This is a genomic window from Trichococcus flocculiformis (assembly GCF_963662535.1).
Lineage (GTDB): Bacteria > Bacillota > Bacilli > Lactobacillales > Aerococcaceae > Trichococcus > Trichococcus flocculiformis.
Genome location: NZ_OY759718.1, coordinates 3,018,403 through 3,076,073 on the forward strand (window position 1 = coordinate 3,018,403; position 57,671 = coordinate 3,076,073).

A 57,671-nucleotide genomic window follows, 5' to 3' on the forward strand; every position below is an offset into this window, starting at 1 on the left:
TAAATCTGATTTTTGATAAAATCCTCTCCGGTCGAATTACCTGGAAAATTAATTTCACCAGGTATATACGATACATAGCGCTTTACCTCTGCACTACTTTTGTTCGCATCAAGCCCATTAATGGTGACCGTTCCTTCATCCGGTGTTAAAAAGCCCATCATGTGTCGGATCGTCGTGGTCTTGCCTGCACCGTTTACACCAACAAAGCCATATATCTCACCTTTTTCAACTTCTAATGACATATCGAAAATACCGCGTTTCTTTCCATAGTTCTTTGTCAGATGCTTAATTTCAATGTACGCCATGTTCTAGGTTCTCCTCTCCGGCTGCTATAGATTTCTTACGATCATAGAAGTCCATAAAGTAATCTTCCAGTGTAAATTTAATTTCTGAGATAAAACGAATACTTACTTCACTTAGTTCGGTAAACAACCGTTGCATCGTCTCATCTGTCAGATTTAACTTAACTTGATTCTGATCGGGCCGTTCGACCGGAATTTTAAATTTCGTTCGGGCCAGGAACTGTTGGTAATCTTTTTTTGTCGCAAACTCTATTTTAAAAGTTTTGTTTGTATTATGTTTAAGTTTGGCTGCTTCAATAGTTGAGACAACCACTCCATCCTTGATGATGGCAATCCGGTCACACGTTGCATCCACTTCACTGAAGATGTGGCTAGAGAGCAGAATGGTCTTTCCTTCTTTTTTTTCTTCCAAAATAAATTGGATGAAACGTTCTTGCATGACCGGGTCCAATCCTGAGGTTGGCTCATCCAGAATTAATACCTTGGGATTATGCATGAAGGCTGTCACCAATGCCAGCTTTCGTTTAGAGCCAAGACTCATTGCTTCAATTTCCATTGCTGAATCCAATTCAAACATTTCCTTCAGATAATCTGTTCGGGACATATCGCTGATTTGTCTTTCTTCAGCCATGAATTGGATAAAGCCCTCTCCGGTCATCCCCTTCGGAAAGGCCAACTCTCCAGGTAAGTACCCAACATCATGTTTAATGATAGCTGCTGATTTCCAACAGTCTTTACCATTGATATATAGTTCCCCTTCTTGAGGCTTGGAAAATCCCATCAAGTGGCGGATAGTAGTGGTCTTCCCGGCACCGTTAGGCCCAAGAAAGCCAAAGACTTCTCCTTCTGCTATCTCAAAGGAAACATCGAATATTCCCCGTCCATGCCCATAATCTTTGGTTACGTGTCTTACTTCGATAACTGACATAGTGTCACTGCCTTTCTTTTAATTTGCTTATGTAAGATAAATTACATTCGTTTCTTTATTTACATTTGTTACAATTTCTATTATACTAATATCGAAAAGCAGAACAAGATACATATAATTGGTATTTGATACTTAACTTACATTCTTTTGATAATTGATAGTTTTCCTTAAGGAGGAAACCCAGGATGGAGCAATTAGATTTAAGGGTTCAAAAGACGTATAAAGCCCTAGTTGAAGCATTTGAACGCTTACTACTAGAAAAAGAATTTGAGAGTATATCCGTAACCGAAATATGTGATGCTGCCATGATTCGTCGCCCCACTTTCTACAAGCATTTCTTGGATAAATATGACTTCATAACTTTTTTCATTAAACACAAGATGAATAAAATATTTGATTTTGCCATTCAAAAGTCAAACGATGAAGGTGTTGATTTTTTCATTGTTGTTTTCGAGCAGCTTTTGGATCAATTCGACAACCTCTTACACCTCATTTTCAGTATTCAAACGAATGGGAACAGCATCTTTGAACTTGAAAGTGTACGGGAATACGGAAAGAGTATGTTAAACAATTACGTAAAAAAAGAGGACACTGACAAGGAACTGCCTCTGCAACTAAGTTATAAAGGACAGATTATTATGGGCATCACGATTCAATCTGTTTTTTGGTACAAAGATAAGAAAAGTCAAATTAGTCGTAAAGAGGTTATTGAACTCTATACGCAAACACTGGATAGACTTCGTTGACAGCATTAACAATTTTGCGTAAATGGCTTGTTCCCACTGCAGATTATTCCTCATTTTGTAACTATTCTAAAAGACTATGACAGACCCGTAAGGAATAGCAAATTTCTTAAGTTACGAACGCGATAAGCTTAAAAAACTAAGATGCTAACCCTTTCTTACAGGATTAGCGTCTTAGTTCCGTAGGTTAATTGGAAGGTAAAAAAAAGCGGAAAGCCCGTCATCATAGGCTTTCCGCTTTATCGATTCTATTCTCTTTTTCAAACCTTTTCTGTCACTAACTCAGGAATACCGTCACACCGCCATTCTCCCAAAAAAAATGACCTCATTTATGATAAGCATGTGCGTATCATATTCAACTGCGGTCTTTTTATCGCACCATTCATGTTATGTAACTCGTATCTCAACTGTATATTTTCTTATTGGCTATTTGATCCGTTAATAAATAATACATTTACTTTAAATGGATCAATTAGTTCTTAACATATCTGGCTTTTTGTGCGGTTAACATCACACTTGGGTGGCTGTGAACCCAATGTTTATCAACACCTGTTATTCTTTGAAATCCAGTTCGGATACTTAGATTCATTTCTTGAGAATAGGCATTTCCTATTAAATCTTTATACTTAATTTCCATTTTTATATTACCGCCACGGTGATTGTATTTTTCTGGAACTGCATACTCTAAAAGACGCCCCTCCGGTTGCTTCTCTAAATGATCGTCTATATCTTCAGGCATTTCAAGCAAATATATACTCAAATCAACTAACACCCTCATAGAAGTATCTTTTTTGAAATAGTTAGATACTAGGGACTGCCGCATATCTTCCTCGTTATAAGAAATGAAGCTTAGTTCAAAGTCAACTGCATCCCCTATTCCTACATTGGTGATTACTATCAAAACATTGAATGGTGTATTTGATTTTTCTCCATCCAGACTAAATATAAAACTGCTATCGAACTTATGTATATTATTATCTGTTTGGCATATTAACAATGGAGATATAGATAGTCGTCTCTCTTCTCTGTTCATTTCTATCATAAACTCTCTGTCATTTTTAGACTGTTTCTCTGAAAATTTAATAGTCATAAATATACCAACTACTGAAACACCAGCTCCGATTAAGGACCCAATATAACTTCCCAAAAAAGAAACCCAGTCGCTGTTAGAAATGTTGCTATATATGCCATTCCCTATAATAAGATGATCTATTCCAATTGGAATAAGAATTATTAGGACAATAACTAAACAAATTAGTAAAACAGGATATTTCCTCAAAATCGTTGTTCCCCCTAATATTTGTACTGAAATTTAGGACTATTCTATGTTCCTCCTAGGAGCTGTTGGCAAAGGCGTTGTTCCCAATTTCAGAATAATCATAGACTGGTCTGCAATTTTTTCTTGTGGATAGTATGTGGATTATATAATATTATACCCTGAAAAATAGTTGAGTGTCCGGATGTTGTTTAATTTTTAAGGCAAATATATATTCACGGGTGTATAATTGAATAAAATAATTCTTTTGGAGGAAGATATGGAAAATACTGAAGATTCTAATCAGCTCTCTGAAACAACCGAAAAAGAAATTGTTCAAACGACTACTAACTTGGACCCTAATCCCGCTATTCGTAAACAACCGCTCGAAAGCTATAAAGAAAAAAGGCAATCCAAATTAGTCTCAATGATTGCCTCTCAATTACCTAATATTCCTACTTTTGTTGAAGAGTTAAAGCGACATGGCGAGATTGCTTTAGATATATCACAAGAAATGGCAGGGAAATTAGCTAATGGAGATATTACTTTTGGTACTTATACTGAATCCGGCGTGAAGTATGCTCAATTTGTTAATTCTGAAACAGGGCGAATTTTCAAAAATATACCCATTAAAGAATTACCGTCTAATCTTGGACCAGCACTTGCTACAGCAGGATTATCTATAAAGTTGCAAGAGATAACCTATGAATTAGGTATACTTGGAGAAAAAGTAGACCGCGTAAATAGGAATTTTGATTTGAACCGATACGCTGAAGTTCAATCTGCAAAAGAAAAGTATGAAATGGCTATGTTAACGAAAGATCCTGACACAAAAAAGGCTTTGTTGCTTGATTCATTAACGCAAGCGACTAATGCGAAAAATTTATTTCTGAATCAATTACTTGAAACCAAAGTTCAATTGGCAAATCCAAAATCAACTGGAATGATTCCCATATTTAGTAATAATATAAGTGCTGCCGATGGGGACAGGCTTGCTATGGCTGCTTTGGAAAACCTCACTTATATGAAAGATGCGTTTAGCTATCAAATTGCAGCTTTGTTTGAATTAAGTGAATTTGATACGCTTAATCACACCATATACAAGTTTAAGGAAATGATTCTTCAAGATTTCTCTGGTGAAGACGCTCTATTCCTCGATGAGCACTTATCCGTCCCAACTAACCCTTTTAAATTTTTATCAAACAATATTGTTGCGGCATCAAATTCAATGATTGACTTTCTTAATGAAAACGAAGAATTACTTGATGTTCGCTTTATACCGGATTTATTGGAGATAGCTGATAAAAGGGAGATGTCACAGGATGGAAACTAATCGTTGCGAAAAATGTGGTAGGGAAACACGGAAAAATAGGAAAATATGCGAAAACTGCAAAAAAAGCAGAAATGAAAATTGGATGAAGGTTGGTAAGGGCACATTAAGTATTGCTGCAACAGCATTTCTCGCAGTAGTCACAAAAAACAAAATGAAATAAAGCCACTATTATTATTCACAAAAAGCTGCCCATTTCCTTTATCTAAAGGATGAGGGCAGCTTCTTTGAGATTTTATTCTGAGTATTGCGAACAGATTGAGCCACCTGTGCGGATGATAGAGCCAGCAATTGCGATAAATAGAGCCGCCCAATGCGAAAGAGAAATCCACTGATCACCTTTAGTGTGCTGTTTTTTTATATTTCGGGCTTACTCTCTAAATAAGATTTTCTTAACATCATCTAAATAATCATCTGAAATTTCGGGTAAAAGAAATTGTCCATCAATTGCATTTAGCATTACTTCTTCTTTTTCCTTTAATCTGTCATATACTTGTTTATCTATAAAGCTTTTATGGGCAGAAGTCCCTTCGGACATAAGATAATAGTACCTTGTATACTGGTCGGCAGATAATCCTAAACGATGGATACGATCTCGAGACTGTAGCATAAAGGTTAAATTAAAATTGTATTCAAAATATACTGCATCATGTACCGATTGATGTAACGAAATCGATTCACCTAAAGTTGCTGGATTTGAAATTAATACTTGAACATCTCCATCCCGAAACTCATTAATCAAATCTACTCTGTCATCTTTAGGTGTCGCTCCATAAATAAGATGAGAAAAGATACCAGCATTGTTAAGTTCCTGATGTATCTTTCGCATCGTCCCAACAAACATTCCCCAGACAAGTACTTTCTTTCCTTCAGAAACCAATTGGCGAATTAATTGCATACCTTTTTCAAATTTAGGCGTTTTAATCGAGTCAACATTCAAGTCAAAATACGTTTTCTGTTTAGCTTCTGCTATTTCTTTAGAATCTAATGCCCCTTCCACACTAAAGTCAATTTCATCAAATAAAAAGCCTAAGTTATTTAAGTCAATCTTTTCAGTTAAAAGAGCTGGATTCGTCGAAGCTTGAAGTAGACGAATATACCTTGCTAAGACATTAGTCTCTATTTCATGAATAATAGTAGCTAGCTGTTCTTGTTCTTTACTAGGGGTTATCTCAAAAATATTATCATCTTCTGCAGGAGGAACATTCAAATCCTTCTTATTGGTTCTCCAATAAAATGGCCTTATTTTTTCATTGATTTCAGTTGGATTTGGGTTATCTAAATCAACTATACTCCAACCAAAAAATGTTTCGTATTCGTTATCGTAAAGTAAATGTAGGAAGTTATAAATATCTTTATAAGAATTAGGAATAGGCGTACCAGTCAGGACATAATGGTAACCTGATTGCTTCCCTAAATTCAAAGCTTTGTTTGCTCTCTTTCCCAGTGGATTTTTTATCCTATGAACCTCATCAAATACTATCATTGTTTTTTCGTCTATTAACTCGTTTAATACTGTGAGCTTCCATCCAGCTAGAGATTCATAATTTAAAACAATTACGTTAGCAATACCCCAACTCGTCCGAACGTCACCAGGGTCATTGAATTCTTTTAAGTTCATAAACTTTAATTCGCGTTTACTACCAAAAACTTCTTTAAACTCTGTCTTCCAAGCTTCAAAGGCATTCAACGGACAAATAACTAAAATTTTATCAACTTCATGGATACTATGGGAACTCAAATATGCAAAAGCTCCATACATCATTGCTGTTTTCCCTGCTCCAGGAACACTGAAATTAGCAGCTCGTTTCATCATAGCTAGAAAAAAACTGGCTTGATCTTGTTGTTTTTTCAAGGGACGTGTAATTTCTGAGTCGATTATATTTTGGAACTCCTTTAATTCTTCATTCCACCGATCGTCATAATTCTTTATTGTCAGACCTGCAATACGCTGTTCCTCAATTGCATAATAATTCTGGGAAATAAACGCTTGAATTTCACTATCTACTTCGAGTTCAACACCAATCCTAGAAGTAATTTTATTTATTAATTCTGTCAATTCAATATAATTTAATTCTCTTGATAACTCCAAGCCCTCAAAGTCAGAAAAATAAGTACGATAGCGTTCAAAAAGACGTGCAATCTTCCGAGATTTCAAGACCTCATCAGTATTATCGATGAACTTAAAAACTCCATTATCACTGATTAACTGCGGGTTACAGTTCATCTTCATACACCTCAATTAAGTCTCCACTTATGATATTTACTTTAACCATCATATCTCGAATTTCTTCGACTTGGTCTCTACTGAAGTTATTAAAATGAAGATTACCTGTCAAGCCACTACCACGTTTGATATCTCTTAACATATTCAAAGTCTCTCGAATGCTGGAAACAAAATTATCAACATTCTTTCCCCGAGCTTGACGATTAACAGTTGAATTATAAACCTCAGTTACCTCTCGTAATTCTGGTGTGGCTTCTTCCAATCGTTTACGATACTCAGCTGCGGAAGTGATAGGTTCAGACTCTAATTTGTCGCGTAAATCTTCAATTGTATCTTCTACAGTATCGTTATATGTATCATTGACTGGTGAAGTTACTATGTTCTTGACATATTCACGAACTTCTCTTACCGTATCCCCACCGGTTAAAACCATTTTACTAAGCAAAGCAAATGCGGTTACTTTTGTTTGTTCGTACTTAGGACCTTTATCGGGAAAGTTGATTGCGAATCTTTTTGCCAATTCATACAATGGATTATATAGTTTGACGTCTTTGACAATATAGTATGCATCTACTGGTGCATTTATAAATTCAAGAAAATCATGCATTAATTCAACTGTAGCGATCCTATCCTTAACATCTTTATCACTCATATTAGCCTCGCGTGAGTAATCCTTTGCTGTCATCAATTCATCTTCAATAATTGTCTGATAAATGTCTACGGCTAAATCAACTGGATCATATTGCAGTTTCTCTTCCACGCCCATTTGAATAGCAAGCTCCAACCGCTTGATTTGGGCACGATCTGCCTTGGCGTCATATGTAAATGGCAAGATAACTGCTTCAAAATAGTGAGATGCACCTGTTTCGGATTGAAGTTGACGAAGGGCTGTATAGCGTCTGTTCCCATCAATTATACGACCATCCAATAATACGTATCCGTAGACTTGTTGACCTTTTTCTTTTATTGATTTTTTTGTTTTCTTTAAACTCGCTAAGTTGTCTTCTTCAATAAAACGAGCAATTTTGTCGTTGTATTCTGTCCCTACTTCATCACTATGGGGCTTTAATCTCCCAAAATCACGCTTGATCTGAGTTGATATACGACCATTCTCATCATTAAAATATAAGTATTTAAGCGGGATACGATACACATCCAGCATCGTATCCGTTAAATTCGGAATAGTCGTAGGAAGCTTTGGTTTAGCGCCGGTAATTGCAATTTCTCCGGATCTGGCTAATTCCATTAAATTATTTACCATTCCCTTTCGCCACCTCTCGCAATTTCGTGTAAATGTCCTCTACAGTAGTCGCTTCTTTATATTCAATCCCATGTTTTTGAAGCTTTCCGAAGAACTTTTCTTGGATAGCAACAATCTGGTCATCACTTAAGCGTTTTCCTGTGCCTTCCGCTTTCGTTTCAACAAGTAAATAGACATGCGTTTCATCTTCTCGTTCTACCATGTAGACAAAGTCAGGTGTAGTGGTCCCGCCCATATACTTTGGTACTTGGATTGCCTTCTTGGGAAGTTTGCCAAATAAGGTTACACTAGAATCATACCCACGCTTCAGTAAATCCTTTTCAGGATGGACAGAATCATAGCGAAGTGGTGGAGTCTCATATAGTTGGCGTCCATCATCAACTACATCACTGTCCTCGTTCACACCTATCACAGTCGCCAAAACATCATCCTTAAAATCATTAAGTTGGGCGTCAAAAACTGAGGTGCTCGCTTGAAAATCTAATGCGTGATAGCGATAACTTTGCGCATATCGTTCTTCGAACCTTTGTCTAAAATCGCGTAGCAAACGATTTAAAGTAATTTCATTTAAATACTTTGTGTCACCGTGGTAGCTATTTTCTAAGATTGTGGCTAATCCTCGGTGAAGTTGGGCTGGCTTAAGTTTTGTAGCTTTTACTAATTTTTGTAAAAACTCCCCATATACCATACCTTCTATTGGTTTACGGTTCTCATAGTTTGTAACTTGCTCACGAACACGCATTTCACCTTGCTCTTTACTGTAATACACTTCCCCATGCGAAAACTCCGGATACTGCAGGACAAAATTCTCCTCGTTGTTCATCATCTCATCTATTAATAGCTGCATAGCATCTTCATTAATACGATCGAATTCCAACATGTAACGATTCGAGAAAGTCTGCCACAACTCCCGCATCTTATTCCAATTATCTTTATTAAGTTTAATGCGTTGCTTTGTTGCCGGACCACCGGTTGTAATTTTATCTTTCTTGACACGATTCATATCTAAAAGAACTGGATAAAGTTCAACTAATTTTTCGAAACCATTTCCCTTGAAGTCATTGTTTCGTTTGATTACGCCGGCTGTATCAAGTTGTTCAAGTAGCGTTTCTTCATCCATATTTTCGGTTTTTTCAATGATCAATCGAATCATTTCATTTGTTAGTTTGGTTTCATCCAACTTAATCGTCGCATCATCATTTACTTCCGTGACTAGTTTCTGAGCAAAATCTTTTTCGTCATAACCGATTAAAAAGCGCAAACGACTCGGGAATTCATCCTGCATCAAGCGATGACCGTTTTCATCAACCGGCAACCGCAACCCACGTCCAACTTCTTGAATTTTTGAATTTTCACTACCGGATGTACGCAGTTTGGCAATGACAAAAACATTCGGATTATCCCAGCCTTCACGCAATGTCCATTTAGAGAACAAGAACCGACGTGTCTCCCAGTCACCTTTTTCATCTTTAAATGACAGAAGCTTCTCTTTATTTCGTAAAATATCATCCACTTCTGCTTGAATGGCTTCATCCCCAGTGCCACGGTCTTCGCCGAAATAGCCTGCATGAACATTTTCCGTTAATTTCGCTAACGTTGCCTGTAAAAATGACAAGTATTCTTTTTCTCGTGGTAGTTTCTTTAAGCGATATTCACGTATCAAAGACTCAACTTTTCGTCGAAGGAGCTTTTCAAAAACCAACTTTAACCATCCTTGTTCATCACGATAAGATTTAATAGAATCTATGAAAAATAGCGATAGTGTTTTTACTTTTGCTTGCTGGTCACTTTCCCTCATGAAATTGGCGATTTCAGCCTCAAAATGCTTATCAAGCGCATCTCGAATTATTAACTCTTGGTATGAATTAGTCATTGTTGCTGGTAAAAATACCATACCTTTTTCAAGTTCTAAACCATTGGACAGCATTTTAGCACCTTCATAAGTAATATCACCATCAAAGCCGATGCTATCTCCAATCAAATACTTATAACTTGTTCCCCCATTTTTCAATACCAATTCTTTATTAGTAACCGAATCAATAACAAATCTATTCTGAGCTTCAGATTCCGTTACATTTGGAAAATAGATATCAATTCCTTTAACAAGACCTTCGTTAAAGGAAGTTACAGCATTTAAATTAAACTGGGGTTGTTTTCGATAAAAATCTCTCATTTCCTTAGCATTCTGGCCCGTTCCGACTTTCAAAATAGGGAAGGTTGCTCCAAGGCGAATAATCATTTGAGGATTTACACTTTGAATTGCCTTATAAAATTCGCCTTCACGTGGAAAACGGTGTGGTTCATCGACTAGTACAATTGGACGAGTTGCCTGGATCGCTTCTAATGGTTTTGTAAAACCGGAAAGCATGGTTTGATTAAAACGTTCCTGACCTTTATTTTTTCCACGGGAGATGATGCCTTTCATGTTATCTGAATTCAACATCGAAGCGTTTATCAGCAAAACTTGGATTGTAGTTGAATTCAAACGGTCGCCTTCTATAAATTCCACCAGATGGGCTGGCAGTAATCCTTTTTTACTATTAAAATCTCCGGCATTAATCACATTAAGGTTGATATTTGTAGTTTCATAGTACTGAGAAAAGTGTTGTCTAGCGTAGTCAGCCTCAATGAAATTTTTCCAACCTTCTTTTATGGCAGGCGTTGGAACAACAACAATAAACTTGAACAGACCATATTTCTGATGCAAATCGTACATGGTACGAACACCGACGTAAGTTTTTCCTGTCCCTGTCTCCATTTTTATATCAATATTGGCGTTATCATGTCCCCGGCCATTTATAACCGGATTGGCATAGACATAATCCTTGTCAAGATCCGCGGTTGTTTCATCTATTCCATGAAAGGCATCGTTAATTGCCTGAAGTGCTTCTAATTGATGAGGTAGTTCCTCTAATAAAATTTTCATCTCTAGATTCACTCCTCCTAGTATCTAACCAAAAGATGGACTTTATTCTCTAATTGATTCAAAGCAATCTCAAGTTCTCGTAGACTCTCCATATCAATGGTATAACCATACACAACAATCGTTTGAACGGAGATTTCATTCTTACCAATTGCATTTACTAGTGCTTTGGTATTTTGGGCTGTCCAATCATTTGTAATCAAGTAAATTCGTTGATTATTTACATATGGGAGCTTCACACCCGCAAAATCTAGCATTTCCACTGAAACATCAAACTTGTATCCGTCACTAACTAAATATGTTTGTAAAATTGTGTCAAATCCCTCTGCATTGCCCTTCACATCAAGATTTACACTTGAGAATGCGGAAATCATGTCATCAAAAATATCGAGCTGCATTTCATTATCAAAATCAAGTTTGTCCAAAGTTTGTTGGTTGGCAGATACTACATTAAAATGTTTGAACCCTCCATCGAAACTATCTGATAGGTTTTCACTCTGCGATTTTATTTTAGCACTCGCGCGAATAATTCGTTCTCTAGAAATCTCATCAATAGATCTAAATCCAGCTTTATAAGCTATTTCTCCACCTTTTGTCGGAACTTCCTTTCCATCAGAATTTATCGAAAAAGTAGGTTCCGGCAAGGTACACATAATAAATTGTCGATTACCACCGTCTTTGTCATTTAATTGCAAAACTGCGTCGGCTGTTGTTGAAGAGCCAGCAAAAAAATCGAGTATCAAAGCGTTCTTATTAAAATGTGTCGTTGCCTTAATAAACTCGAGAATATAGTTGACCGGCTTAGAGTAACTAAAAATATTTTTTTGATTAAACAGCTTTTCTAAATCTTCATATGCATCTTCATTAGTTCCAGAAATTTTTACACCATCAATATAACTTGAGAATCCTTTAAAATTTGAATCATCAAATATTCTAAATGCTCTAGGCTGAAAATTTAATGTGTTAATAACTATCTGTGTACCTTTTGAAAGTTCTGAATTTAAGAAATCTTGATTCCAGATGAAGTTCGATCCTAAAACGAAATCTGTAATAATTTTACCGTCTTTTATTTCAATATCATTTTCCAAGGAAACAGGATTAATATCTTTTCCATAGATTCCTTTTTTATAAACTCCATCTTTTAACTTGCTATTAACGATGCCACTTTCAAATGTTAATTTTCCATAGCTATTTGTTCTTTTTATAATTGGCTGAGATTCTGATGAATCTGCTTTCCCACCAAACAAACTAATAGTATCTTTATTATTTTTGACATAGACTAAGCAGTATTCTGTCATACTGATAATTTTTTTTGACAAAAAACTACCTTTCCTTTTTTTTAACCAAGTAATATTGCCTATACAACTATTCTCCCCAAAGATATCATCCATAAGTAATTTCAAATTAGCTTGTTCATTGTCATCAATTGAAATAAAAATAAAGCCCGTGTCTTTTAGTACTTTTTTTGCCAAATACAAACGAGGATACATAAAAGTTAGCCATGCGCTATGTGTTGATTTCCCTTGAATAGATTTCATACGTCTGACTTCATCATCATTAAGATTGAACATATCTTTAAGTTGGTCATCAGAATATTCAAATTTATCTGGATAAACAAATCCATCTGATCCAGTGTTGTATGGCGGATCAATATAAATAACATCAACACTATTTGTATAGTTTTGTTGCAGATGCCTTAAAACTTCTAAATTATCACCAGTAAAGAACAAATTCTTGCTATCTTTGTTCTCAATTTTTTCATTGTGTTCATTATCTGGCACAATAACAGTTGTCGGCCGCTCTCCTGCTTGCTTCTTTGCATAGTTTTTACCGATGAAGTCTAATTGATAGCCACTTGATAATTCCTCGACATTTTGTTCTTTGAGTGCTTTCTGAAATTTTTCCATATCAAATTCAGCTTCTTTATCACTGTCACTTGAAGTAAAAAACTCAGGTAATTTTTGTCGAAGTTGCTCTAGAAATTCAGTGTTTGGTTTGACGCTTTGGTTAAAATCTAAATTATCTTTTATCATTACGCCACCCCATTTCCAGGTAACGCAAAATAGCCGTCTGAGGAAAAACTCAAACGGTTGCTGATAAACGATTTAATTATAAATATTACATTATTGCTCTGTTCTGCTCTGCTCATACCGACGGGCCTCCAATTATATGTCAAGTTATCTTTTCGAATAATATAAACTTCCCTCATTAGCTTCCCTCATTATATCATAATGACCAATGATTTTTAGCGTTCTAATAGGTTTGCTGTTGATCATATGAAAAAACCTCCAATCTATTGAAAGGTCTCTTATGAACAAGTCTAATTGTTAAATTTCCACCTGAATTAGCCCGATTAACGGACCATATCTTCAATACTTACTGTATCCGGGATTACATTTTTCTGTTGGCATCCGGCTATTTTTCGTTTTCCATAACATGACACTTGTATATTAGTCGATCCAGGTGTAACGCTTCAGTTTTTTCGTGTTGGCTCTCTTCCCTCAATCGCCTGTATCTATTTTTACAGAACCCTTCGCATCGACAGTTTTTCGTTTTCATAATCAATGTACAGTCGATCACTGACTTTGTGATATTCACAAGACTTTCTGTCTTCAGAAATCGTCTTCAATTCAAAATTCCCGATAAATCTGTAACTGAATTTCCCAAAACTATCTTTCATTCTGGCAAACACTGCTCTCAATTCGCCGACTTCATTTGTCACTATCTTCCCGTCTTCGCGGATGTTCTCCTCTTTGATGACGCTCCAATCTTCATTCAAGTAGTTCAGCCATTGACTGTGCTCTTTTTTTGCTTCTGTCGAAATAGTAGGGAACCAAACGTGTGCAGGCCGGTCATCAATAGTGATTTTGATACTCGCTTGCTGATATCCTTTATAATTTTTGAAAAACAACTGGTTTGCTACATCAGTAATGACACGAAAACGATAAAAATCATCAACCGATAAGTACCCTTTTTCCATTACTTGGTCTTTGACCGCTACATCCGTATCCCAGTGTGTAATCTTTTTTTCTGCCACTTTTTCTTTTATCTCCTCTGAAATCATTACTATCCTCTCCGACAATTCTTTTAACGGTAATGTTGCATCCACACGCTTCAATTCAAAAAGGCTCTCCTCACGAATGGAGGAAAGTTTCTCTTCGATGGTCAGTTCACGTTTCAGATCTGATTCCACATTATTCTTATGAAAAGCTTCATCTACTTCTACACCAACGTTTATCTGGGGGAAATATAAGTCGATCAGGTAGTATTCGTTGTCATGGCCTTTCACATATTGCTGTGTTACAGGCCGTAGATCCAAACAATCTATCTTTTGCCAAACAGCATTCAGGATGTAATTTTCATAATCCTTCCGCTTTGTTCGGGAAAAAGTTTTGATTAGATATTCAACTTTGTCCATATTACTCCCCCTTTTTACTATGTTTTCTTCGCTAAACCTATCATGGTAGCCTTTTGTCTAGCGTCGCTATTGCCCCCGCAGGAATATCCTCACACCACCCTTCCCAAAAAATGGCATCGCATTGTAACGTTCGAGTGCCTAAAAGGCCAATCCCACACGCTCAAGAACAGACCGTTTAGTGATTTTCATCTTAGTGTCCACCTTCTGAATGCGAATCATCGCACGCTCTCATTTATGGTAAGTATCTGCATTACAATTTGAACTGATATTTTCTATACAACAGAATTTTTAATATTCCGTACATGCCTTTAGATAAAAATCAAATTTTTGCGCTGCATCCATTAAAGATCCTAAAGTGTAATACCCTTCTTTAGTTTCCCCAATACAACCAATAAGGGGAGAGGAAAGAAATTCAAGTATTTGCTTTATTTCTTCAACATTTGGAGCAGGATTAATATTAACCTGATTTTTCAGTAATAAATATATTTCTCTTGGTTGCATAATTCCTTCAGTTAGCGGATCACTACTTTCCTCAAATAAGCATTTCATAATGGCTTTCAATAAATTTCCATCTCTAACTATTTTACTTCTATCTTCCTCGATTACATGTACATCAATAATTCCTGTTTGAGAAAATACTTTCCTGTAAGAATCTGATTTTAATGGTACTTCCACATGCATTTTAATTAAGTACTCTAGGTTTTCTACATCCAATAAAGCTACATTGTGTTTTAATGCTCTCTCAACTAGTCGTTCACCTTGAAATTCACGACCTACAACTAGTGAAAAATCTGCCTTATGCTTCTTTCTATGTTCAACTATGGTATCAAAATTAATTTGACCTTCTGTAACTCCTCCGCTATAAGTTGTTTTTGCATCAATCGCTACTGTATATGCAAATTTCGGAGTGGTCGGTGCTTGAATAAGTATATCTGTTTTCCCAGCCCCACCGAGCCATTCAGATTTAAATCCTAATACTTTAAATGCCTGGGCTAAAGATTCTTCAAACCGATTTGGGTTTGAAGAATCACGTGAAGAAATCCTAATTTCATTTAGGAGTTCATTAATTTTTGAACCATTACTATCTCTCCTCTCAATAATTTGAGATTCAATTTTCTTCTCAGTGTCATTGGGTAAATAGATATTTAATATTTCACAAAAATTTCTTCCTCGATTAGTTAAACCAAATAAGTTAACCCCTGTTTCCTGAATAAGTTTTGCATTTCTGAGAACATGAAGCCTTTTATGTATTTCGGAGGAATTTTCACTTGGAAAATTATACGAAACCTTTGCTATTACTGTTAATTGCTTAACTGTCATTTCTGTTTTTTGAAGTTCTAGTAAGATTTCGGAAACAAATAAAAATTTATTATTAATACAGGCGGCAAAATCAACCTCAAAATTTTTTGTAGGAAATTTTCTACCTAATTCAGTTGTTTGATACAATGTTTTTGTTTTTCTTTCAATGAATTCCAAATTGATTAGACTTGAAATAAATGCTCTAGTAGATTGTTCAGATATACCAAATGTTACCGCAGAATACTCTGCTATTGTAGAAATGTCTGTAGGATTATCCATCATCAATAAATAATCTAAAATTGTATTATGCATATCCTGGATACTGCCTGGACAATACCCCATACCAGTCTTTCTATTTCTTAAATCTTCCTCATTCATTTTACACATTTCTAAAGCCCAAGATGATATAGGGACTTCTCTTTCAGCAAGAGTTTGATCAATGAAACTTTTAAGTTCCTCAGATTTAACATAACCTATCTCAGTTAGGAAGTACTTACCTAAATCTGTTATTGAATATTTTAATGAAAAGTCCTCAAATTCTATTAAACCTAAATCTTTTAACCAGTTTAACCTAGCGTGGATTTCAGATTTAGTTTTCCAACTTAATTTGTATTCATTACTCGCAATATCTTGTATTACTCTTGAAGTGGCAGAACTTTGTTTAAGAATAGCTAGAATTTCAGAAAAATATCGTATATTTGCAGTAAGCATTGCCGCTAAATATAAATTATTATCTAATTTCAGCCACTTATCGGCTTCTTCAGAAAGCTCCCACCCTGTTATTAATTTTTTTACAAATCCTGATGGCCTTAATCTAATATATAATTGTTCTAATGTATTGTTACTTCTACTTCCTTCAATATTAATTTGAGTGTTAACAGGGGTCTTATTTTTCAAGGCAGTTAATATATATTTTAATGTTTCTTGAAAACCATTTTCCCCTCTAGGTATATTAGGCATAGCAGAAACCTTGGTTTCCCAACTTCTTATTACAGGATACTCTTTGAAATCAACTTCAGCCATAATTACAGCTCCTTATTTATTAAGCTTATTCTTATATTAATTGCATAAAAAACCTCATTTATGATATGCATGCCCATGGATAATCCGGAACGCTCTGTAGATCTGTTCGACGAGCACGAGGCGCATGAGTTGGTGCGGGTAGGTCAGTTTGCCGAAGGAGATATGCTGGTTGGCGCGGGACAGGACGACTTGGCTGAGGCCGAGCGAGCCGCCGATGATGAAGACGATGTCGCTTTTTCCAGCGGTGCCGAGTTTGTCGATTTCGTTGGCGAATTCCACCGAATCGTACTGTTTGCCCTGGATCGCCATCGCGAAGACGTAGCTCTGTTCCGGGATTTTGGCGAGGATTTTTTCGCCCTCTTTGTCCTTGATCATTTCCATCTCTTTATCGCTCAGGTTTTCGGGCGCTTTTTCGTCCCCGACTTCGATGATCTGCAGCTTGCAGTAGCTGCCGAGCCGCTTTGTGTATTCGGCGATGCCCTCCTTCAGATATTTCTCCTTCAGTTTTCCCACCGTAATGATTTTTATGTTCATTGCTTTTCGCTCCTTTTTCTTCTCAACTACTATCCTATGGGAACAAGTGCGATTTCGCAACCGTCTTTTTTTAACGGCTTTTTGACAGAAATATATCTATGATTTTCTGTTTATCTTATTATTAACCAAACTGGTTGTACAGTCTTATTATAATATGAAGGAAAGTGCAATTTTTGTCTGAAAAAGGAATGAAAACCAGTTGCTTTTTTCCGTAAATGATTTAAGATACATTTATGCTTTTGAGTTGCTTAATCATGCGATAGTTTTATAATGAAGTAACAAATCCTATCCGCATGCTATTTGAGAGGAGAATTGGAACCATTGTGTTAAAGAAATTTTCGAGTTGGTCTGTTTCGCAAAAGATCGCAACGAGCTTTGCCTTTGTCATCTTTACCGGATCGATTTTACTTACGCTGCCGATCAGTCAGCTACCCACTTCGAATGCAACCTATTTCGACAACCTATTCACTGCTATATCGATGGTTTGTGTGACCGGCCTGTTCACCGAATCTGTACACGACTCGTACACTATCTTCGGACAGGTCGTCGGGATGGCCTTAATGCAAATCGGTGGATTGGGATTGATGACCCTGATCGCTTCCGTCATTACGCGCCTGAAAGGCAGGATTGGTCTTCGGAACCGTTTGGCCGTACAGGAAGGGATTAACCGTGGTGATGCGCGTGGATTCAGGGAATACCTTTCGGATATCTTGAAATATACCGCTGTCATCGAATTGACCGGTTTCGTTTTGCTTTCCATCCGCTTTGTGCCGGAAATGGGTTGGCCGCTCGGTCTTTTTACTTCCCTGTTCTTGGCGATTTCAGCATTTTGTAATGCCGGATTCGATCCGATGGGAAATGTCAGCCTCGTGGATTATGTCCATGACCCATTGGTGAACTATGTCATCACTTCGCTTATCATTTTGGGCGGTATCGGCTTTTCGGTCTGGTTCGATGTATCGAAAAGTGTAAAATGCTATTTTGCCAAAAAATGCAGACCTAGCTTGAAAGTCTTTTTCCGTGGCCTGTCGTTGCATAGCCGCCTTGCTGTCAGCGTATCGCTTGTGCTCATCCTTGTTGGTCTTGTCTTCTTTGTTGCGGTTGAATACAACAATCCGAATTCGATCGGAACATTCACCTTTCAGCAGAAGCTCTTAGCCGGTTATTTTCAGACCGTCACCATGCGTACTGCAGGATTCGCGACGATCGACTATACAACCGTTTACCCCTTCACACTTTTCTGGTTTGTGTTGACCATGTTTGTCGGTGGTTCACCAGGCGGGACTGCTGGCGGTCTGAAAACTACGACATTCGCAATCATCTTCCTCACGCTCTACAACGAGTTGCGCGGACAAAGCAATGTGAATATCGCAAACCATACAATCAGTCGCCCACAAGTCCGTCAGGCGTTCGTCATCTTTATGGCACTACTGGGAACCTTGATTCTCGGAACAAGCGTATTGAGCATCTTGAACCCTGAAGTGGATTTTATTTACATTCTGTTTGAAGCGGTGTCTGCGATTGCGACGGTGGGCGTCAGCGCCAACCTTACTCCAACTCTGGGAGAGTTGAGCCAAGCCGTTATTATGGTGCTGATGTTTGCAGGGCGTATCGGTCCGATAACCATGTTGGACAGTCTCGTCAGACGCACGCAAAAAGTACAAGATGTAGAGTTTTCTAAAGGAACTATCCTGATCGGATAATAGCAAAGAGGAGCGTATCTAAATATGAGTAAATTGGTTGGTATTTTGGGACTAGGTATTTTCGGCTCGACAATCGCAAAAACGTTGAGCGAATTCGATTCGGATGTTATCGCTGTCGACAAGGATCCTGAGAACGTTAATCGTCTGGAACCATTCATCACAAAAGGGATCATAGGCGACGTAACCGATCTGGCTTTGCTTGAATCGATCGGTCTTTCAGACTGTGATGTGGTCGTGATCGCTACCGGTACGGTGTTGGAAGCCAGCGTGTTGGCTGTCATGAACTGCAAGAAACTCGGCATCAAGCATATCATCGCCAAAGCAAAAAACAAGAATTACCGTGAAGTTCTGGAAGCGATCGGCGCAGACACTGTTATCCTGCCTGAGAAAGAAACCGGGATGCGCGTCGCCAAGAACATTCTGCGCACAAATATTGAAGATGTAGTGAACCTGGATGAACAGACTTCCATCATCGAGTTCTACCCTCCTGCTAAGTGGGTAGGCCGAACACTCGGAGATTTGGACCTGCGTAATAAGTACGACATCAACATTATCGGTCTCCGCAAATACCGCGGTGAGCACCTGAACGTATCGTTCTCGGGCGATTATATTGTGGATAAAGACATCGTTCTTGTGGGTATCACTGAATCGGATGTTTTTGAACGTTACGACTATTTGAATCAACTGACTTAACTTACTGCAGCATCCCATTATTGGGGTGCTGCTTTTTGTTTGATAATCAGAATCGGATTCAGATTCCCATTTTTTAGTTTCCAGCTGCTGTTGTACCCACTTCACACACTCAAATCACACCTTATCCACATTAGTTATCCACATGTACACACGTTCCCCCGTTATTTAGTGGTAGCATTATTTTATGGCACATCATCTTGATTATCTTTAAAACGAATTATTTCCCTATACACGTAGTTATGCACACCGCCTATTGAGCAATCTTATAGATCTGAACTGGCCATTTAACAACGTTTAAAAACATAATTTCACATGCAGACATAATTTTATGCACAGGTTTATCCATTTTCTGTGGATAACTTCCGTTTTCAGAAAGCACTGTTCCCATAAGCATTTACGCGTTTTGCACACAATAACTTTTTTTCCACAGAATTTATCCACATCCATGTGGATTTCTGCGCTTTTATGCTTTATTTTCTGGTTGGAAGATGGATAACTTGGATTTATTCATCTTTTCGACCGTATTTTAGTCCAATAACATGGATTACTCTAACTTATTCATCTTTCCGACCGATTTTCAGCCCAAGAGCATGGATTCCTCCGACTTATTCATCTTTCCGGATCCAATCCCCTTCCCAGCCCCCTGTCACCAACAACTACAGACTACAAATCCAAAACACCCCGCACAGCTGCTCTCAAGAGCCGCCATACGGGGTGTTCGATATTGCTGTTTATTCAGTTTATTCGGCTGAAGTCTGTCCTTCCGTCAGCGTGACAGTCGTTGACTGCAGCGTGCCTTCACGGTAATAGGAGATTTCCACATCGGTTCCCACTTCCTGTGCATACAGGATCTTGCGCAGGTCGACGATGCTCGTTATGGCTTCGCCGTTCATTTCCGTGATGACGTCGTATTGTTTTAAGCCTCCCATTTCGGCTGCGGATAAGGCTTGGACTTCTGCAATGACGACACCTTCCGTGACATCTTCAGGCAATTTGAGCACGGAACTTTGTTGGGACGCTGAAATCTGGGAAAGATCCAGCATGGAAACTCCCAGGATCGGACGGACGATTTCACCGTTCCGTTCCAGTTCATTGATGATAGTCAAGACATCGTTGCTTGGGATTGCAAAGCCCATTCCCTCAACATTCGAATCGGATATTTTCATCGAGTTGATGCCGATGACCTGACCGGCGATGTTAATCAAGGCACCACCGGAATTACCCGGGTTGATCGCCGCATCCGTCTGCAGTGCCGTCACATCCCAGTCAATGATGCCGTCGCTGTCCACATCCGTCGAGACGGAACGGTTTTTGGCTGAAATGATGCCTTGCGTGACCGAGGTTGCGAACTCGGTTCCGAGTGGAGAACCGATTGCGATGGCCGGTTCACCCACATTGACAGCATCCGAATCGCCGAATGAGGCCACTGCCGTGACATTCGTTGCCGGAATCGTCAAGACAGCCAAGTCGGTCCAGATATCGCTGCCGACGACACTCGCTACTTCTTTCGTGCCGTCCTTCATCAGGATTTCCAGTTCGTCGGCTCCGTCGATGACGTGATTGTTGGTAACGATATAGGCCAGGTCACCCTCGATCTTATAGATGACGCCGCTGCCCTCACTGGATGTTTCCAGCGTACCGTTTGTGGTGTCGGAAGAGTTCTGCGGCAGATCAAAACCGAACAGATTCGTGTTGCCCGCCTGCATATTGATGATGGAGACGACCGCATCCTGCACCTTTTCAACAGCGGCAGTCGTGTCGGTCGTTACATTGACAGCGATGTCTGTCACGGTTTCGTTAATGGCTGGATTTCCGTTATCGTCGGTTCCGGATCCGTTGCCGAGGATACCCGAACCGAAAAGCAAGCCGGCTCCGATCAGGGCGACCATCCCACCACCGATCAATCCGCCGACAATACCATTCTTGATCGGTGAATTTTTACGGTCTTTCGGACGTCTGGAGCTTTCTTCGGTTTCGCTGACATTGTTGTATACGCGCGCCCGTTCCTCTTTGTTCATCGTCGCTCTTGCGGCTGGTTCTACAATCGGTTCTTCTTCTTCGCTGGGCGTTTCTTCGATTTCAGTGTATTCTGCCTCTATTTCCTTTTCTTCGGATAAGTCTTCTTGAATGTGATCAGCAGATGGAGCGTCGGCGGCAGTCGATTCAATTTCAGTTTCCGTTTCATTATGCGCATCTTGTTCGAACGGATTGTTTTTCTTTTCTTCGTCCCTGTCCATATTGATTCCTCCTTATCGTTCTACAGGCTCAGTATAGTTCCTTATTTTGAATAAATTATGAAGATAGTGAGAGATATTTCAGAAAATCGCTCTTCAGTAAGCTTATTGTATCATATCCGCGCACGCAAAAAGGAGCGGAATCACTCGATCCGCCCCACTGCGTTTGCGATCCCACCAGTTGCCTAAACTCTGAAAAGTTCAGTCGGTTCGTCCGGATCTGTATCATATACAAAAAAATCTTCATTGACGCCCAGGCCTTTTTGCATCAAGATGCTTTCGGCCGTATGGTGCGCCAATGTCTTGATGTTGTTGTCCCGGCTCAAATGCCCAAGGTAGATGCGTTTCGTCCGGTCGCCCAGCATTTCGGCGACGGCTGCAGCTCCGTCTTCATTGGAAAGATGGCCTTCATCCCCCAAAATACGCTGTTTCAGTGACCACGGATACCCGCCCATGCGCAGTAATTCAAGATCATGGTTGCTTTCAATCAGGTATGCATCCGCATCCCGCAAAAGGCCACGCAAACGATCACTGACATAGCCGGTATCGGTCAACATGACCATCTGTTTGCCTTCATGATGGAAGGAGTAGAACTGCGGCTCGGCCGCATCATGGGAAACGCCGAAACTTTGGATATCGACATCGCCTAAAGTCAGCACCTGGCCCATCTCGAAGATGTGCTTCTGCTCGGTCTTGACGTTGCCGATGATATGGTCCATCGCTTTCCAAGTCGCTTCGTTGGCATAAAGATCCATGTGGTACTTGCGCGCCAGGACGCCCAGGCCGTGCACGTGATCGCGGTGTTCATGCGTGACGAGGATCGCGTCCACATCGGCAAGGTTGCGATCGATTTTTTCCATCAGACCAGCTATCTTCTTGCCGCTCAACCCGCAGTCGACCAATATTTTCCGTTTCGGCGTCTCGATATAGGTGCAGTTGCCGGAACTGCCGCTCGCCAGATAGCTGACGTGCATGCCCTCTTTTTCTATTGTTTCAATCACACTTAGCGCCTCCAATACATCCATAAGTTTAACTTATTTTTTGGAAAATGCCAGTAATTTTTCTCAGTGTTAAGAAAAGTTAATCTTCAGGCGCTGCATGGGGAACATTCTTAATTTAAGGACATTGACAAACAGGAGTCGAGGGGAAGCGGTGCTAAATTTGTCGGATAGGTGCAGCAGATTCGACAATTTGGTACCCGTTTGAGCCGAGATAGTCGAATGTCGAGAAACTTTCGACAATTTGACGTATTTTCGGATTGAAATTGTCGAATAGGTGGCGACCCCCAAAAGTTAGAGTTTTTATTATGCAGCCGTTTGGCTGGCTTGGATTCGGTATTGGACTGGGCTGAGACCAGCTAATTTTTCTTTTGATCGAACATGGTTATACCAATGGATATAGACCTCTATCCGTGAGCGGAGTTCTTCATAACTGACTAATTTTTCACCGTGATACATTTCTTGCTTCAGGATGCCGAAGAAATTTTCCATCGCCGCATTATCTGCACACGTTGCTTTTCGAGACATACTCTGAAAGATTTTATCTTCCTTCAGCGCTTTGACCCAACGATTATGTTGATAGTGCCATCCTTGATCAGAATGGATAGTGGTTCGAAACTTGGCATGTTTCTTTACGTAGCCGAGGGCTTCTTCAAGTGGCTTCATCACCAATTCCAACGACGGTCGATTGTTTATGCCATAGGCAATAATTTCTCCGTTGTATAGATCAAGGATGGGGCTAAGGTACAATTTTTCTTCTCCTGCACACTTGAATTCGGTCACATCTGTCGCAAGCTTCTGTAGAGAAAGAGGCGTAGAGAAGCGTCTGTTTAAAAGATTCTTGGCAACGGTCCCTACCTTGCCTTTATAAGAATTGTATTTTCGTGATTTTCGCATGAATTTGATGCACTTTATTCCCAGTTCTTGCATGAGACGAGACACTTTCTTGTGATTGGTAATGTGTCCCAATTTCCCTAGTTCTTTAGCGATTCGTTTCGCTCCGTAGCGCTCATGGAAATTGAAAAAAAGTTGTTTGATCAGTTCTTTCGTCGGTTGATCCGTATTCTCTTTCCCGAATTGCTTCACGTGATAGTGATAGGTTGCTTCTGGAATCCCTACTACTAAAAGAATATCTTTTAATTTGAATCCTTCTTTTTTGAGTGCGAATGTCACCGCTGCTTGTGCTTTTCGAGAAAGACCTTCGGATTCTCCTGAAAAGCTTGCAACTTTTTTAAGTACGCATTCTCCAATCTAAGTAATTCAATTTCTCGTTTCAGTTCTTCTGTAGACGGTGCGGATTGATCTATTTGTTTGTTAGTGTTCTTTTTGGACATACAAGTGCACCTCTTTGGCTTTTGCTTTGGTTTTAGTCCTTCGATTCCCTTTTCTTGGAAAGTTTTATTCCATCTCCAAATAAGGGCAGGACTAGTTATGCCAAAGGCAATGGCTGTGTCTAAAGAGGAGGAACCGGACTGTTTCATAAAGTGTAATACATCCATCTTGAATTGAACAGAGTAAGCTGAGCTCTGGGGTTTTACCTTCAGACCTTCAACTCCTAATTTTTGATAATATTTTACCCAATTCTTTATTGATTCATCGGACAAACTATCGTATTTTTTTGCCAAACGCATATAACTTAAGGAACCCTCTAAATACTCTTTTACAACTTTCAATTTAAATTCTGCACTAAATTTCTTCATAATTATGACCCCCAAAATGTTTGATTTCACTCTAACTTTTGGGGGGCGGGACCATACCTGAGGAACATTCAACAATTTGGCCCCGTAGTCAAAAAAAGCGAGAATGCATGATGCATCCTCACTTATTTCTTGGTTTTGCGCCAGGCTTTCTTGGCGATTTTGAGCGCGCGCAGTTTGGCGGTCTTCTTCGATCGGTTCTGCTGGCTCTGTACGAGGATCGCATCCAACAAGGCGATCCCTTCTTCCACGAAATCGCCCTTGTTCAGCAGGACGCACTCCGCCTGCCCGGCCATCGTTGCATCCGACATCTCCGCCCGCGTCGGAACGCCGTTCTTCACCATGTTCTCGAGTACTTGTGTGCTCCAGATGACGGGAATGTGGGCAGCTTCACAGATCCAGAGTATTTCCTCCTGCAGTTCCGATAGCCTCAGAAAGCCGGCCTCCGCAGCCAAGTCTCCACGTGCGATCATGATCGCCAATGGATTTTTGCTGGCTGCAGCCACGATCAACTCCGGCAGATGGTTCACGGCTTCTACCGTTTCGATCTTGATTACAAGTGGGATGGCCAGCGCTGCTTCGCTTCCTACTTGTTCTGCCAATGTGTTTTGGATGGCTACGATGTCCTTGCTTCCGCGGACAAAGGAGAAGCCCAGGATATCGGCCTCGATTTCGGCAACCAATAAGTCTTCGCGGTCCTTATCCGTCAATATCGGCATCCTAAAGGTCGACTCCGGGAAATTGAGCCCTTTCTGCGGCTTTATTCTGATCCCTTTAGCTTTTGCAGTCTTCCCTACCTGCACGACGACGCCTTGCGATTTTTGCTCCACAACACGGCCTTCCAGGACGCCATCATCCAAAATGACCGGACTGTCGACCTTCAGCTCATCAAAGAGGTTCAGGCTTTCGCTGAACACAATGGCCGGATAGTGCTTCAGATCTTTGAAGGAAGCATCCACCGTCAGGAAGAACAAGTCCCCAACTTTGAGGCGTGGCTTCTCCTTTTCACTGCTGACGGCATCCACCCGGATTTTCGGACCTGCGATATCAAAATAGATGCGGCAACTCTTGCCGGCAGTTTTTTGGGCTTCCTTCAGATTTTCGATCATCTTCAGCCAGACGGCACTGTCGTCATGGGCGCAGTTGATACGGGCGATGTCCATGCCACGCTCCAGCAGGCGGACGAGGAAGTCTTTGTCGGTTGCGGCCTGCTCCGGAAGGGTGACCATGATCCGGGTCGTCCGGTGCTTCGGCGCATCGCCCAATAAGGAGGTCGCCTCGGTCGCCAGTTTTTTCCGGCCCGGGAATTTCTCGGGCGTCTTCGGATAGTCGGACAGCTGCTTGATCGCCCCTGACATCAGCGCCAAGTTGCGCACAATCGCATCCAGTTGTTGGAGTACTTTCGATTCCGTCCTTCCCAATGAGGACAAGCCCCATTTCGACAGTCGGTTCTGCAACGGGCGGATATCCCTTCTGCGCAGCGCCAGATAGTAGGCCAAGTTTTTGGCGCTCAACTCAAACGCTGTCCGGGAAATACCCGACTTCCATTCCGCATAAAGGCCATTGCCTTCCTCATAGACCGCCTGACGGAGCGCCTTCATCTCCTCGTATAATGACAGCAATTCATTCCGTTCTTTTTCTTTCATTCCGCACCCACCTCGGCCTTTCATCATCTTTAAAACAAAGGATTGCCTGCTGAAATATAACTCGGTATCTGAAACAAAAACACCCTGCTCTGCTTCAGAATAGGATGTTTTTGAAAGTATGGATGACGCTCGTCAGAACGCCCCTCCGCCTGAACCGCCACCGGAACCGCCGGATGAACCACCGCTGAAACCGCCGCCGAAGCCGCTGCTGTTCGAGGAAGTCGGCATCGATTTGGTTACACCTGTGTTGATGCTGTTGTTCAGCGAAGACAGGAAGATGGCGTTGTTCATGTAATAATAGCTGCCGAATGCGGAAGCCTGGATTTCATTCACCGGGAATTCGACCTGCATCTGTTTCATGACTTTGTCGGCCACGCCCAGAGAAACAGCATAAACCAAGAAATGATCCCATAAAGCGATGGATCCGACTTCACGCATCGGGAAATCACCCACGTCCTTCAGCATATTGCGGAAGCCGTTCCATTCCTGCTTCGTCCGTTCACCTTCCGCAGTCATGATCGGCTTGACCGCCACTGCCATAAGCTGGATGAAGCTGAAAGCCGCACCCAAAACGGCGAGAACGATTGCCCAAGCGGTAAAATTGCCGCTCATGGCGCCGAAGAACACAACAGCGATCACAAGGAAGATATTTGCCACCAAAGCCAGTGCTGCAAAGGCAACGGCTTTCTTATTATCCTTCGAACGATAGGTTTTACGTTTTGGCGTGGCAACGTCCATTACGCGTTCTTGCCATTTTTCCCGATTTTCATTGAATCGTTTTGCTTCAGCCGAGTTATCGGCGATATTCTCGATATCATCGAGGGTGACGCTTTCCCCATTGCCGACATCGCTGATGAACCACTCCAAAAGTTGTTTTTCGTGGCTCAGGAGCGGAGCATTTTTTGTGTCCTTGATCTGCGTCAGCAGGAAGGAGTCTTCCGGCGCTTTTTCCCGCCCAAAGATGCCTTTTTGGGGAATCTGCACCGGTGAAATCGTCAGATAGCCTTTGCGCACAAGATCCAATATAGTCGCCGAAATATCGGCAGCCTGCACATTACCGCTGAAGACAGCACCATTCATGACGGCCGGTGTCATGTCTTCTGGCAATTCATAGATATGGTCCGGCAGATGGATTTCCTGCGGTATCTCTCTTTTTCTTGCTCTCCTTACCCAGAGGAACACCAGAATCGGCAAAATCGGCGCGAACGCGGCAAAAACAGCACTGAGGACGCCGAAAAGTAGCGCATTGCGTTCTTCTTCTTCGGCCAAGGCGGCTTCCTGCGCCAAGATTTCATCGAATTTATCCTCGTTCACTACATTCGGATTGTCTGCAGTAATGCGTGTCGGGAAGATCACATGCGCCTCAACGAACTGATTGGCCGGATTCTGTGGAACGTAAAGCAAAGCTTTTTGGTTGTCTTCCAGCGTCACGGTACTGTTTTCACCGCCACCATGGCCCCAAGCGCGTAATTCCTCTTCAGCTGTCGCTTCCGGCAACAGAATGGTGACATTCACATCGTTCAATGGATCCTCCCAAGCGGAACCGATAACTTTGCGGTTGAATTCGGCGATATCGTTGTAATTCGTGATGATTTCGGGAATGCGGTATTGGTAGATGACTGTCTGGATCTCATCCGTCATTTTGTTGTATACGGTAAAATTCAGGTAATCTCCCGTATTATCCAGTTCGAACGTCCCTGATTCCTCCGTGTCGCTCAAAGCGAACGGAAAAGGATTTTCCGAAAGATAGCCTTGCATCGAAACCTTCACGTCTGTCGGGTCCGCCACCTCCGAAATATCCAATTCATACAGTACCCCATTGAATTTCCCTTCAAAATCGTACGTGATGCTCTCTGTAAAAAAAGCGCTGCCATCCCGCTGTATTTCGACCAACACATCATAATTTGTAATCTCATAGGAACGGGCCTGTACTTCCTTCTGGCCAAATCCGATCAAAAAAAAGAACATAACCAGCACAATCGAGCCTATCCGTTTCATCGTTACCTTCCCCTTCCGATACCCTCCATCAAGCTTGTCGCTTCTGATACCCCCATTTTAACAAACATAAGGCAGTAAGAAAAGCTATCCGAGCCCGCTCTGCCTCGAAAGAAATTTAGGAAATCTGGCCCTGAATGAGCATCGCAGAGCGCAATGGGTCAGATTTATCTAATTTCCGAGAGGCAGGCTCGGATAGCTGGACAATCAGCTTAGATGCTCAAATTGATTGGAATATTGAAAACGCCGAAGGTGATGCATTTACGCACTCGAAAATAGGATAAGATTGGCTATATATAAAAAGGAAGAACCTCAATTCAAGGTTCTTCCTTTTGTTTATATTGGTTTAAACAGCAGTTTTCTATTCAGTCCCCGTTTTCGGTTTGTGAAGAGTCTTGTTCTTCCATCAACAAGGCACTATTGGTGGCTGTCTTCGCCTTGACTTGCGCTTCGACTGACGGTAGCGTGACGGAAGGCGTCGTGATGATACTGCCGGTCAACGCATCCACCCGTCTGATTTCTACAGGTGCATTTTTTATTTCAAGCTCTATGTACCACATTGGGCTGTAGATATCCATATCCGATAGACTCAGCGTACGGTAATACGTCAATTGTACCGTCCGGACAGTCGCATTCGCTGGAATCTGATTATTGAGGTACAAGGCTTCAACCGCGCGCTTCTGTGAAATCACAGTCCGGCTGTTGCCTTGTACTTCTGCCGTTCCCGCAAATGTCTGTTCATAGGAAATGACTTCATAATCGGGATCTAAGTTGAAAATGATGCTGCCCGTGCTGTCGCCGATAGGAATATTGTTTGCGACTTGGGCGTACACAAGTTGTCTCCTGAGCGGCAAATACGTAAGAAAAGAATATTCAGTTCCGTGGAGTACATTCCCTTGCAATATAAAATCCGTGATTGGTGTTCTGTCGACAATCGTCAAATTTTGATCGTCAACCTCCAGAGGAATCGTCTCAGATAAGGTACTGAACAACACACCATCTTCAAAGACTGTCGTCTGATTCTCCAATTTTGACTGATCGGACTCCAAAATGCGGCTCTTGTCCGTCTTCAACAAAGGAATTTTCTCTTGATTGGTCGATAAAGTCGGGAAACTGATATCATCGGCCTTCATTGCCTCTTCGATGTTCAGCGTGTTGCTCTCGCTTCCGAAGCTCAATGTTGTCTCGTTTTTCTCCAACAGGACACTGAGCAAATAGATGTTCAAGGCTGCAAAGGTGAGGATAAAGATGATTTTGATACGTCTAAAATCCACTATCATCCGCCTCCGTTTCCGTTCCGCCGATCCATTGATCCAGCGCTTTCCATACGCCGTCGATCTTGATAAACCATTTAGGCGTCAGATTGACGAGCCGGTTGGATTCTTCACTGAAAGTCCAATCATAGCCCAAAGCGATCATCTGAATTTCTTGGCTACTGTAGCCACCGGCATCCAGCGCAGCCAAAAGATCTTTCCCGCTCAATAGGGCGACATCCTCTCCGCGATCCGTCAATGGTGTTTGGATGACTTGCGTCAGGAATTGCAGTTCCGTCATGGATGATCCGGACATATGGATCCGCGTCAAGCCGTAATCGACTTCCCCGAATATCGGATAGCCGTTCACGTATCTGCGGTAGTAAACATTGTCCGTTTCCTCATCAAACCCATAGAAGTAAAAAGGATTCGTCCAATTATCCAACATCTTGATTTCATGGAAACTGTCGCGGATCAAGCGATAATCAGGCAGCTCTTCGGCATCCAGAATGTTGCGGTAATAGCTCAACTGCCCTGTTGCCTTATCGATGCTCAACTCGGAGATGTTATCACTGTAGCTCACGAATTCATCGTTTCCGTTATCCTTCAGGTCGGTTGTGTCATTGAAAAGAAGATCGATGAAATAGCTGTTCGAAGGCTTTTCCACCAGATAAACCAACTTTTGGACCGTGATTGCCTCTTTCGGAAGGTAGGAGATGGCTGATTCGGATTGATACGATTCCACTTCCATGTACGCTTCCTTTTGTCCTTCGTAAAGATCCACCAACGGCTGCAGCAGATTTTCCGGCCGCGCTGTGGTGAAAACTTGCTTCGTCTCGTCATTCAACAGATAGACGGGATCATCCTCCTTGGAATTGAGGATGATCCGATCGATTCCGTCATCATAATAGTCCTCCTGGAGATTCGTGAAATAACGCGAAAGCAACTCCAGCGGAACCTCTTCGGCAAAACGGATTTCCAATTGCGTCGGTGAGAGAATGAGCGCATCATACTCCTCCTTCGTATAGGTGGAAACGCCCTCGATTCCGTTAAACACACTTTCACTCAGCAATTCATTCACACTTCGCATGATTTCGGGCATTTGCGTCAAATACATGCGCTTATCCGTGTGAACGATCATCCTGATCGGTGCAAAGACATCCTCTACATTCTTCGTATTGGTCAGATTGGCAGAGACCGAGGTCGCTGAATTTTGGCTCAAACCGACCGTACTCGGAGTGGAAAGGATCCTTACCGTAAGGAATAGACTGATTGCAACCAAGGTGTACAAAAGCGCGCTCAGCATCGGTGATTCTTTATGTTTCATCCCCACTCATCCTCCTCATCCATCGGAATGTAAGGCAAGGAAATAAAGAAAGTCGATCCTTTATTTTCCACACTGGTCACCCAGATTTTTCCGCCATGCAATTGAACAACCTCTTTTGAAATGGCCAACCCGAGCCCGGTGCCGCCCATCGAACGCGCACGGGCCTTGTCCACCCGATAAAATCGGTCAAAGACATGGCCGATATCTTTGCGCGGGATGCCCAAACCTTCATCGGTGATACTGATGACGACACTGTTATGCGTCTCCATCAATTTACAGGTGATTTTCCCACCGTCCGGAGAATATTTGATGGCATTGTTCATGATATTGTCGATCACCTGGATAAATTTATCCTGATCGATTTCGACCCACAGCGTGCGCTGCGTAAAGTCCCGTTCGATCGTGTATTTTTTATTGCGGTACTGTTCCGACTTCAGCACCATCTCGAAGCGATCGATGATATGTGCAACCAATTCGTTGATGCTGACGAACTCCCGATTGAGATCTTGTTTCCCTTGGTCCATCCGGGATAAGTTCAGCAGATCGGTGATCATCCGGATCATCCGATCTGTCTCCGTTGAGATGACCTTCAGGAATTCGGGAGCGATTTCTTCATCTTCCCAGGCACCGTCAATCAGTGATTCCGTGTAACTTTTCACGCTCGTCAACGGTGTCCGTAGTTCATGGGAAACATTCGAAACGAAGCTGCGGCGTTCCTGTTCGACCTTTTCCTGCTCCGTAATATCGGAAAGCACACACACCAACCCGCTGATGAATCCGGATTCCCGCTGGATGACAGAAAATTCCCCGCGCAGGATTGTGTCCTGATCATCTGTCGGGATGTTCAGGATCAATTCATCCTGTGTCTCCAACAACTGGCGGAAAGTGAATTTCTCGCCCAGTTTCAGCACCTTCATGATCGATTGTCCGATCGCTTTATCTTGTGAAATCGAGAGCAGATCCATCGCACGGCTGTTGATGATGATGATTTTCCCGCGGCGATCGGTGGCCAACACGCCATCCGTCATGTGCCGCAGAACGCTGTCCAACCTTTGACGCTCCGATTCTGTTGTTTCCTGGGCGTCCTTTACTTTATAAGACAGATCATTGATGGTTTCGGCCAATTCGCCCAATTCATCCGCTCCATAGACGGTCACTTTGCCGGAATAATCCCCATCGGCAATGTTCGCCGTCTGCCGGCGCATTTCGGATATCGGACGCGTGATCCCCCGGGAGATGATAACAGCCAACACAATCGTAATAATGATCGCCACGACCGATGCATTCAAAAAGATGCTTACCGTCTGGCTCATCTGCGAATAGACCGATTCGATGTTAGACTCCATCACCAACACGCCGATGAGGGTACCTGTATTGTCCATCGAATAGATCGGGCTGATGTTCTTCAGCACACGACTATTCGTGTCTTCCTTCACATATTGATAGGACGAGGGGGCATCCAGAAGAATGACTTGTTGGACATCCCGATCAGTCGACTTCGTTCCGATCAAGGATTGTAACGTTTGGTCATTGATTCCGAGAATATAACCCTGTTCATCCATGACCTGCGTTTCCAGGATGTTGGCGCCCGTAAAATCGCTGAGGATGGTCTGTACGGACTCTTCCAGCTTTTCCGTATCATCAGCCATCAGGATCGGTTGCAGCGTTTTCTCCAGAAAGCCTGCATTCAAGCTCATCTGGCTATCGAAATTGCTGATCATTTTCGTTTCCAGTTCACGGATAAAATAAGCCCCGATCAGTTGCAGGGATACCAACAGGAGGAGAATGAACAGCATTGGTATCTTGAAGTGAATGGAGTGAACCAGACGTATCTTTTTGTTCATATATAATTACTCCTGATCCGGATTCTTCAAGAAGTAGCCTACTCCTCTTCGCGTGATCAACCAAGTCGGATGGCTCGGTGTATCTTCAATTTTTTCACGCAGTCTGCGGACTGTCACATCAACAGTGCGGACATCACCGAAATAATCATATCCCCATACGGTCTGCAGCAAATGTTCCCGCGTCATCACTTGACCGATGTGTTTCGCCAAATAATGCAATAATTCGAATTCACGGTGAGTCAACTCGATCTCTACTCCACGCTTCGAAACAATGTACGCATCTTCATGGATGATCAATGCGCCGATTTTGATTTCATTCGTATCGTCTTCTTCAGACGGTGCAACGACCGGAGAGGCTTGTCTCCTCAAGTTTGCCTTTACACGTGCGACTAATTCCCGGTTCGAAAATGGCTTCGTGACATAGTCATCCGCACCCAATTCAAGTCCGAGCACTTTGTCGATTTCAGAGTCTTTTGCCGTCAACATGATGATCGGGACATCGCTCGTCTTGCGGATTTCCCGGCAGACTTCCAAACCGTCCATCTTCGGCAGCATCAGATCCAGCAGGATGATATCAGGGCCCACTTTTGCAAACTGCGCCAAGGCTTCTTCACCATCAAATGCAGTGAAGACATCATAACCTTCTTTGCTCAGATTAAACTTGATTATATCTGAAATTGGCTTTTCATCGTCTACCACTAGTACCTTTTTCATCTTCAAACCTCCTTGTTTCTTGAAACTCTCTGTCCCGTTCGGAACGTCTACTCTTTATTATACAATTGCAGCCGGTTATGTGCAAAGCGTTCCTGAATTACTATCCGTCAGAATCCAGGCGGTTGTACCAAAAAGGACAAGCCATCAATCCTTTTGCTGACTGATGGCTTATCCCCCTATTCGACATTATGGCATGCATATATTGATTTATCAGCTGTGGATGACGACCGGAACCCCGATACCGATCATCCCAAACAGTTCAGCCATGACCCCCGGTGGCGTATTGACACAGCCATTCGATCCGGCAGTAAGCCAATATTCACCGCCGTAAGCCGGCTGCCAAGAAGAATCGTGGATACCGATGCCCGTCCAATCGACTGGCATCCAGTATTCGACAGGCGATTCGTAGTCCTTTTCCGTTCTAGGATTGTAGCCTTTCAAAACGGCATCCTCTTCTTTGTTCCAGATGTAGAAGACCCCAGTCGGAGTTGGTGACATCGGATGACCGGAAACGATATCCGTTTCGAGCACAACGGCGCCATCTTTGTAATACCACATATGTTGGCTTGAAAGATCCACTTCGACATAGGTAGTGCCGATGTCCGCGCCATCAGCATGATAGCCGGTACCGTTATAGTTTGGTGTTACCGTAACATCTTCTCCTGCCAAAACATAGTTGACCAGTTTATCCGTTTCGGCTGCGACAGCTAGTGTCCATCCGTAGGTACCGGATGGAACCTGGACCGTTTCGCCGTCGGTTGCCAAGAAATCGCGCGTACGGGAATACGTGCTGTATCTGTCGCTCAGCCCCTGAAGATAGGCTGCAACGCCTTCACGATTGACCGACACATCACCGTTCTCGTCTACGCCCAACCATTCGGTGATGGCTGTTTGCGGAACGGTTTCTGTCTGTCCGGAAATGGAATATTGGATGACCGTATCAGTCAAATCATTCAATTTCTGCAATGTTTCCGTCAAAACTGGATCGTCCGCGGTCAAGGTTGGTTGCTGATAGGTCTGCGCGAGATCGATTTCTGTTTCCCCGGCAATGATCGCTTCCAGCATTTCTTGCTTCAACAATTCCAGATCGACTTTGTTCCCGGTAGTTTCAGGCGAAATTTCATAACCTTCCGTTGCTTTGACGACAGTGGCGTTCACGGGCGGAGTACGTACTTCGTTCTCCAACGGCATAGCCGCCAAAATGTCGGCCAAAGCTGTCTCATCGACAACTACTCCGCTCAGATCGGTTTCTGCCTGCTTTTCTTGGAAAAGCAGGATTGGCCAATTCCAAACGTTTTGTTCTGCCTTCATCGTTTCCAACTTCTCAGTGTTGTCGATGGACACCCCCAAATCAGCGGGTGAGAATGCATAGATATTTTCTCCATTTTCGACAATTTGGATCTGTGTTTGTGCGATTGCTGCTGTTGTTTCTGCTTTTGCTTGGGCTACGGTATCATTCGATATATCAATGCCATCCAGCATCGTATTCGGTAAGAATTTATCCTTATAATAGCTACCTGCACCAAAGTATCCGGCCACGACCAATAAAATCGCTGTAGCACCAATGATGATGGGTTTCTTTTTCACTTTCAGACCACCTTCTCGTTTCATTACAATCAGATTACGTTTTTGTTACAAATAATCGAAACTTACTTTTTATTACTTTACCATGTTTTCTTGAAAAATCAACCTATTTTACCTTAATTTTTTGATAATAGGATGGATCTCAGGCATTCATCATAATACCAATACGGAAGAAATGCAAACAGACACACTCCGCTTTCACTAGCTCCGCAATGTTCCGGGCGAGCTGAAATGGGCGGCACCTCAATGTTTTCCTCCGGTGAACGCAGGCTTCGCCGGAGTTTGACTACTTTTTGCGTGCGTTCTCCGATAAAGACCGCTTCCTCGGAGTTGTGGTCGATTGTTACATTGTCTGCTCCGGCGGGCGGCGCTTACCGGAGTTAGGGCCGGTTTCTTTCACTGGCTCTCCTCCGCCAACCAAGCAGCACGCACATCAAAAAGAGCCTACCTCAATTCGAGGCAAGCCCTAAATTCCTATGCTTGATTCTGTTTCTCTGCTTTGATTTCGTCCAAAATATAGCTGAAATCAAAGTCTTCTTTTTTGACGATCAGCAAGAGGCCATCACCAAGAGGCACGAGGGAGGTTTCCAATGCCGGATGGTCCAGTACGGTATCCATCAGCTTGTTCAGACGGCGGTGGATTTTGCGGACCCTTTTGGGAACGTCTTTTTCATCATCCAAGATGGTGCCGCCTTGGAAAACATCATCGATGACCAGCATGCCTTCTTTTTTCAGAAGCCGGATGCAGTGGGGCAAAAATTCATAATATTTGGATTTCGCGCTGTCCATAAAGATAAAATCATACGGTCCTTCCAAAGTAGGCAGGACTTCCGCCGCATCGCCTTCCAAAAGCGTCACCTTGTCCGTGATGCCCAGTTTTTCAAAATTCGCTTTGGCGTGGTTGATCATGACCTCAAAACGATCAATGGTCGTGACATGACCTTCCGCTCCGACGTGCTGCGCCATCAGACTGCCCGAAAAGCCGATTGCCGCTCCGATTTCCAGTATCTGCTTAGGTTTGATCTGTCCCAGCAGCATATTCAGGAAAACCGCTGTTTCATGCGGGATGATCGGCACGCCTCTTTCATTCGCTGTCTTTTCCAGTTCTCCTAATTCTCCAGGGAAACGTTTCAGTCTGTCGCGCATAAAAGCGACCAGTTCTTTCTTTACGACCGGTCTGTCCATCATTTCGTTCAATGCCATACTCTTTTCTCCTTATCGCATATTCTATTATTAATGGCAACAAGGCTGGGACAGAATCCCAGCCTTGCGCTTATTCATCGTCTACAACCACTGTTTGGACGGGCTCTCTCGTGACACGGATGCCGCGGATCCGGCCACTTTCGACTTGTGTAGTCGTCAGCAGGTACTCTCCTGTCTGGATCGTCGCATGCTCATCATCTTTCGGAAAATAGCCAAGCTCCTCGATCATGTAGCCGGCGATCGTGTCCACTTCTTCGGAAGCGATCGCCGTCTTGAACAACTGGTTGAACTTGTCCAACGGCATGCGTCCATTGACGACATAATGATTGTCATCGATTTTTTTCGACAGGCGATAAATTTCATCATATTCATCTTCAATGTCCCCCACGATTTCCTCCAGCAGGTCCTCGAGGGTGATGATTCCCTCCACCCCGCCGTATTCATCCTTAATGATGGCCATATGCGTGTGGGTCTTGCGGAATTCGACCAGGAGATCATCGATATAGATAGTGGAAGGGACAAACAAAGGCGTGTTGACCAACTCACGGAAAGAAATCCGCTCGAAACCGACTTCCTTTGATGCCTTCAAAACATTTTTCATATGCAGAACGCCGATGACATTGTCCTTATCTTCCTCATAGACCGGAATCCGTGAGTATTGGCTGTTCAGAACCAGCGCGATATTATATTCCAGATCATCATCCAAATCCATCATCAAAGTGTCGGTACGCGGCACCATCAATTCGCGGGCAAGCTTCGTATCCAACGAAAGGACTCCCTGCATCATCGTAAACTCGGATGGATCGATGACTCCTTCGCCTCGGCTCTGCGCCAGAATGGCCTTCATTTCATCACGGGTGAGCTTTTCTTCCTCATTCGTGAATTCGATCGGCGTCAACTTCTTCAGGATACCGGTCGAGAAAGACAAAAGCCAAACGAACGGCTTAAAAAGTGTCTTGACGACAACAATGGGACCTGCAGTATGACGCGCAATACTTTCGGGCATCTGCAAGGCAATCTGTTTAGGGTACAGCTCACCAAACACGAGCGTTATATAGGAAAGGATGATGGTGATGATGATCATCGCTATCGTTTTACCACCTGCGATGTTTCCCAACAACGGTTCGATATAACCGACAAAATTGGATGAAGCCGACGCACTGCTGAAGAATCCGGCAAAAGTGATGGCAACTTGGATAGTGGCCAAGAAATCATCCGGATTCTCCAAGAGACGCAAAACCTTTTGCGATTTCTTATCGCCGTCTTTGGCAAGCTTCTCGATTTTGGAGCGGTTGATGGAAACAAATGCTAATTCGGCTGATGCAAAGTAAGCATTCAGTAAAGTCAGGGTTAGGATCAAGGCTATTTTTGATAGTAACGACTGGCCTTCGGGGTCTGGGTTCATATGATTTTTTTCTCCTTTTTGATGATGACTCGCGCAGTTGGGACAGGCTTGGAATCAAAACACCGCGCAACTGCATAAAAAAATATAGATTCTGTTCAATTATATACTACTAAATATAGTGAACTCTGCTCGAAAAATCAAGAGATTTTTCATGGGCCGCCTGTTTCAGCTGTCCGGTTCTTCTTTCTTGCGCTTACCTGGATCTACAAGCATTCTCATCCCAATCTAATTTCCCAGCGCGGTCGGCACAGCGCTGGAAGGGCTTCCCTGCTTGATTTATCAAATGTTTAAGAATTTCCAACTATGTGTTTTTAACCGTTGCTTTTTTTGATTTTAATGTTATTATCACATTAGACAACCGCGTTTTTAGGAGGATTTTAATAATATGCTTATCCGCTCACTTGCCATCCCAAAAAGGGAGTTGACCATCGTCAAAGAGTCAGCCACGCTTCAGGATGCACTGGATATCCTCGAAGAGTCCGGCTTCCGTTGTGTTCCGATTCTGGACGAAACAGAAACCATTTTTCGTGGAAACATCTACAAGATGCATATCTATCGGCACAAAGCGAACGGCGGCGAAATGAACCTGCCCGTTACGCACTTGCTGAAGAATGCCACAAAATTCATTTCGATAGACAGCTCATTCTTTAAGGTATTTTTCACCATCAAAGAATTGCCCTATATTTCCGTTTTGAATAAGGATATGACCTTTTACGGCATCCTGACCCATAATGCCTTGCTGAATATGCTGGCCCAATCATGGAGCATCGATGTCGGAAGCTATGTGCTGACCGTCATCGCGCCCGGTCAAAAAGGCGATCTGTACCATATAACTAAGATCATCAACCGCTATTCCTCCATCGCCAGCTGCATTTCCCTGGACATCAACCGTGAGGACGCTTTGCGCAGGGTATTGGTCACGTTACCCGCCGGCACGCCCAAACAGGTGCTGGACTCCATCGTCAAGGCGCTGGAGCGCAAGGATTTCCGCGTGACGGAAATCGAAAACCTGCAAGTGGATTTCTGAAATCCAACCCATCACATTACATTACATTGAGTGCCCGGAGTGGCGTTTTCCCGGCGAGGAGGCCCTCATCGGGAATTCCGCTGAGGCTCTAGACGCCCGCTCGATCTAAAAACTAATACAAAAAGTCGGACGAAGCCTTGTGCTTGTCCGACTTTTTTGCGCATACCCGGATCAGCGCGTAGCGCCATTCAGATAAGGGTTTGAATAGATTTCTTCCCTCACTGTCGTAGGATCGCCGTGTCCCGGGAACAGGACCGTTTCCCCTGGCAAGGTTACGATATATTTCTGGATGCCCTCGATCAGTGTTTCATGGCTGCCGCCCGGCAAATCGCTGCGGCCTACGCTGCCTTTGAAGATGACATCCCCAACGATCGCGAACCCGTTCTCGCGGAAAATAAAAACAGTACTGCCTGGTGAATGTCCAGGAATATGTTGCATCTCAAAACGGAATTCGCCGATTTCGTAAGGGCCCATCTCCTCGAAGAAGACATCCGCTTCTTTTGCCAATCGGACATCGGGAACGTTCGGATTGCGCGCGGACCCGTTCAGTTGCGGATCCAACAGCCATTCCCGTTCAATCGGATTTTGGTAAACGGGAACGTCGTATTTTTCCCGGATCGTTTCGAGGGCTCCGATATGATCGTAGTGCGCATGGGTCAACACGATCGCTATCGGATGCAACGCATTCTCTTCGATGGCTGCGATGATGTCCTCAGCTTGCTCACCCGGATCAAAGATGATCGTGTCATTTTCATGGTCTCCGATCAAAAAATAACAATTTTCTTGGATAGGACCGACTGTGATTGCGTACATTTCCATATATTATTTCCTCCCTCTTTTTCGATTACCTCTCTATTATAAGAGAATGATGAGAAATATCCTAGCAAAAAAAACAGGAGGATCTGCTGACCATCCAGCAAAAGCCTCCGTTCCCCAGTTTTTCTCATACTAAATGTTAACGGATCAAGCCATTTTCTCGGCAAAACCGATGATTTTGTTCAGGTATTTCATGAGCGGCGCCGACACAACCAGCACGACCGCTTCCCCGAATGCCGCTGTCGCAAAACTGAACCAGAAAGGCAAATCAAGAACGATATAGAGTTCGATCGCGACAAGGACCATCGTCATAGTGAAGACGAACGCGGTCATCATCATGCGCTTCATTTCAGAATCGTTGGGTTTGAACAATTTTTCCAAAATAAGGAAAGAGATCAATGTCTGGCCAAATCCGAACACCAAGTCCCAAGCTCCTAACGTCGAAAAAATCAGATTGGCGATAAAAACACCCGCCAAAACACCGTATTTATAATTTTTGTGGTAGCCCACCAAATGATTCAGCATTTCTGAAACACGGAATTGGACGGCACCGAATGACATAAATGCAAAAATCCCTGTCATGGCAACGTATAGCGCTGCAATAATTGTATTGATAACCATTTTTCTTGTATTCAACCTAAAAACCTCCTAGTTTTTTTTCGTGGGATGGTAGACGAACCACGCACTCATCTTTGAGCTAGGACAGTTTACCATACATGTTCGCTTTTGAGAACGACTGGCGACGTATTTTCATCTGATTTTCATTACCTAAAGGCGAGAGCGCCAGAGATGCGGATTATGTATGACTCTGTATGATCCTGTATGACTCTGTATGATCCTGTATGACTGTTCTCCTCCGGTGAAGCGCTTCTGGGCGGAGGTGGAATGCGATCGAGCTGCTCTTCTCCGGCGAGGCTACCCTGGTCGAAGGTGGAACACAGTCCAGCCGCTCTTCTCCTGCGGAACAACTCTTAGCCGGAGTTGGAGCGCCCTCGCCCTCTCCCTCCCCCACATTCATTTCTATCACACACGCAGCAAAAAAGCTGTCCGTCCCTAACAGGCAACCGACAGCTTTCCAGATTTATCTTTCCTTCTATTTGTAGACACGCGGAACGCGGGCATTGATTCCCGTCAAAATTTCATATCCGATCGTATCAATCGTTACGGCCATTTCAGATGGATTGTTGACAAGCCCACCGTTTTCCCCCAAGAGCGTCACCTTCGTCCCGACCGGATATTCTTTCGGCAGACTGATCATGCACTGATCCATGCAGATGACTCCCCGGATTGGGCAGCGCTGCCCATCGACGATAACCGTCTGATGGCGAAGATCCCGCCGCCATCCGTCCGCATAGCCGATTGGGAGCGTAGCGATCCATTCTCCTTCAAAAGCGCGGTAACGGGCGCCATATGCGATTGTGTCGCCTTCATGCATCTGCTTGACATAGCTGATGTGCGTATCCAGCTGTACCGATGGCTTCAATTCATACGGAAGCTCCAATACGGTGTCAGAAGGATTGTACCCGTACATTGCGATACCGACGCGGACCGCATCCGTCTGGAATGCTTCATGCCAGAGGGAAATGGCGGAATTTGCCAGATGCACAATCGGCGGTCGCTGAGCCAATGCGTTCAAGATGTCTTCAAACAAAGCGAGTTGGCGATCAACCAAGGTCGGATCTTCACCATCAGCCGTCGCAAAGTGCGTAAAGATACCTTCGAAAACAAAATCATCCAGTTCAGCAATACGCGCCTCAAAGGCTTTGACCTCCTCGACCGTCCGCAAGCCAATCCGTCCCATCCCCGTATCGATGGCCAAATGCACCCGAATCGGCAGCTCCGTTTTCCGTCTGTTCAGATACGGTAAGGCGTCATCCAACCATTCCTTTGCCGTTACGGCAACGCTGATTCCGTTATCAGCTATGAGCGCAGCGTCTTCTGACTCAGTTGGGCCCACGACCATAATGAAGTCATCGGACAGTCCGTTTTCCCGCAATTCCATTGCCTCATCCAACAGCGCGACACAAAAACCGTCCACGCCTGCTTCCTTTGCCTTTTTCGCGACCGGGACAGCGCCCAGTCCGTAGGCGTCCGCTTTGACGACCGCAAAAAATTTCTTTTCAGGAGACAGACTCTTCCTGATTTGTTGGATGTTCCACGAAATAGCTTCCAAATCGATGGTTTCCACTGTGGGACGGTGCTTTCCTACTACCATGTTGTAAGACCCCTTTACTTTTCTAGTACCACTTGCGCGGCAATGATGTTCCCCGAATGGGTGATGGAAACGAACCCTTTCCCTTCGAACGGAGATTTGGTTATTTCAGGCTTCCGGTACTCTCCGGGCAAAATTTCGATATCTTGGAAAGACAATTTGCCGATACCTGTTCCGTAAGCCTTCGAGAAAGCCTCTTTTGCGGCATAGCGTCCAGCCAGAAATTCCATTTGGCGTGACCCGCTCAAAACCAGAAACAATTTCAGTTCCGCTTCGGTCAAAACCCTTTCCGCAAAATCTGACCGCCGCTCATAGGCACTTGTGATGCGGTCCAGCTCGGTCACGTCCAATCCTATTCCATAAATCATTCCGTTCACCGCCTCTTTTTCATGCATTGTTCTCATTTTACCAAAAACAAAAAAAAATTCCAGCATAAGAAAAACCTCTTCTCCTGGCGGAAGCCAATTGGAGAAGAGGTTTTATCACTGATTAGTCGTTGTTGTTACGGATAGTGAAGCTATGGCTACTTTTCTTAGGTGCGCTGGCACTGCTGCCGCCACCACGTTTGTCATCATAGCGTTTGCCGCCGGAGCGTGGTTTGCTGTCGCTTGAGCGATTTTTGTTGAAACTGCGCTCACCGCCGCGTTCTCCGCCGCCACGTCTGTCTGATGAACTACGGTTACCTTTGTAGCCGCCGCCACCTTTACCTTTGTAACCACCGCCGCCTTTACCTTTTCTTGAAGGTAATGGACGTTCTGGTGTGATTTTAACAGGAACATCAGTAGCATCTTTAGAAAGACTCTTCAAGAATGCTGCCACCAAATCTTCAGCAGTGTGTTCTTCAAGCAAGCGAACAGCTGCACGATTGTATTTGTCTGTTTCTGTTTCTTTAACCAATGTTTCCACTTCATCCATAGCTGTTTTCACTTGGCCACGGAAAGCTTCTTCATCACTCGGTGGTTGTAATGGAGTGATCGGTTTTTTGGTCAGGTTTTCGATGGTACGCAAGTAGTCCATTTCGTTTGGTGTAACGAAAGTCACTGACATACCTTCTTTACCGGCACGACCAGTACGGCCGATACGGTGAACATAGCTCTCTGGATCTTGCGGGATATCGTAGTTGTATACGTGTGTAACACCTGAAATATCCAATCCACGAGCAGCAACGTCAGTCGCTACCAAGATATCCAAATCGCCTGTTTTGAATGCGTTCAATACGCTCATACGTTTTTGTTGCGTCAAGTCGCCGTGGATGCCTTCCGCACGGTAACCGCGTAATTCCAAACCTTTTGACAATTCGTCAACACGACGTTTTGTACGGCCGAATACGATAGCCAATTCAGGATTTTGCACATCGAACAAACGAGTCATTGTATCGAATTTTTCAAAGTCTTTACATTTAACGAAATACTGATCGATTAAGTTAGCTGCAGTGTGTGACGCTTTGATTTTGACATGCTCTGGAGCGTGCATGAATTTGACACCGATTTTTTTGATTGAGTCAGGCATTGTAGCTGAGAACAACAATGTTTGACGTTCAGCCGGTGTTTCGCTCAAGATTGCTTCGATGTCTTCCAAGAAGCCCATGTTCAGCATTTCATCTGCTTCATCCAGAACTAATGTTTCGATGTGATCCAGACGGATTGTTTTGCGTTTGATGTGGTCCAAAAGACGACCTGGTGTTCCGACAATAATTTGCGGTTTGTTTTTCAAAGCACGGATTTGACGGTTGATGTCAGCTCCACCATAGACAACCTGCACGGATACTTTTTTGTCGCGGCTCAAACGGTATAATTCTTCTTGCGTTTGGATAGCCAACTCACGTGTAGGTGCAATAACGATACCTTGAATAACTTTGTTGTTGTTATCGATTTTTTGCAGCATAGGCAATCCGAAAGCAGCTGTTTTACCAGTACCTGTTTGTGCTTGCCCAATAACGTCCAACCCTTGCAATGCCAAAGGAATGGTTTGTTCTTGGATTGGTGTTGCTTCCTCAAATCCCATTTGCTCAATCGACTTCAATAACTCCGCGTTTAACCCTAATTCTGAAAATTTCATGTTTCCTCCTAATTTTGAGAAACTAAAATTTAGAGAGTCTTTTCTTTTACCCACATATCTCATGCGGTTCATAATCTTATAAATAAAAGATAAACCTTTTTTACTTAATCCCTTGAATAGAAAGCTTGATAAATCAAACATTCTGCACTTCGCAGAAAAAACCCTCTTATTTCTCTATTCTTACCAACAGCAATAATAACACGTTCCGTAGATTATTACAAATCATTTCCTCTTAAAATAATGAAGTTCCTTACAAAAAAACCTTGTTGTAAGTATATTTTCAATGAAAATGACAAGTAATTCTACAATTTACCGACATTTGACATATGCGTTCCACATTGGCTTTAAAAGGGGTCTGTTTGCTTTCGCGACGACGTGGCCCATCCAAATCCTTTATATTTCCTATTATACACGCAACGCTGCTACAACAGCCAATAAATCAGTGCCGAAACTGGATTTAATCAGCACTTGGTCGGCTTTTTGAAGCTCTGACTTCAACTTTTCGACCAGTGGTGTTTTCTCCCCAACATAATGATAAAGCGTGCCTTCCGGGAAGACAGTCCTTAAATTTTCATAAAGGGCGCCCATTTCTGGGCCGTAAAGATAGACCTGATCAAACTCTTCCGGGGAAATTTCGGCTGCCAATCCTGCGTGCAGCTCAGCTGAACGTTCGCCCAGTTCACGGATATCGCCGAGCACTGCAATTTTCTTTCCCTCCCGCGGAAGCTTCGCGAATGAGCGCAGCACAGCCGCCATCGAAGTCGGGCTAGCATTATACGCATCATTCAACAACTGCGAGCCATTTACGCCATCCAGCCACTGCGTACGGTTGGCGGTCAGCTGGAAGGTAGCCAAAGCTTCTTTCACTTCAGCAAGCGGCATGTCCAATACCTGCGCAGCGGCTAAGGCTGCCAAAGCATTCCGGACATTGTACACACCCAGTACAGGGATCTCCAGATCGACGCTCGGATCCAGATTCACGTGAAATGTTGTTCTGGTTTTGCCTGGAACGATGTCATAGGCATACACGGCCGCCGTTTCATCTGTACCGAAAGTCAGTTGACGGAAGTGGGATTCCTCAGCCAGCTCGTCGGCAATCAACGGCTCGTCGCCAGGATAGATGAATGTCCCTTCCGGTTTCAATCCTTCCAAGATTTCCATTTTGGCTTTGGCGATGCCAAGGCGGCTCCCGAGGAACTCCAGATGACTGTCCCCGATCAAGGTGATGATGGCGATATCGGGTTTTGCCAATCGGCTCAACAAACTGATTTCACCAAAATTGCTCATGCCCATCTCAAGCACCAGCACTTGGGTGTCTTCCGGCATCTCCAGAATGGTCATCGGCATACCGATTTCATTATTGTAATTGCCTTCCGTCTTGTGGACACGAAAACGCGCGGACAGGATGGCTGCCGTCATGTCCTTAGTGGTCGTTTTCCCGTTGCTGCCGGTGATCGCGACCACTTTTGGTTGGATCATATTCAGATAGGCTTCCGCCAGTTTTTGCAAAGCTTCCAGCGTATCATCCACCAGAATGACGGCAATCTCTTCTGGCGCTTCTCCTGCTGGACGACTCCATAAAGTTGCCGTCGCCCCGTTTTTGATTGCCGATTGGACATAATCATGCCCATCCGTTTCCCCCTGCAAAGGCACAAACAAACTATCGGACGTTGCTTTTCGGGAGTCGAAGACTACGGAATTTATTTCAGCGAAGCGGTTGGCCGACGTATAGTCGATCGCTCCGACAGCTTTCACAACATCAATGATGCGTAATGGTTTCATACTCAGTTCCTCATTTCCGTTTTTTTTCGGCAGTTCCTTCGGCCGCTCTCAAAAAAAGCCGTCCTTTCCCGGGTTCGCAGCAAGTAGTACATGCTTTCAGCGCTGCTGACGATCAGGAAAATCACGGCCTTTTGTTCATCATTCTACAAATTGATAGGATAATTTTTCTTCATGGCGCTTCAAGGCCAACTGGATCAGCTCTTCCACCAAGTCGCTGTATTTCAATCCCGTTTCTTCCCAAAGTAACGGATACATGCTGCGGGAAGTGAAGCCAGGCAAAGTATTGACTTCGTTTATGTAGATTTCATAGTTTTTGGTCACAAAGAAATCGCACCGGCTCAACCCGCTGCCGTCAAGCGCTCGGAAAGCGATTGTTGCATAATTCTGCAGCTTGGCGGTGATTTCTTCCGGTAATTCGGCAGGGATCTGCAGCAAAACTTCTTCATTGCCGTATTTCTCTTCGTAGTCGTAGAAATCTTTGGTTTTAACGATTTCACCAGGTACGGATGTATGGACATCGTCATTTCCCAATACAGCGATTTCGATTTCACGGGCTTCGATGCCTTGTTCCACGACCACGCGACGGTCATAGCGGAAAGCCGTCTCGATTGCAGCGGTCAACTCTTCAAGATCCGTAGCTTTGGAAATGCCGACACTTGAGCCCATATTGGCTGGTTTTACATACATCGGATAAATCAGGCTACCTTCGCATTGAATGAAAATCTTCTCGCGGTCATTTTTCCAATCATTCCGGGTAACGGCAACATATGGCACTTGCGGCAACCCTGCCTGTTGGAAAAGATGTTTGCTGACGATTTTATCCATCCCGCTGGCGCTGGCAAGAACACCACAACCAACATAAGGCATATCCAGCACTTCAAATAGCCCTTGTACTGTACCATCTTCGCCGTTCGGTCCATGCAATACCGGGAAAATGACAGCATCTTCAGACTGGATATCTGCAGGCGAAATCACTTCGCCGTATGATTGCCCATCCTGCGAATCGGCAAAGTGCTTCTCGGAACCCGGCTCCAAATAAAGATTCTCAGAGAATGCCACTGGTTCAGAAAGGGATTGCCCCTGAATCCATGCGCCTGCCTTGGTGATATAAACGGGCACAACTTCATAATAGTTGAAATAGATCGCTTTTATGATTGAATGTGCTGTCAGGATCGAAATATCGTGCTCAGCGCTCTTTCCGCCATAAATCAAATAAATTTTCATCGAGAAATCCTCCGAATTTTTTGATAACTGCTTTAACTCAAGGAACATTGTACCACATTTATTTTTTAGCTAAAACGATTTTTGCGAAAAGTGGCTTGGCATCCCTGATGCTGGGACCAAAATAGCTGATTCCGGCTCAATGGATACAGAAAAAGCCTAAGTTTCGGCTTAGGCTCATTCGAAGTCTATGTCTATTTTCCATTCACTGCGTTCCATATCATAGCAGATGGTGCCTACCGAATCCTTTTCGTTGAAACGGCCGCCGATGCTGGCGTAACGGTCTTCCGCGATGAACAATGGGATGCAGTATGTGCTCCCTTCGATGCTCATCTGTCTGAAAGAGATCACGGCACCTTCTTTGAAGATCGGAATGAATTCCTTCACGCGTTCAATCGGGAATGGCGCAATTTCTTTGCTTTTCTGATAGAAACGCTTCTTTTCATTCACTTTCTCTTTTAACTTTACGGTGATTGCTTCGGCGAACAACTCATGGAATTGCTCCAGATAGCGGTAATACATCTTAATGAAGCCATTCGGCAACGTGAGATAGATATAGTTATTTTGTAATTTATAGTAGAAAGGTGAGTGCAAGTGTGTGTGCGCATGGGCGATATAAAGGATCTCGGATATTTCTATCGGTGTGAGGAGATGCAACATGTCTACATTCACAAAATCAATCCACTTCCCCATAGCGGCTTGATTGTCCGTCCCTTTTTGGAAGAAAGCTTTTACGTTTTCTTGGCCTTTGATTACCTGAAAACCGGTATGATTATCATATGTTCCAATACTTTTTCTTCCGTCCACCAACAACAAGTTTTCTGGAAGCTTCCGGGCTAACTTTGTGTAATCTTTCACCGCTATCCCTTTGCTCAAAACATAATTGCTGACTGTTTCATAATGAACATATAACATATCTTCGCTCATGAACGATCCCCCCTTCCCAAAATATCCCTTATTATCATTCTACTACTTGCAGAACCGATTAAGGTATCAGTACCATGTTAATATTATTACAAATCCGTATCTTTTACAAAGATAATTTGCCTTTTTCTCCTATTTTTTTTCACAGCAACAAATTGAAAGGGTTTTCAAATCAAAACCCGAACTATATTGGTTCAATTTGATTGAAACGTCCGAAAAAAAGAAGCTATTTACATAGCTTCTAATCGTTTGATTCGGTTTGCCGTTGAGGGGTGTGTCGAAAACAGACCGTCACTTTCTGCTTCACCTTCCCTCATCCGTTTGAAGGGATTCACAATGTAGAGCGAGGCGCTGGCAGCATTCGCCGCCTCCATCGGTTCGCTTGTCGCTATTTTGATTAAAGCGGATTTCAGCCCTTCCGGATTGCGCGTGAACTCGACAGCACTCGCATCCGCCAAATATTCGCGGTTGCGGGACAGCGCCAGACGGATGATCGTGGCTGCAAAAGGCGACAAGACAAGAATCAGCAAGGAAAGGATCAGCAATATGATGCCCGCTCCTCCGCTGTTATCGCTTTTGCGTCGTCGGCCGCCGCCACCCCAGAACATCATCCGGGTGCTGAATTGGGCCAAAAATGCGATCAACCCCGCAATCGCCAAAGCGACAGTGGATAGGCGGATGTCGTAGTTGCGGATATGCGCAAACTCATGCGCCAACACACCTGTCAGTTCTTCCCGGTTCAGTTTCTTCAATAAGCCGGTCGTCACAGCAACCGATGCCTTTTCCGGCGAATTTCCGGCAGCAAAAGCATTCGGACTTTCATCCTCGATGATGAAGATTCTCGGGAACGGCAACCGTGTCACAATCGTCAGTTCTTCCACAATATTCCAAAGCATCGGGAATTGCGCCTTATCGGTTATTTCCCGGGCATTGTTCAAGCTCATGACCACTTGGGTGGATTGTGCCACCATGATGGCGACGTAGGCCACTCCGATAGTCAGCGCAAGCGCAAGCCCGGACAAGGCATTATCCCAATTCAGATAGCCGATGGCCGCCCCCAGTGCCGCAAACAGGAGAAAGAATAAGAAGACAATCAGTACGGTACGCCGTTTATTCTGCTCAATTTGTTGATGGAGCAAGGGTACTCACCAACTTTCCATCAAAATCATATTTTCTCAGAACGATACTTTCGGTACATTCTTTTCTTCTTCCGGAGTAGCCAGAACGACTTCCGGACGGAAACCATGGACATTTGCCACAATATTGCTCGGGAATGTGCCTAGTTTGATGTTGTATTGTGTGACACTGGAATTGTACAGTTGGCGCGCATACGCGATTTTATTTTCAGTAGCGGACAATTCTTCCTGTAAAGCCAGGAAATTCTGGTTCGCCTTCAGATCAGGGTATGCTTCCGCCAAAGCAAATACGGTCCGCAATTGACTCGAAAGCTGATTGGACAATTCCATCTTCTTGGCCGGATCTTCCGTTCCCATATCCGAAATCAGATTGCGCAAATTGATGACTTTCGTCAAAGTTTCTTGCTCATACTTCGCATAACCTTTGACTGTTTCAACGATGTTCGGGATCAGGTCGTTCCTGCGTTTCAGTTGGACATCGATTTGACTCCAAGCCTCTGTTACCCATAATCTATTTTTCACAAGACTGTTATACAACGAAACCCATACTGCCCCGATGATCGCTGCCACTACAATGATTCCTATTAACCATTCCATTTTGCTCACAACTCCCTTTCTCTCGCGCCGCCTCTGCAGCTGACCTAGACAACTTTCCGTCTACACCTTCCATTATAGAAGAATCTATTCGTTTTGTAAAAAAATAGACGAACGATTTCTGCGCCGAAAAGTTCCGGCATCTGTGCTATCATGAAGGAAAGAAAAATAGATGAGGTGTACTTATGTATTTTATCCCGCAACATACTTTTAAAAATCTGCCCATCCTCTTCAAAACTGATCTTTTGTACAAACGTGTCACTGCAGTTCATCTGCCACAGGTTTATCTTGACCTGCTGGCAGAACAGAATGGCGGCTATCTGTTGTGCTCCCGCATCCCGACCAAAGAGCCGACATCGGATGGCCTCGATTATGCAGCAGTCCATGAAATTTTGGGTCTTCACGACAATCGCCCGAACAGCCTGTATGCCCAGCAAGCAGTTATCCGTTCAGCAGGACTGCCGGATTATTTCGTGCTTTTCAGTATCAACGGAAGCCAACTCTTTGCCTTCGACTATTCAAAATTATCCCTGTCCGGCGAACCCAGCATCCGCTACATCGATATCGAAACGGACAATTGGCAGACAGTGGCTGCAGATTTCGATCAATTTCTGCAGTTCTTGAATCCCGCGCCCATTGCCGTTCTTGAGGAGATCCGGCTTACGCACACGGAAGGCGCGCACGCCTTTTTGCTGGCCGACGCCGCAGGATTGCCGGAACTGTTTCTGCATTTCGAGGATGACCCGGACAAACAATGGTATCTCCAATGGATTGCTTATTTTTCTGACCATCCCGATCCGGCTTGCCGAAGCATCGCCTGCGAAGCTTTGGAAACGCAGATACTCTACTTCCGGAACGAACTGCCGGATAACGTTACGGACGTACTGGCGAATTTCCTTGCCGATTCTGATCCTGCCATCCAAAGGTTGGCAGGAACGTTGGCAAAAGAACTGGTGGATGAGTGAATGCAGAATGGCAGAATCAGTCACTGCTCCGGTTAGCGAGTCCTCGCCGGAGCTGGTGCCGCGGAAACGCCGTCATTTCCGATGAAGAAAGGCTCGCCGGAGAAGAATCCGTGAAATCTGTCGGAACTCCGGCGAAGCCTCCGTTCAACGGAGATCGGAGATCCTTAAAAAAACTACTTCCAAAAACAGGGGACTGCCACACGCGGCAGTCCCCTGTTTTTGTGATTATGCCTGTTCCTTAAGCCACTGCTAGTAAAGATTCTTCGTCTTGTGGTCTTTACTTTTGACAGCATTTTTCAGCCCGACGAGCGTGAACGTATCATCCAGCTTGACCAGCCGCGCAAATTTCAAGGTACTGTTGCCGACAGTACCTTTGCCGTCGTCCACACCCAGACTCGGAAAGATGGCATCGCGATGTACCGATGTGTCATAGCTTTTGTTCCCGATTTTCGGATAAGCGATATAAAGGTAGCCTTCCGGATTCAGGCGGTCGTGGTTGATCGTATCCCAGACGCGTGCCTTCAGTTCCTCCAACGTCAGGACGTAGGAAAAAATCAAATCGTATTTTCCGGCATCCACATCCGTATCATAGGAATCCAACTCCGCAAAATCATCCGCCACGGCGCGCTCTTTCCCCAGAACGGTACGCTTTTGGAATTTTTCGAATCCCAACCGCTTCGCAATGGAAGCAGAAGCAGGAAGTGCTTTGTCAGCTGCCTCTCCTCCGTAAAGTTGGGTTGCATGAGCGATGTCTTCCCGGATCATCTCCTTCAGCACAGCTGTATCGATGTCGGAAAGCTTGTTGACGTACACGCAGCCCTTTCCGGTTTTGTGTTTGCCGAGCTTCGCAAGTAACTCCTCACGTTTTCCATCCGGCAGCATAAAATAAAACGTCAGCGCGGTCTTGCGCGGCGAAAAAGCAGCCAGCGGGGCATCGCCTTCATGGCCGCTCGCATACCGGTAATGATATTTCCCGAATCCGATGATGCTCGGCCCCCACATTTTGGCTTCTTCTCCGGTCACTTCCGCAAACAACGCCAACAGCGCGTAAGCATCCTCTTTCTTTTGCGGCTGCTGGATTTCCTCGATGAACTTCTCCACGGACACTTCCGTGGGCTTGGTTTTAGGTTCGTACGCCATCTTCACTTACCCCCTCATCCTTTGTTAAAGCTATCATAGCAAAACCATCGCCTCCCCGTAAAATCCTAGCCCTGACGACAGCCGATTCAGGGGAAATATGCCGGTTGATCCAATTTATTTCAACAGTGCACAGCTCTCTCTTTCCACCAATGTGACGGGCACTATATTTACAGAAGGCTTCACATCCTGTTCAATAGAGGCAACAATCGACTTTGTTGCGAGATCTGCCATCTCCACCAACTCCATCTTTATCGAGGTAAGTGGCGGATTAAAATATTTGGATGATTCAATGTCATCAAACCCTATCACAGAAATATCCTCCGGAACTTTGAGCCCTGCTTCTTGGATGGCTTTGATCGCACCAAATGCTATTTTGTCATTACTGGCAAAAATGGCCGAAAAATTACTTTTTCCGTTGAATAATTTTTTGGTCGCTTCATAGCCGGCATTTTCGACAAATTCACTGTTTATGATCAAGTCCTTATTTACTTTTATTCCGGCATCTTCCAGAGCTTTTTTATATCCTCTGATTCGGTCTTTGGATGAGAATTTAGCCGTACCACCTGTAATATGTGCGATTTGTTTATGTTTCATATCTGTAAGATATTTCGTTGCACGATAGGCGCCACCGTAATTGTCAGCATTCACTATCGTGCACTGATTGTATGTGACATCATCTGGTCGGACTGATTGATCAACCAATACAACTCTGTAGCCTCTTTCGATTATTGTCTTTATCGATTCATCATCATCATTCTGGCCTATAAAAATCCCTCCAGAGACCATCTTATTGTAGAAGCACTCTTTGATTTTTTCATAACCTGCAACAGTGTGTATGATATGAACAAGGACCAAGTAGTCCATTTCACTGGCTGTCTCTATCACGGAACTAGTAAACTCCAAATAATACGGACTTTTGGTGATTCTGTTTTTTAGTCCGTCTTCTTCGTTGATCAGATCTACAATAAAAAGTCCGATCACTTTGTTCTTGCTCCCCGCGAGCATCCTTGCTGAAGCATGCGGAACATAATCATGTTCTTTGATTACCTTTAAGACTTTTTCTCTTGTTTCTTCCGGGACATTGGAATAATTATTGATTACTCTGGATACAGTACTGCGGGATACACCTGCAAGTTTTGCAATTTCAGTACTATTCATAAACGCATCCCCTCTCATTCATAAACTCGTGTTCATAATCAAACACTATACCATTTGACTAGTTTTTTCAATCTTTTTAAAAAAAATAAGACACCCAGGAGGATCCCGGGTGCCCTGAATGCTTTGAGCTATCTCACCATCGAAAATAGTTTTCGTGTCTGAGTGACGCAAAAATTATAGTGAGCCTGCTTCTTTTTTCTCTGTATTACCTTCTGTACCCTTTAACTGCTTGAACATTTCGATCATTTCTTCGATCAGTAATTTCGTTGTCTCTGCCGCCATCATTTGATCCTCTGCATGCATGATGATCAGCGAGAATTCAACTTTTTCACCGGCAGCTTCTTTTTGTATTAAGGAGGCATGTGCGTGATGTCCGTTCACAAGACATTCCGATGCTTCGGCCATTTTTTGTTCTGCTTCATCGTAGTTGCCTTCCCTGGCAACTCTCAAAGCTTCGACAGCAAGTGATTTTGCCATTCCCACATTACTGATTATATTGAAAGCAATCAATTCCATTCCATCCACGTGTAAATCTCCTATTCTGAATCAACCAGCTTATTTTTTGAATAGCGCATCAGCAGCTATTCCGTCTAGATTGATCCGGTTACTTCTTGTGCCGATATTTCATTTTCTGCTTCCTCTTCAAGGACTGCAGCTTTATTAGCAGCAATAACAAACGGAGAGTAAATCAACACACTCACTGCAAGACAGATAAATCCGACAAACAATGCAGTGATATTTCCGCCTGTACCTAAGAACGGCATTAATGGCCCTGGGGTTGTCCAAGGAACACCAATCGTTACTGGCGGCATAATCTTAAGAACCATAACAGCGGTATAGCCGATCATGATATTGACCAATGGTGCTATGATAAATGGAATGATATAAATCGGATTCAAAACGATCGGTAATCCAAATATGACCATTTCATTGATATTGAATAATCCTGGTGCCAAAGAAAGTTTCGCGATACTCTTTGATTCCTTATTTTTTGAGAAAATCAGCATAGCAATAATCAGACCTAACGTCGCACCCGAACCACCGTATTCAGAGAAAGCCGTAGCTAAACCACTGTAAGTTATTGGATAAGGCGCTCCCCATGTAGTCCCTTTATCCGCATAGTACAAAAGATTCGCATTTCCGGCTTCAGAAAACATAGTATCTCTGATGGCCGCAATCGTATTTGGTCCATGGATTCCCATTGCCCAGAGCGATTGGGACAACAATGCCAATACAAGCACAGAGAAGAGACTTTGACTCATTCTAGTCAATGGCGTTTGGATGATGCTGTAAATCAATTCGTGTAATCCGCCTGGTGCGGCCATTTTCACGAAGTAGTTCAGGACAGAGAAGAAGATTGTCGTGATGATGATCGGTATCAGCACTTTAAACGATCTAGCGACAGCCGGTGGCACTTGTTCCGGCATTTTGATTTCCAACTTATCTGATTTTGATAATCTGGACATTAATTCCCCTACCAAAAGCCCTACCAAAATCGCTACGAACAAGCCTTGAGCACCCGTGTATTGTGTCGTAATATAATTGATGCCTTCATTGTTGAAATAATCAGGGTAGATGATGAAATAAACGGAGATTGCCGTCAAACCTGTCAGCAGGTCATCCGCATCCATCAGTTTCGCAAGGTTTCTGGCTATCAAAAAGACAATCAGGATCGAGAAAATATCTGCGGAACCTTTAACGACAGGAGCGAAGACGGCTTGGAATTTTACAATACCAGGAAACAGCTTATCGAATTGCAGGATTTTGAACATGAATCCATCCGCCGACAAGAATACATTATTCAGCAACACCATCAAAGAGCCCGCCATCGTTAATGGGAATGATAAAATGAAGGCATCTCTTACTGCACATATATGTCTTTGCGCATTCAATTTTGTAGCTAGAGGCACTAATAATCTTTCAATAATACTTTGAAATTTGTCCATGAGAGTCATTTTTTCCATCCTCTTTTCCTAGTTCATTTTTTGCAGAGCATCTTCTAAAATCGCTTTTCCGTTCATAGTTCCATACAGACGCATGTCCATAACTTCCACTGGAATTCTGCCTTTTACGAGTTTTTCGACAGTTGCTTTCTGGAAACGCACTTGAGGCCCCAAAAGGACAATGTCGACATGATCAACAGCGGTGCTGGCTTCCGCAACCGGAAGCGCGTCTATCCCTACTTCCACACCCTTTTGTTTTGCTGCTTCTCTCATTTTGGTCACAAGCAAGCTTGTGGACATCCCCGCTGAACATACTAATAAAATTTTCTTCATGATTCCTCACTCCTTATTTTTTGTATTTACTGCTTATGGACGAAATTTATAGCTCTTCTCCGTTGCTGCTGATGACATTCTTGTACCAATAGAAGCTGTTCTTTTTGATACGTCTCAGATCCTTCTGATCATTTTCGTCCCTGTCTATGTAGACGAATCCGTAACGTTTCTGATAACCGTTGAGCCAACTCAACAAATCTGTGAATGACCAGGTGCAGTATCCCAGAAGATCGACACCATCTGTGACTGCTTCTTTGCAAGCTTTGACATGGGCACTGAGATAATCGATTCTGTGAACATCAGCCACAACATCATTCTCTTCGAGCTTATCAAATTCCCCTAGACCATTTTCTGTAATGAGTATCGGAAGATTATACTTGCTGGTTAATCTTCTTAATCCAACCCTTAATCCCGTAGGATCGATGGCCCAATCCCAGTTGGTCGTTTCCAGATGCGGATTTTTCGCATTTTTATAAACGCCGGGCAATCCGCTTTCTTTAGCGCTCCCTTTTTTGCCTGTGTTGTTGATCCCTTCCGATTGTCCTACTCCATCAAGCGGATTGAACGCGATAGTGCTTGTTTGGTAATAGTTGATGCCGATAAAGTCCGGTTTGACTCTCTCCAAAAGTTCGAGATCGCCTTCTTCGATAATAGGCGCGAGCCCAAGTCTTTCATAATATTTGAAGGCGAACACTGGATATTTTCCTTTGCAGTAGACATCCAGCCACCAGTTGCAATTAAGATCTTCCGCATTTTCTGCAGATAAAACATCTTTCGGATCGCAGCTGAACGGATACACGGGTCCAAATGCAAAACTCGGTCCAATCATGCCGTCCGGAACGTAGGTTTTGAATGATTCGATTACTGTAGCGTTAGCTAAGTTTGCAATATGATTCGCCTGCAGCATTCTCTTCTGATCTTTTACAGCCGGCGGGTGCATAGCGGTTACATAACCCAGCGACATAAATATATTTTGTTCATTCAAAGAAACCCAATACTTGACTTTGCTGCCAAAACGCTTAAACAAGGTTACACAATATCTGTTAAAATCCTGAATGATTTCCCTTGATTCCCAGCCACCATACAGATCCTGCAGGTGCTGTGGCAAGTCCCAGTGATACAAAGTGACGACAGGTTTGATACCGTTTGCAATGAGTTCATCAATCAAATTCTCATAGAATTTCAAGCCTTCCTCATTCACTTCACTCTTCCCATCAGGATAAATGCGGGTCCATGCAATTGAAAATCTATAGGCTTTCAATCCCATTTCAGCCATCAAGGCAACGTCTTCTTTGTATCGGTTGTAATGATCTACCGCAACATCCCCATTTGTATTTTTAAAAGTTGTGCCGGGTAATTTCGTGTACACATCCCATACACTTTCACCCTTTCCATCTTGATCCCATGCACCCTCAACTTGATATGCTGCCGATGCCGATCCCCATAGGAAATCATCACGGAATGTATCTAATTTTTCGTATATCACTGCAGCCTCTCCTCCTGTTCTTAAAAATTTGATTTCTGATGACTTTTCTTGAAAACACTGCTTTTTAGCTCAAAGGGAAGCCTTAATGACAGCACCCAGCAAATTGGCATCATTGTTGTACTTGCATCTATCAATTTCCGTAGTGATGAAATCCGCCTCAAAATAGTCCATGCAGGTTTTCTTGTACTGCGCGCTTACTTTGTCGATAAACCAATCCTCTTCTGAAATTCCTCCCCCGATGCAGATCACCTCCGGATTATAGAAAACGGTGATCACCAGCAGCTGAGCCACTATGTTCCTTATCCATTCCTCCACGGATGATACCGCTATCCTGTCTCCATTCAAATACTTATGGGATACTTCATAGCCATACTGAACCTTGTCATACTCAGCGGCTTTTTCGTTATACAGATTTACAAGGCCAGTGATCGACGCATAATCGCCCATTTTATCAAGGCCACCTATCTTGGCGTTCATAAAAGGCATGTTGTGAAATTCTCCCGCAAAGGCATCTTTCCCATAAATGACGCCATTCTCATCACAGATGCAGCCGCCTGTTCCTGTTCCTATAATCAAAAACGCAGAAGACTTGTACCCTTTTGCATTTCCCAATTCAAACTCGCATAATCCTGCGGCTTTTGCATCGTTGATTGAGGCTACCTTTTTGTTTGTTCTTTTGCTGATTTCGTCGTTGATGTTTGTGCCATACATAATAGCTACGTTTGGAGCAGCATATGACTTCACATTTGAGTCTTCATCAATAAGACCGGGTGCGCTTACACCAATTTTGTCGATTTCATCAATTGATCTTATGTTTGAGCAGATGTAATCATATAACTCCGCTGCCGTATCGTACTTAATCGTATCGATTTTCCACTTGTCTTTGATGCAATAATACTTATCCATTAATGCATACTTGATGAATGTCCCTCCTATATCTATTCCTAAATGACTTTTCCCCATAACACTTCTCCTTAAAATGAAGGTTTTGCAGATTACTTACTGAATCTGCATCTCACTTCAACTTCGTAAACGCGCGTTTATTGTTTGGTTAAAAAAAGTGCCCTCGTTTCTAACCTTTCATAGACAGTGGCTATCGTAAACGCGCGTTTATGGATATAGCATACACTGAAAACAATTACATTTCAACATCTTTTTTAATTTTTTTTATTTTTTCGCAATAAAAGTAAAAAGAGCTCTCCCGAAACCGGGAAAGCCCTCTTCAAAAAGATTATGCTTGTTCTTCGTTGTTTTTGAAACCGTATTTCTTGTTGAAGCGGTCCACACGGCCATCGGCTTGCGTGAATTTTTGACGTCCAGTATAGAATGGGTGTGAA

The 57,671-nt window shown here is 43.3% G+C and carries 47 protein-coding genes and 1 riboswitch (2 of these 48 only partly in view); of the genes, 6 read left to right on the forward strand and 41 right to left on the reverse strand.

Annotation, left to right across the window (positions count from 1 at the left end; all coding sequences use genetic code 11):
* Together ACKPCD_RS14320 and ACKPCD_RS14325 are read right to left on the reverse strand one after the other, a co-directional pair.
* On the reverse strand, positions 1-305 hold the 5' portion of the coding sequence (locus tag ACKPCD_RS14320; protein WP_321433622.1) for an ABC transporter ATP-binding protein. 589 nt of this gene lie to the left of the window's left edge; 305 of the gene's 894 nt are visible here — the first part of the coding sequence; it begins with the start codon at positions 303-305; its stop codon lies off the left edge, out of view.
* Positions 292-1,230, reverse strand: a complete 939-nt coding sequence (locus tag ACKPCD_RS14325; RefSeq protein WP_068621758.1) for an ABC transporter ATP-binding protein — start codon at positions 1,228-1,230, stop codon at positions 292-294. The genes ACKPCD_RS14320 and ACKPCD_RS14325 overlap by 14 nt, the downstream gene beginning before the upstream one ends.
* Before the next feature lie 185 nt (positions 1,231-1,415).
* On the opposite strand from ACKPCD_RS14325, the gene ACKPCD_RS14330 reads away from it, so the two are divergent.
* The gene (locus tag ACKPCD_RS14330; protein WP_068560325.1) at positions 1,416-1,976 is read left to right on the forward strand and encodes a TetR/AcrR family transcriptional regulator; all 561 of its coding nucleotides are present in this window, start codon (positions 1,416-1,418) and stop codon (positions 1,974-1,976) included.
* Between the two features lie 469 nt (positions 1,977-2,445).
* Here the strand turns inward: ACKPCD_RS14330 and ACKPCD_RS14335 are convergent, their stop codons facing one another.
* On the reverse strand, positions 2,446-3,252 hold the full coding sequence (locus ACKPCD_RS14335) for a hypothetical protein (RefSeq protein WP_068560322.1): 807 nt from the start codon (positions 3,250-3,252) through the stop codon (positions 2,446-2,448).
* Positions 3,253-3,508: 256 nt separating this feature from the next.
* On the opposite strand from ACKPCD_RS14335, the gene ACKPCD_RS14340 reads away from it, so the two are divergent.
* Positions 3,509-4,561, forward strand: a complete 1,053-nt coding sequence (locus ACKPCD_RS14340; RefSeq protein ID WP_068560319.1) for a hypothetical protein — start codon at positions 3,509-3,511, stop codon at positions 4,559-4,561.
* A 367-nt stretch (positions 4,562-4,928) separates the two neighbouring features.
* On the opposite strand, the gene ACKPCD_RS14345 is transcribed toward ACKPCD_RS14340, so the two are convergent.
* The 7 genes from ACKPCD_RS14345 to rlmH all read right to left on the reverse strand — a co-directional run bounded on the left by ACKPCD_RS14345 (position 4,929) and on the right by rlmH (position 17,243).
* On the reverse strand, positions 4,929-6,785 hold the full coding sequence (locus ACKPCD_RS14345; protein WP_321433623.1) for a DEAD/DEAH box helicase: 1,857 nt from the start codon (positions 6,783-6,785) through the stop codon (positions 4,929-4,931).
* Positions 6,775-8,046 carry a hypothetical protein gene (locus ACKPCD_RS14350; RefSeq protein ID WP_321433624.1) on the reverse strand — a complete coding sequence of 424 codons (1,272 nt, stop codon included), beginning with the start codon at positions 8,044-8,046 and terminating at the stop codon, positions 6,775-6,777. Before ACKPCD_RS14350 ends, ACKPCD_RS14345 begins: the two co-directional genes overlap by 11 nt.
* Positions 8,036-10,972, reverse strand: a complete 2,937-nt coding sequence (locus tag ACKPCD_RS14355) for a type III restriction-modification system endonuclease (protein ID WP_321433625.1) — start codon at positions 10,970-10,972, stop codon at positions 8,036-8,038. Before ACKPCD_RS14355 ends, ACKPCD_RS14350 begins: the two co-directional genes overlap by 11 nt.
* A gap of 17 nt (positions 10,973-10,989) precedes the next feature.
* Positions 10,990-13,002, reverse strand: coding sequence for a site-specific DNA-methyltransferase (locus ACKPCD_RS14360; RefSeq protein WP_321433626.1), 2,013 nt, complete (start codon positions 13,000-13,002; stop codon positions 10,990-10,992).
* A 488-nt stretch (positions 13,003-13,490) separates the two neighbouring features.
* Positions 13,491-14,387 (reverse strand): AbaSI family restriction endonuclease, encoded by an 897-nt coding sequence (locus ACKPCD_RS14365; RefSeq protein ID WP_321433627.1) that lies wholly within the window; start codon positions 14,385-14,387, stop codon positions 13,491-13,493.
* Between the two features lie 288 nt (positions 14,388-14,675).
* Positions 14,676-16,709: a hypothetical protein gene (locus ACKPCD_RS14370; RefSeq protein ID WP_321433628.1), complete on the reverse strand. Its 2,034-nt coding sequence runs from the start codon at positions 16,707-16,709 to the stop codon at positions 14,676-14,678.
* Positions 16,710-16,763: 54 nt separating this feature from the next.
* Positions 16,764-17,243 carry a 23S rRNA (pseudouridine(1915)-N(3))-methyltransferase RlmH gene (gene rlmH / locus ACKPCD_RS14375; RefSeq protein WP_321433629.1) on the reverse strand — a complete coding sequence of 160 codons (480 nt, stop codon included), beginning with the start codon at positions 17,241-17,243 and terminating at the stop codon, positions 16,764-16,766.
* Positions 17,244-17,566: 323 nt separating this feature from the next.
* On the opposite strand from rlmH, the gene ACKPCD_RS14380 reads away from it, so the two are divergent.
* Positions 17,567-18,946, forward strand: coding sequence for a TrkH family potassium uptake protein (locus ACKPCD_RS14380; RefSeq protein ID WP_321433630.1), 1,380 nt, complete (start codon positions 17,567-17,569; stop codon positions 18,944-18,946).
* A gap of 24 nt (positions 18,947-18,970) precedes the next feature.
* Positions 18,971-19,639: a potassium channel family protein gene (locus tag ACKPCD_RS14385; protein WP_086988902.1), complete on the forward strand. Its 669-nt coding sequence runs from the start codon at positions 18,971-18,973 to the stop codon at positions 19,637-19,639.
* Between the two features lie 740 nt (positions 19,640-20,379).
* On the opposite strand, the gene ACKPCD_RS14390 is transcribed toward ACKPCD_RS14385, so the two are convergent.
* The 13 genes from ACKPCD_RS14390 to ACKPCD_RS14450 form a co-directional block, all read right to left on the reverse strand.
* A complete protein-coding gene (locus ACKPCD_RS14390) occupies positions 20,380-21,657 on the reverse strand; it encodes a S1C family serine protease (protein WP_407702695.1) in 1,278 nt (425 codons plus the stop codon).
* 401 nt (positions 21,658-22,058) lie between these two features.
* The gene (locus ACKPCD_RS14395; protein ID WP_321434583.1) at positions 22,059-22,847 is read right to left on the reverse strand and encodes an MBL fold metallo-hydrolase; all 789 of its coding nucleotides are present in this window, start codon (positions 22,845-22,847) and stop codon (positions 22,059-22,061) included.
* A 330-nt stretch (positions 22,848-23,177) separates the two neighbouring features.
* On the reverse strand, positions 23,178-24,122 hold the full coding sequence (locus ACKPCD_RS14400) for an IS3 family transposase (RefSeq protein WP_321434584.1): 945 nt from the start codon (positions 24,120-24,122) through the stop codon (positions 23,178-23,180).
* A complete protein-coding gene (locus tag ACKPCD_RS14405) occupies positions 24,041-24,571 on the reverse strand; it encodes a helix-turn-helix domain-containing protein (RefSeq protein WP_276647287.1) in 531 nt (176 codons plus the stop codon). Before ACKPCD_RS14405 ends, ACKPCD_RS14400 begins: the two co-directional genes overlap by 82 nt.
* A 122-nt stretch (positions 24,572-24,693) precedes the next feature.
* Positions 24,694-26,214 carry a pyruvate kinase gene (locus tag ACKPCD_RS14410; protein WP_321433632.1) on the reverse strand — a complete coding sequence of 507 codons (1,521 nt, stop codon included), beginning with the start codon at positions 26,212-26,214 and terminating at the stop codon, positions 24,694-24,696.
* A 132-nt stretch (positions 26,215-26,346) separates the two neighbouring features.
* Complete coding sequence (locus ACKPCD_RS14415; RefSeq protein WP_321433633.1) at positions 26,347-28,212, reverse strand: DUF2207 domain-containing protein; 1,866 nt, start codon at positions 28,210-28,212, stop codon at positions 26,347-26,349.
* Between the two features lie 362 nt (positions 28,213-28,574).
* Positions 28,575-29,483 carry a two-component system regulatory protein YycI gene (locus ACKPCD_RS14420; protein WP_276647370.1) on the reverse strand — a complete coding sequence of 303 codons (909 nt, stop codon included), beginning with the start codon at positions 29,481-29,483 and terminating at the stop codon, positions 28,575-28,577.
* Positions 29,473-30,789: a YycH family regulatory protein gene (locus ACKPCD_RS14425; RefSeq protein WP_321433634.1), complete on the reverse strand. Its 1,317-nt coding sequence runs from the start codon at positions 30,787-30,789 to the stop codon at positions 29,473-29,475. Before ACKPCD_RS14425 ends, ACKPCD_RS14420 begins: the two co-directional genes overlap by 11 nt.
* A complete protein-coding gene (walK, locus tag ACKPCD_RS14430; RefSeq protein ID WP_068560273.1) occupies positions 30,786-32,633 on the reverse strand; it encodes a cell wall metabolism sensor histidine kinase WalK in 1,848 nt (615 codons plus the stop codon). Before walK ends, ACKPCD_RS14425 begins: the two co-directional genes overlap by 4 nt.
* Positions 32,634-32,639: 6 nt before the next feature.
* Complete coding sequence (gene yycF, locus ACKPCD_RS14435; RefSeq protein WP_321433635.1) at positions 32,640-33,347, reverse strand: cell wall metabolism response regulator VicR; 708 nt, start codon at positions 33,345-33,347, stop codon at positions 32,640-32,642.
* Positions 33,348-33,557: 210 nt separating this feature from the next.
* The gene (locus ACKPCD_RS14440; RefSeq protein ID WP_321433636.1) at positions 33,558-34,934 is read right to left on the reverse strand and encodes a L,D-transpeptidase family protein; all 1,377 of its coding nucleotides are present in this window, start codon (positions 34,932-34,934) and stop codon (positions 33,558-33,560) included.
* 471 nt (positions 34,935-35,405) lie between these two features.
* A complete protein-coding gene (locus ACKPCD_RS14445; RefSeq protein ID WP_321433637.1) occupies positions 35,406-36,134 on the reverse strand; it encodes an O-methyltransferase in 729 nt (242 codons plus the stop codon).
* A gap of 70 nt (positions 36,135-36,204) precedes the next feature.
* Entirely contained in the window at positions 36,205-37,539 is a 1,335-nt protein-coding gene (locus ACKPCD_RS14450) for a hemolysin family protein (RefSeq protein WP_321433638.1), read from the reverse strand.
* 385 nt (positions 37,540-37,924) lie between these two features.
* Between ACKPCD_RS14450 and cbpA the strand changes: the two genes are divergently transcribed.
* Positions 37,925-38,566, forward strand: a complete 642-nt coding sequence (gene cbpA, locus ACKPCD_RS14455) for a cyclic di-AMP binding protein CbpA (protein WP_068560259.1) — start codon at positions 37,925-37,927, stop codon at positions 38,564-38,566.
* A gap of 171 nt (positions 38,567-38,737) precedes the next feature.
* On the opposite strand, the gene ACKPCD_RS14460 is transcribed toward cbpA, so the two are convergent.
* From ACKPCD_RS14460 to ACKPCD_RS14505, 10 genes are all read right to left on the reverse strand, one after another.
* Positions 38,738-39,385: an MBL fold metallo-hydrolase gene (locus tag ACKPCD_RS14460; RefSeq protein ID WP_086988891.1), complete on the reverse strand. Its 648-nt coding sequence runs from the start codon at positions 39,383-39,385 to the stop codon at positions 38,738-38,740.
* A 144-nt stretch (positions 39,386-39,529) separates the two neighbouring features.
* Positions 39,530-40,018, reverse strand: coding sequence for a QueT transporter family protein (locus tag ACKPCD_RS14465; protein WP_068560253.1), 489 nt, complete (start codon positions 40,016-40,018; stop codon positions 39,530-39,532).
* Positions 40,019-40,024: 6 nt separating this feature from the next.
* A riboswitch (PreQ1 riboswitch) is annotated at positions 40,025-40,070 on the reverse strand.
* A gap of 405 nt (positions 40,071-40,475) precedes the next feature.
* Positions 40,476-41,597 (reverse strand): alanine racemase, encoded by a 1,122-nt coding sequence (alr, locus tag ACKPCD_RS14470; protein WP_321433639.1) that lies wholly within the window; start codon positions 41,595-41,597, stop codon positions 40,476-40,478.
* A gap of 14 nt (positions 41,598-41,611) precedes the next feature.
* Positions 41,612-41,962 (reverse strand): holo-ACP synthase, encoded by a 351-nt coding sequence (gene acpS / locus ACKPCD_RS14475; protein WP_068560421.1) that lies wholly within the window; start codon positions 41,960-41,962, stop codon positions 41,612-41,614.
* Between the two features lie 121 nt (positions 41,963-42,083).
* The gene (locus tag ACKPCD_RS14480; RefSeq protein WP_321433640.1) at positions 42,084-43,652 is read right to left on the reverse strand and encodes a degradosome RNA helicase CshA; all 1,569 of its coding nucleotides are present in this window, start codon (positions 43,650-43,652) and stop codon (positions 42,084-42,086) included.
* A gap of 405 nt (positions 43,653-44,057) precedes the next feature.
* Entirely contained in the window at positions 44,058-45,434 is a 1,377-nt protein-coding gene (locus ACKPCD_RS14485; protein ID WP_321433641.1) for a UDP-N-acetylmuramoyl-tripeptide--D-alanyl-D-alanine ligase, read from the reverse strand.
* Between the two features lie 138 nt (positions 45,435-45,572).
* On the reverse strand, positions 45,573-46,658 hold the full coding sequence (locus ACKPCD_RS14490; protein WP_321433642.1) for a D-alanine--D-alanine ligase: 1,086 nt from the start codon (positions 46,656-46,658) through the stop codon (positions 45,573-45,575).
* 174 nt (positions 46,659-46,832) lie between these two features.
* Positions 46,833-47,582: a hypothetical protein gene (locus ACKPCD_RS14495; RefSeq protein WP_068560239.1), complete on the reverse strand. Its 750-nt coding sequence runs from the start codon at positions 47,580-47,582 to the stop codon at positions 46,833-46,835.
* Positions 47,583-47,809: 227 nt separating this feature from the next.
* Positions 47,810-48,718: a zinc metalloprotease HtpX gene (htpX, locus tag ACKPCD_RS14500; protein WP_321433643.1), complete on the reverse strand. Its 909-nt coding sequence runs from the start codon at positions 48,716-48,718 to the stop codon at positions 47,810-47,812.
* A 36-nt stretch (positions 48,719-48,754) separates the two neighbouring features.
* On the reverse strand, positions 48,755-49,312 hold the full coding sequence (locus tag ACKPCD_RS14505; protein WP_068560232.1) for a LemA family protein: 558 nt from the start codon (positions 49,310-49,312) through the stop codon (positions 48,755-48,757).
* Between the two features lie 182 nt (positions 49,313-49,494).
* Here ACKPCD_RS14505 and ACKPCD_RS14510 point away from each other — a divergent pair, with 182 nt between their 5' ends.
* A complete protein-coding gene (locus tag ACKPCD_RS14510) occupies positions 49,495-50,274 on the forward strand; it encodes an SMI1/KNR4 family protein (RefSeq protein WP_321433644.1) in 780 nt (259 codons plus the stop codon).
* Between the two features lie 249 nt (positions 50,275-50,523).
* Here ACKPCD_RS14510 and ACKPCD_RS14515 read toward each other — a convergent pair whose 3' ends face one another.
* The 8 genes from ACKPCD_RS14515 to ACKPCD_RS14550 all read right to left on the reverse strand — a co-directional run.
* The gene (locus tag ACKPCD_RS14515) at positions 50,524-51,414 is read right to left on the reverse strand and encodes a DUF1801 domain-containing protein (protein WP_321433645.1); all 891 of its coding nucleotides are present in this window, start codon (positions 51,412-51,414) and stop codon (positions 50,524-50,526) included.
* A 114-nt stretch (positions 51,415-51,528) separates the two neighbouring features.
* The gene (locus ACKPCD_RS14520) at positions 51,529-52,572 is read right to left on the reverse strand and encodes a LacI family DNA-binding transcriptional regulator (RefSeq protein ID WP_321433646.1); all 1,044 of its coding nucleotides are present in this window, start codon (positions 52,570-52,572) and stop codon (positions 51,529-51,531) included.
* A gap of 174 nt (positions 52,573-52,746) precedes the next feature.
* Positions 52,747-53,097 carry a PTS sugar transporter subunit IIA gene (locus ACKPCD_RS14525; protein ID WP_321433647.1) on the reverse strand — a complete coding sequence of 117 codons (351 nt, stop codon included), beginning with the start codon at positions 53,095-53,097 and terminating at the stop codon, positions 52,747-52,749.
* Positions 53,098-53,162: 65 nt separating this feature from the next.
* Positions 53,163-54,527 (reverse strand): PTS sugar transporter subunit IIC, encoded by a 1,365-nt coding sequence (locus ACKPCD_RS14530; RefSeq protein ID WP_276648290.1) that lies wholly within the window; start codon positions 54,525-54,527, stop codon positions 53,163-53,165.
* An 18-nt stretch (positions 54,528-54,545) separates the two neighbouring features.
* Entirely contained in the window at positions 54,546-54,848 is a 303-nt protein-coding gene (locus ACKPCD_RS14535; RefSeq protein WP_068562342.1) for a PTS sugar transporter subunit IIB, read from the reverse strand.
* Between the two features lie 46 nt (positions 54,849-54,894).
* Positions 54,895-56,334, reverse strand: a complete 1,440-nt coding sequence (locus ACKPCD_RS14540) for a glycoside hydrolase family 1 protein (RefSeq protein ID WP_321433648.1) — start codon at positions 56,332-56,334, stop codon at positions 54,895-54,897.
* A gap of 69 nt (positions 56,335-56,403) precedes the next feature.
* Entirely contained in the window at positions 56,404-57,297 is an 894-nt protein-coding gene (locus tag ACKPCD_RS14545) for an ROK family protein (RefSeq protein WP_276648283.1), read from the reverse strand.
* A gap of 268 nt (positions 57,298-57,565) precedes the next feature.
* Positions 57,566-57,671: the final stretch of a type B 50S ribosomal protein L31 gene (locus ACKPCD_RS14550; RefSeq protein ID WP_068562339.1), read on the reverse strand. 158 nt of this gene lie beyond the right edge of the window; 106 of the gene's 264 nt are visible here — the last part of the coding sequence; its start codon lies beyond the right edge, outside the window — the gene reads right to left on this strand; the stop codon is at positions 57,566-57,568.

Bases quoted from the DNA above. Each gene is read 5' to 3' on its own strand.
- ACKPCD_RS14325 (WP_068621758.1), bottom strand. From the start codon at position 1,230: ATGTCAGTTATCGAAGTAAGACACGTAACCAAAGATTATGGGCATGGA.
- ACKPCD_RS14330 (WP_068560325.1), top strand. From the start codon at position 1,416: ATGGAGCAATTAGATTTAAGGGTTCAAAAGACGTATAAAGCCCTAGTT.
- ACKPCD_RS14340 (WP_068560319.1), top strand. From the start codon at position 3,509: ATGGAAAATACTGAAGATTCTAATCAGCTCTCTGAAACAACCGAAAAA.
- ACKPCD_RS14345 (WP_321433623.1), bottom strand. From the start codon at position 6,785: ATGAACTGTAACCCGCAGTTAATCAGTGATAATGGAGTTTTTAAGTTC.
- ACKPCD_RS14350 (WP_321433624.1), bottom strand. From the start codon at position 8,046: ATGGTAAATAATTTAATGGAATTAGCCAGATCCGGAGAAATTGCAATT.
- ACKPCD_RS14355 (WP_321433625.1), bottom strand. From the start codon at position 10,972: ATGAAAATTTTATTAGAGGAACTACCTCATCAATTAGAAGCACTTCAG.
- ACKPCD_RS14360 (WP_321433626.1), bottom strand. From the start codon at position 13,002: ATGATAAAAGATAATTTAGATTTTAACCAAAGCGTCAAACCAAACACT.
- ACKPCD_RS14365 (WP_321433627.1), bottom strand. From the start codon at position 14,387: ATGGACAAAGTTGAATATCTAATCAAAACTTTTTCCCGAACAAAGCGG.
- ACKPCD_RS14370 (WP_321433628.1), bottom strand. From the start codon at position 16,709: ATGGCTGAAGTTGATTTCAAAGAGTATCCTGTAATAAGAAGTTGGGAA.
- rlmH (WP_321433629.1), bottom strand. From the start codon at position 17,243: ATGAACATAAAAATCATTACGGTGGGAAAACTGAAGGAGAAATATCTG.
- ACKPCD_RS14385 (WP_086988902.1), top strand. From the start codon at position 18,971: ATGAGTAAATTGGTTGGTATTTTGGGACTAGGTATTTTCGGCTCGACA.
- ACKPCD_RS14390 (WP_407702695.1), bottom strand. From the start codon at position 21,657: ATGAACAAAGAGGAACGGGCGCGCGTATACAACAATGTCAGCGAAACC.
- ACKPCD_RS14395 (WP_321434583.1), bottom strand. From the start codon at position 22,847: ATGCACGTCAGCTATCTGGCGAGCGGCAGTTCCGGCAACTGCACCTAT.
- ACKPCD_RS14405 (WP_276647287.1), bottom strand. From the start codon at position 24,571: ATGAAGAAATTTAGTGCAGAATTTAAATTGAAAGTTGTAAAAGAGTAT.
- ACKPCD_RS14410 (WP_321433632.1), bottom strand. From the start codon at position 26,214: ATGAAAGAAAAAGAACGGAATGAATTGCTGTCATTATACGAGGAGATG.
- ACKPCD_RS14415 (WP_321433633.1), bottom strand. From the start codon at position 28,212: ATGAAACGGATAGGCTCGATTGTGCTGGTTATGTTCTTTTTTTTGATC.
- ACKPCD_RS14425 (WP_321433634.1), bottom strand. From the start codon at position 30,789: ATGAAACATAAAGAATCACCGATGCTGAGCGCGCTTTTGTACACCTTG.
- walK (WP_068560273.1), bottom strand. From the start codon at position 32,633: ATGAACAAAAAGATACGTCTGGTTCACTCCATTCACTTCAAGATACCA.
- yycF (WP_321433635.1), bottom strand. From the start codon at position 33,347: ATGAAAAAGGTACTAGTGGTAGACGATGAAAAGCCAATTTCAGATATA.
- ACKPCD_RS14445 (WP_321433637.1), bottom strand. From the start codon at position 36,134: ATGGCATTGAACGAAATGATGGACAGACCGGTCGTAAAGAAAGAACTG.
- ACKPCD_RS14450 (WP_321433638.1), bottom strand. From the start codon at position 37,539: ATGAACCCAGACCCCGAAGGCCAGTCGTTACTATCAAAAATAGCCTTG.
- cbpA (WP_068560259.1), top strand. From the start codon at position 37,925: ATGCTTATCCGCTCACTTGCCATCCCAAAAAGGGAGTTGACCATCGTC.
- ACKPCD_RS14460 (WP_086988891.1), bottom strand. From the start codon at position 39,385: ATGGAAATGTACGCAATCACAGTCGGTCCTATCCAAGAAAATTGTTAT.
- alr (WP_321433639.1), bottom strand. From the start codon at position 41,597: ATGGTAGTAGGAAAGCACCGTCCCACAGTGGAAACCATCGATTTGGAA.
- acpS (WP_068560421.1), bottom strand. From the start codon at position 41,962: ATGATTTATGGAATAGGATTGGACGTGACCGAGCTGGACCGCATCACA.
- ACKPCD_RS14480 (WP_321433640.1), bottom strand. From the start codon at position 43,652: ATGAAATTTTCAGAATTAGGGTTAAACGCGGAGTTATTGAAGTCGATT.
- ACKPCD_RS14485 (WP_321433641.1), bottom strand. From the start codon at position 45,434: ATGAAACCATTACGCATCATTGATGTTGTGAAAGCTGTCGGAGCGATC.
- ACKPCD_RS14490 (WP_321433642.1), bottom strand. From the start codon at position 46,658: ATGAAAATTTATTTGATTTATGGCGGAAAGAGCGCTGAGCACGATATT.
- ACKPCD_RS14495 (WP_068560239.1), bottom strand. From the start codon at position 47,582: ATGAGCGAAGATATGTTATATGTTCATTATGAAACAGTCAGCAATTAT.
- ACKPCD_RS14505 (WP_068560232.1), bottom strand. From the start codon at position 49,312: ATGGAATGGTTAATAGGAATCATTGTAGTGGCAGCGATCATCGGGGCA.
- ACKPCD_RS14510 (WP_321433644.1), top strand. From the start codon at position 49,495: ATGTATTTTATCCCGCAACATACTTTTAAAAATCTGCCCATCCTCTTC.
- ACKPCD_RS14515 (WP_321433645.1), bottom strand. From the start codon at position 51,414: ATGGCGTACGAACCTAAAACCAAGCCCACGGAAGTGTCCGTGGAGAAG.
- ACKPCD_RS14520 (WP_321433646.1), bottom strand. From the start codon at position 52,572: ATGAATAGTACTGAAATTGCAAAACTTGCAGGTGTATCCCGCAGTACT.
- ACKPCD_RS14530 (WP_276648290.1), bottom strand. From the start codon at position 54,527: ATGACTCTCATGGACAAATTTCAAAGTATTATTGAAAGATTATTAGTG.
- ACKPCD_RS14535 (WP_068562342.1), bottom strand. From the start codon at position 54,848: ATGAAGAAAATTTTATTAGTATGTTCAGCGGGGATGTCCACAAGCTTG.
- ACKPCD_RS14545 (WP_276648283.1), bottom strand. From the start codon at position 57,297: ATGGGGAAAAGTCATTTAGGAATAGATATAGGAGGGACATTCATCAAG.